This window comes from Bordetella sputigena (assembly GCF_965137885.1).
In the GTDB taxonomy this organism is placed as follows: Bacteria; Pseudomonadota; Gammaproteobacteria; order Burkholderiales; family Burkholderiaceae_B; genus Bordetella_C; species Bordetella_C sputigena.
The window spans coordinates 224,490-282,160 of sequence record NZ_CBCSCA010000001.1 but is presented as its reverse complement, the minus strand read 5'-3'; the positions used below and the strand labels follow the sequence as shown (position 1 = coordinate 282,160).

Here is a 57,671-nt window from a genome sequence, read left to right as displayed (position 1 = left end):
AGCCTGCTACGCTTTCCTGTACGCTTGCAACGGGCAGCTCCACAGTGACTCGCGTGCTTTCCAGCGCTGGCGGAAGGGCCGAAAGGTAGGCGCGGAGCGCGGCGGCCGATTTGAAGTAATGAGGGCTGCAATTGGGTAGACGCCCTTCGGCACGGCCATGGCGGACGTAGTGATATAGCGCGTCTTGCCCCGACGCCGCAACGTCTGGGTATTCTTCTAGATACCACGAAGGATTGAACAAGGGGCCCGGCAAATCTCCTTTGGCCCAACCAGTTTCCAAGAAATAGGCAAGCGCGTCGACACAATTGCCGCCGCGGCTCATATATTTTTTCAAGTACCAACCACAATCGAACAACGGATGAGGATTATCACCCCTCAACGCCCCCGTTTCCATGTAGTGCACAAGCGGGTTGACATCGCCGCCGCCACCCGGCAGATACCTCCGAACATACCAGTCCGCATCGAAAAGAGGGTTTGGGTCCCTCCTTTCTTTGCCACCTTGCGACAAGTAATGAACCAGCGGGTCAATGCGGCTATCCTTCACATCGGCATATCTATCCAGATACCATGTCGCATCAAAGAGAGCGTTAGGCTTCCGATTTTGCGCCGCACCGTGCCATATGTAGTGAAGCAGAGGATTGATCGCTGCGTTGCGAACGTCCGGATAACGCAGCAAGTACCACTCGCTGTGAAAGAGCGGATTGGGATTCAGGCCTGCGAACCCTCCGATGGATAGGTAGTGCGCCGCCGGATCCTTCATACCGTTTAGCTTGTACCGCTCGACGTACCAATCCGCGTCAAACAAACCACTCGCAGTAAGAGCTCGCAGCTTCCTTACCCTCCGGTGCGCGACGACAGCACGCCGTACGCCAGGGACACGCATCAACATATTCTTCATTTTGGGGATCGCGCTCTCCATCGGCACTATCGTTCGGCATTATTCAAATACGCCCTCTGCAACATAGAGGTCGGTCGAACTGCCAAAAACTTTGCCATTTAATTTTCACGCCGGCAAGAATTTCTCATAGCGGCGCCTTATCGCTTTATAGGTCTTCCGCGAATATTCAAAAAAATAATCCGATTCGGTTTCACCCACGATATAAGCACCAAAGCGTTGGTGAAATGCCACAACCCTTTCGTTTCCCTTTCGCACATCGAAGTGCGCGCGATTAAATCCAAGTTCGCCGAAAGCGAGCTCATAGATCAATAGGGCTGACTCGATGGCCGCATTACGCGGAGCACTCGGAATCAACATCCAGCTACCCCATGAAAACGAGTCTCCCTGATAATCGTAGATACGAACTGTGCCAAGCGGCCGACGAGAGAGGTCCTCGATTATGAAATAATACTCGCTGCCTGACGCTTCACGTATTTTATAATCATTCAGCCATTGCGCTTGTTTCTCCACATCAGCGGCAACGTGGGAAACGAATTCGTTGAGCGACGTATCCAAGCGCAGGTCGAGTATGAAGCCGGCATCGTCAAGCGCCGCAAGCCGTAGACGAATCGATTTGCCAATTATGGGCCCACCCCTCCATGGGGCACGAGTTGTTTGGTCCATGGTCATACATGCCTCCGACTCCGATTCGCTTAGCCTCCAAAATACGCTAAGGCCGCTTCCTGTGGACTGCAGTCCATGCGAATTTTACCGTGCTCGAGCCACAGTACCCGGTTGCAGGTGTGAAGAATCAATTCCTTTGAGTGACTTGCGATCACCAAAATATTTGTCGATTTCACCAGCTCACTCATTCGGGCTTCAGCCTTATGCTTGAAACCCTCATCACCGACAGAAAGCCATTCATCCATCAAAAGTATCTCTGGCCTTATCACCGTCGATACGGCGAATGCGAGCCGTAGATGCATCCCGGTGGAGAAGGTGCGGACCGGCATATCCACGAAGTCACCCAGCTCGGAGAATTCGACTATCTCCTCCATTCGCTGCTTGATTTCCGACCGCGATAGCCCAAGCAATGATCCGCGTATATAAATGTTCTCGCGACCAGTCGCTTCAGGGTCTATTCCGAAGGAAATATCGATGAGCGAACCGACGTCGCCGGCCAAGGTCTTATGCCCGCTTGACGGCTCATATACCCCACTCAGAAGCCGCAGAAGCGTACTCTTTCCTGCGCCGTTATGCCCCAGCAAGCCAACACGATCGCCATCCTTTAGCTCGAAATTCAAGTTATCAAGGGCTCGAACAACAACTCTGCCGTGTGTGTCCTGACCCAGCTGCCCGCCGGTGGCAACTTGGAAGAGCCTTTTCTTCAGTGATCTGGCACTGGCGTTGTATATAGGAAAATCCACGCAAACCTGATCAAATCTCACGTATGCCATTCCTGTCCATCCTTTCTGCTGGCAGCGGTTACAGCCAATACGCAACGCGACGGCGATACCGGCTATACAACACCATAGCCGCTCCCCAGCCTACCACCGCAGTACCGATCGATGCCCACCAGTTAACCGGTTCGGGCCACTGATCTAATAACGGAGCACGCACCAGTTCTAACCAATGAAAAAACGGGTTCAAGTTCAAAATATACGCACCGAAATTACCAGGGAGCAGTTCAGGCAACCACATTATGGGAGTCAGATAAAAAAGCACCTGCAGGAAACTGGTAACTATCTGGGGCACGTCACGATATCTTGCACATATTGTGGCCATGAGAAGCGCCACCCATAACAAATTCAAAACCAGAAGAATAAATCCCGGGATGCTTAGCAGTGCAACCCACTGCAGCGGCTTCCCCACTGCCAGCAATGTGAGAGGAAAAATAACGATGTTATGGGCGAGGATAATGAGATTTCGCCACATCAGGCGAAAGATATGCACAGCCAGCGGGAGCGGCAACTGTTTGATAATTCCATCAGCGGCAATGAAGCCGGTGCACCCCTCAGTAATCACCGACGATATAAATCCCCACAGAATCAGCCCTATCGCGATGAATGGCAAAAATCCATGCATCGGGGATTTGAATATCTGGCCGAAAACTGTTCCGATGGTGCCAATCATGACCCCCATGCTTATCGTGAGCCAGAATGGACCAAGACTGGACCGGCGATATCGCTGGCGCACGTCCTGCCAGCCTAGCGTCCCGACCAAAGAGTATTTGGCAACCGCGCCCGCGATGTCGCGCACGGCGCCTGATATGGATTTATCCGGCATGACTGACCTGATATTGAAAATACAATACGATATTTCGGTATTTCACTTGAAAGTAGCAACCTTGTGGCCGAAATAACTGGTTCCGATGGGTACCAATACGCCAATTAGGTGCGCGATCGCTTCGTGGTTGCCGGGCACGGCTAGCGAGGGCAGAATCCATCGGTCCAGAGCCACGCTGACGATAAGCGTCTGCAAGACTGCCAGGACGTTCACCAACGTGAACTTGACCGCCTGGGGGGCCCATGGACGTCCACCAGCATCGAATACGTAGGCACGCATGAGAATGAACGCGACCGCCATTCCGACAATATATGCGAGTACGATGGATATCTCGTAATCGAACCAGATATTGAATATGAACCGCGATCCGTAATTGGCTGCGGCTGCGATACCTCCAGCCACCATGAAGCGGACAAATCTGCCGTTCCACCGAAACATAAGAGCCTTCACGACGAGTCCCGCATCGCAGCCCTGGCCATGTTACGCCCGAAGCCTATACTTTCCGATATGCCACGATCTTCAGGATAGTAGTAAGAGGTATCGGCGACCCATAAGCCCCGTATGGGCAGTTCCAATGGCGGTAACTGCTCGAGATAGCCGGGTCCGCAGATCGGCTGTGCGTAGCGGTAGCGGCTCGCGCGTAGACCGATAAAGTCCTCGTCCGTCAATGTGGGGTTGACTGCCTTCAAGTACCGCCGAACCTTTTCCAAGAACACATCATCGGGCTCCTTGTACTTGGGATGTTCTCCAGGCATATAAAAGGGTACATAAACAATGTGGCAAGCTAGTGGGCGCAGGTTCGTATACTCGACCACGCCCGGGATATCCATGTCCGGATCATTCGTGTTAAGCCAGAAATTCTCTGTCACGGACTTACGCAGCTTTGCAATGACGCATACTACAGCGATGTTACGCAGCGAGCTGAACTTCCGCAGGATGTTAGACGGCAAATCGGGCATGATTCGGGGCACGTATGGCAAGGGGACCGTGCTGATCACCTTATTGAAAGCGTAAAATTCACCACCGCTTTCGACGCCGCGCACCTCGCCGTGCTCCATGACCACCTTCGATACGGGTGATTTCAGCCGAAACTCGCCGCCCCACGCCTCGATGGCCTTACGCATGCCTTGGAGCAAAGTGTCTGACCCGCCCTCCAGGTATCCCAGCTTTTCGCGGAACAGATCGTAGCGCGACCGCCCAATACGCCGTATCCGACTCCAGATCCATGCAGCGGACAAGCCATGCGCGTAGTCGTAGAACTTCAGGTCGAACAACTTCCGCCACAAGACCTCGTAGGCCTCCTGGCCGACCCAGCGCTTTATCCACCCCGTTGCTTCCACATGATCCAGGGGCCGCCAATCCTTGCGGCGTGTGCAGAGAAAGGCATGCAGTCCATAACGGAACTTGGCCATCCATCCAAGGCCCTTGAAGCGCAACAGCGCCATAGGGTTACCCCAGGCCTGCAAACGCCGCTGGTAGTAGTATCCCATTTTGGTTTCGACCCACCGCATCTTGTCCGAGATGCCGAGCTCGCCCAGCATGTCGAGAAAGTCGGTGTCGGATATGCAGTGAAAATGGTAATAGCGTTCGATGGAAAGCCCGCCGAAATCAAACGTGGCGGTCATTCCGCCGACACGGTCGTCGGCCTCGAAAACGACCGGCGCATGGCCGTCCTTGGCGAGCTGATAGGCCACCGCTAGTCCCATGGGGCCGGCTCCCAATACCGCTACTCGCATCTTATCGTTTTCGGCCATGTCAGAACTCCAGTTCGATGTGGCTGTAGCGCGGGTCATTGAAGGTCTCGTCGATGGCCTTCGAAAACGGCGTACTGGGCACGCCGAAGATACCGGGCCAGTCGATTACCTCGAATTCGTCCTTGGCCACCAACGCCTCCAGCTGTTGTGTCGTGAACGGCGGGTTGCGATCGAGAGTTCCCCAGACCTTCAGCAGGGCATAGAACAATCCATAGGGAATCTTGACAATCGCCGCGCGAGCATGGGTGACCCGCTTGATCTCCCTGATGATGTCGATGTAATCCACGCGCTCATGGCCGGATATGTTGAAAATTCCATCCGGAATGCGCCGCTCGATGCAGCTGATGATCACGTTGCAGAAATCGCCTACATACAGGGGCTGGCGCATGTATTTACCGTTCCCCGGGATAGGAAAAACCGGCACCTTCTTCATAAAGCGGGACAGCCATCCCAAATGCTTGCGATCGAACCATCCGAACATGAGCGTGGGCCTCAGCACCGGGCACGGGATCCCGCTACCAAGGACCATTTCCTCTTGCGCCTTTTTGCTTCTCGTATAGAAGTCGTCGGCGACCGATTCGACCACGGACGAACTGATATGCACCAGATAAGGTACGTGCTTGTCCCGGATGGCATCGAGTATCAGCCTGGTAGAGTCGACGTTATTGCGCTCAAACTCTTCGTAGAAGTTGCCCCCGATTTGGGCCTGCAACATCACGACGACATCGGCGCCCTCGAAATGACGCGTCCAGTCGCCCGGCTGCGACAGATCCGCATATTCGGCGATGATGTCCGGTTGAACCTGCCGCAATACTTGCAGGTTGGCCTTGTGCTTATCGAGCACTACGATATTGGAGTAGCCTCGAGATTTCAGCCGGGCCACGAGATTCTGCCCAACCAGGCCCGCGCCGCCGGGCAAAACGATCTTGCCAGTCATCATTCGTGCATTTCCTGTTTGTACTTGCCGCGCCGCTCGATGCCGGCGTCGGCCCTGCTGCCCATTACGGATATCACCGCGCAAGCGGCACCGACAATGAGCAGGATATAAGCATGCGCAAGCAGCTCGTCTACCGCATGATCAAATCTGCCTTCGATGCGATCCGGATCGCCAGCGGGCAAGATCACCGCCGGTAATATCCGCCGGATGCCCGGGTCTGAAAGAAGGTGCATCAGGCGGTCGGCATTCGGATACGGGGTCTCTAGGAACGGCTTGCCCTCAATGGCGGTTCGGTCTCCGGTTCGCAGGAAATTCCTGACATTCGTCTCTTCCGCGACGCCAATCTGACGCTTGTAATCCAGCTCGGATACCAAGAGCGGCCAAGCTTTTACGAAGCCGATCGTCACAATGCAGAGCCATGCGCCCAACGCCGCAATTTTCATCAAACGTTGGCGGCTCATAAGGGCCCTGTCACACAGCCACAGTAGGCAGGCGAAGTTTGCCAGAATGCCGATGGCGAGCAGGTCGAAATAACGGGGTGCAAGGACGGCAATAGCGCGGCCATAGGCCGTCACCGCAGCCTGGCCTACGGACCACGCGAGCAGCGCCAAAATAAACCATTCGACCGCGAGCACGCGATCACGTGGAGTACGCAGTATGAGAAACGCGAACAGAAGGCCCGGCAGATTGAGAAGCAACGGCCATATGACTCGTGCCTTATACGGCCAACTGAGGCTCTGCAGAAGAGCTTCGAGGAACTGTCCGAACGATGTCGCCTTCATGAACGCATGATTCGGAATGACAGGGGTCAGGACGTAGCCTACGACGAACAGCAGCAGCAGAACTGTCACCGCCAACCCGGTCTTTCCCCGTAAGGCACCATGGCGCAATTCGCGAAGTAGCAACACTGCGGCCGCGGCGAGGACGGTGAAGATGCCCGAGGCCAGCGACAGATAGGCGAGGACCGCCATGGCAATGCCAAGCCACCACCGCCGCGAGAAGGCGGTCTCGGTCACCAGGAACCACATGCCGGCGAAGGAGAACAGCAAGTTGAAGTAGAACTGTGCCTGGAAACCCGCCAGTGTGTTTTCCCAGGCGTAAGGTATGCAGAACACCGCGAGCACGACAGCGAGCGCCGGTATCCCGGCAATGTGGGGCACGGCGCGTCGCAACAGTGAAAGCAGGTACACCAACGTCACCGCGTGCAGGATTGCATTCACCGCCATCTGCAGTAACGGATTCCATTGGCCATTGACGATGAACAAACCCAAGGCGAACAGCCGGGTCGTCAAAATATGATGCTCATTATGCGGCGCGAGCAACGACATCCAATGCAGTGTCCCCGCGACATAGGGAGCATACAGGCGGTCCGCCTCGGCATCCCATTGGTCCCAATACGGCGTCACGTTCCCATACGCATGTATGAGCATCCACTTTGCCGCGACCAGTATGCAGGCAAAAGACAGGAAGGCCCACACCGCGGGATCGACCGCCTGGATCCAGCGCGACGGGCGCGCAGTATAGGAAGACGGCGGCATCACAGTTTGCTGCGTTTGAATATCGCGTTCGGTACCAGCCGTATGATGCCCATGATGAAGCGCCAGAACCACGGCGTATACAGCACGTCCCGGCGCGCCGACACCGCCCTTACGATATCGGCCGCCACCTGATCGGACTGCGCGGTCAACCGGGCCGGCAGATCAAGACCGGCGGTCATCGGCGTTGCGACGAAACCCGGCTTTATCGTAAGCACATGAACACCGGTTTTGAAAAGGCGAGCACGCAAGCCCGATGCGAACGCATCGACGGCCGCCTTCGCGGACCCATACAGATAATTACTGCCCCTACCTCGGTCCCCGGCCACGGAACCGATCACGGCCAGCACGCCTCGTCCCTGGGATTTGAGGCGTTCACCCAACACGCTCATGCACGCGATTGCACTCTCGCCGTTTATTCTGAATTCCTGGATGCCGTAGGGTAGGTCCGTCTGCGTACGCCGCTGGTCCGGCAACGTGCCATGGGCGATGAGCACGACGTCGACATGCCCCAAATCGCTCCAGGCAGTGCTGCAAAGTTCATCGAGCCTGGAATAGTCGGATGCATCCATCACGAACGTGTGCACCCTGCTCGCCCCTCTGGCGCCCAGATCCACGGCAACCAAAGCCAGTTTGTCGGCATCACGTGCCACCAGGAACAGCGCTGCCTGGTCCGCCGCATAACGACGCGCGACCGCTTGGGCGATCGCCGAGGTGGCGCCTACGATTACGATGTGAACGCTCATAAAGCAACGCGCTTCCAAAAACGGGATAAAAGAGCCGGATCACGCAGCGCCTCCACCTGCACCCAGCCCGGATAGGCGCAGCGGAAATGCTCGGCGCTCATATGCGCGTCCTTCGCGGGATAAAGACGGCCGCCCGCTTCCCGCACAATCGCGTCGAGTCGCGCGAACAGCCGACTTATGGAGGGCTCGCGCTGCGGGAAGTCCAGCGCCAGTGATGCACCTTCCATAGGGAAAGACATCAAGCCCGGAGACGCGATGTCGCCACACTGCTTCAGCACCGCCAGGAAAGAGCCCATACCGCTACGCGAAATTTCGGTCATCATCGCGCGGATCGCATCCTGCGAAACGGGCGACGGCACTACGCACTGATACTGCTGGAAGCCGCGCCGCCCATACATGCGATTCCAGGAAAGGATCTTATCCAGCGGATAGAAGAAGGGATCATAGCCGCTAATACTGGACACTTCTTTCGCGCGCTGGCGATGATAGTAAAGGGTATTGAAGGCGCGCAACGATAGCGAGTTCACCAGTGAAAAGGGGGGGTCGACAGGCATCGACAATCGGCCAGGTGGAGCGGGCCGCGTATCATCGCCGTCGGTGTGATCGCCGACGATGTAGTGCCCTCTTCCCACGTCGGCTCCCTTGGCAAGGCAATCTATCCAGGCCACCGTGTATTCATGCGCATGGTCATACTGCCGGCTAAGGGCGAAGAATTCTTCCAGATTGCCAAATCGGATGGACCGTTGCGAGATCAGTCCGCAGTTGACCGGTCTCAGCTGCAGCTCGACTTCCATGATCAATCCGGTCAAGCCCAGGCCCCCGACCGTAGCCGCGAACAGCTCGGGTCTTTCCCCCCGCGAGCATTCGATCAAGCCTTCGTCACTGCGATGGAGCACTAGCCGGCGGACATGCCGGCCGAATGTTCCCATTACATGATGGTTCTTGCCATGGACATCGTTGGCTACCGCGCCACCCAGGCTGACGAACTTCGTGCCTGGCGTAACCGGCACGAACCAACCCCTGGGCAAAGCCAAGGCAATCAGTTCGCCCAAGGTAATGCCAGCGTCCGCTCGGACCACGCCGTGCTGCCAATCAACCTCGACAAAACGATCCAGACCGCGCATGGCGATTACATGCCCTGAGTCCGCCAGGCAGGAATCACCGTAGCTACGTCCGCAACCGAAGCCTAAGGTCCCGGCTTCGAGCCGCGAGGACAGAGCTTCAGGGACCTCGCCGGGCCAGGAGACCGGATGCAGGGTCTGCGGAACGCGGGGATAACGCCCCCATGACAATCGCGTTTGCATCAAAAGGACGCCAGCACGAAGGTGCACAGGAACAACAGGCCTACCCAACGGCTGATCCTGTCACGCAGCGCGAACACGATAGGATCATCGTGCATTTCGCCCCGATGCGCCAACAGCCAGACGCGGCTCAGCCAGAACAGCAACAGCGGGCAGGCCCCCCACATCCATTGCGGATGGCGATATAGCGCCCCATATGAGGAGTCGTTTATATAAAGCGCCAGCACAAGGACCGATATATAGCCGGACGCCCCCCCCAACGAAGCAAGTAGTTCGTAGTCCGATGGGTAATAGCCGCGGCCGGCCGCCTTGTCCCGCCGGCCGCGTTCGCGGGCCTCCCGCAGTTCGGTGTAGCGCTTGACGAATGCAAGGCTCAGGAAGATGAACACGCAGAACGCGAGAATCCAGAAGGTCGTCACCAGCGACATCGCGGCTGCGCCGGCAAAGACCCGTACCGTATACAGCATTGCCAATGTGACGACATCCAGCATCACGACGCGCTTCAGGCGCAGCGAATAGGCCAGCGTCAGCACATAATATCCGGCCAGGACAACCAGAAAATAGTACGGCAGCCATAGCGCGGAGAGGATCACGGCCGCCAACAGCAGAACCGGCATGATGAAAAGGCCGTGCAGGATCGGCAACGTGCCGGCCGCCAGGGGACGGAAGCGTTTAGTACGGTGCTGACGGTCATCCTGCAGATCCAGCAGGTCGTTCAGCAGATAAACGCTGGACGCGCACAGGCTGAAGGCGATGAAGGCGATCGTCCCGCGAACGGCGAGCGCCGGCTCCAGCAGCCTGTGCGACGCCAGCAAGGGTACGAAAAGCAGCAGGTTCTTCGCCCATTGGTGTACCCGTAGCGCTTTGAGCAAGGTCCGCAGATAGCCTGGCCTGTCGTCGAATACCTCCCCGATGGTGCCCAGCTTTCGCGCCGCCGACAGTACCCCGCGTTCGGGGTTCGCCACATGGATACGCGATGCGGCGTCCCATACCTTCAGATCCGCAGCGGAATTGCCGACATACTCGAAGCCACCTTCTCCGTACAACTTGACCAAAGCCTCGCGTTTGCGCCGAGCCGACAGATTGACGTGCGGTTCGGTACCGAGCACATCGTCGAAAATGCGTAGATGTTCCGCGATGCCGTGGGCGATCCTCCGGTCGGACGCCGTGGCGAGCACCAGGCGTGCTCCTGCCTTGCGCCGCTGGTCCAGCCATACGAGCAGCGCCTGGTTATACGGCAGGCGGTCGGTTTTTGGCAGAACCGCATCGGCCAGCTTGCACTTGAAATAAGCCTTGCCTTTGAACAACCATGCAACCAGGCTGAATATCCGCCACGGGTAGGCTCGCAGGAAGAGAAATACATTCTCCACCAGCATATCGGTCAATACGAGCGTCCCGTCCAGATCGACGACGACGCGGCTCTCAGCTTTATCCATTTTTCAAGATCGGGGAGGCGGACAACGGAGGAACGCGGGTGGGCCACGCGTATGAAAAATCCTCGTAATCCTGCGTCAGGTTGGGACTGTAGGCGGGGTCCGCATCCAGCAGGTCAGCCCAGCGCGACTTCATGTAATCGCATTCGGACTGGAAGCGCGCCTGCTTTTCCGGTGTATTCTCCGTGCCGCGCGTGACGGACTCGTGATGATACAGCTCTGCATATGACGCATAGATATTCCGATATCCCGCCTGCTTGAGCCGTATGCAGAAGTCGATATCGTTGAACGCCACGGTAAGCGCCTGTTCTTCCAACCCCCCTACCGCCTGGTAGGTCCCCTTGCGAACCACCAGGCAAGCGGCGGTCACCGCCGAAAGCTCCTGCGTCAGGATGGCCCGGAAAAAATATCCCGGATGGTCGGCGGGAAGATGCTTATGGCTATGCCCCGCCACCCCCCCCCAAGCCGAGGATCACGCCAGCGTGCTGCACGGTGCGGTCCGGGTAGAAAAGCCTTGCGCCAACCGCGCCCACACCGGGCTGGATCGCATACGACATCATTTCGCTCAGCCAATCGGGAGAAATGACCTCAATATCGTTATTGACCAAGGCAACGTATTCGCCGTTGGCCTGTGCCACGGCGCCGTTGTTCAACGCCGAGTAATTGAACGGCCGATCGTCACGGATGACGCGGATGCGTGGATGCCGAGCCAATTCCTGGAAGTAAGCCAACGCGCCCGCGTCATCGGAGCCGTTATCGACCAGAAGAATCTCGTAGTTGAGGTAGGTCGTCTTCTGCAGGATGCTGTCGATGCATTGGCGGACCAGCGTCTCGCCGTTGCGCGTGGGGATAATCAAGGACACCAGCGGCTGCGCGATCGGCAGGTCGAAGCGCACGCGGTAATAGCCACGTGGCTGCAACTCCGCACGTGCCTGATGTCCCACGCGCCGGATGTGTTCGTTCAGGGCGCGCTCGCCCGCCAGCAAGGCATAAGGCTTGGAATCCCCGGCCTGCGCGGTGCTTGCCGCGTGAATACGCCAGTGATACAGCACGCGTGGGACATGAACGATTTGCGAAGGAGCCAAGCGCTCGATACACCTGAGCGCCAGGTCATAATCCTGGGCGCCTTCGAATCCAAGACGAAAGCCGCCGACCTCCCGCACTAGATCCGCTCGGTACAAACCCAGATGCGAAATCATGTTGTACGAGAGGAACAGCTCGTAATTCCAATCGCACTTGAAGTGCGGCTCTGTTCTGACGCCCTTTTCCGTGATCTTGTCTTCGTCGGAATACAGCAGTCCCACGCCCGGGCTGCGGTTTATTGCTTCCGCCATCCAGAACAGGGCATGGGCGCTGAGCAGGTCATCATGATCGAAAAGCGCTATCCAATCGCCCCTTGCAATTTCCAGGGCAGAATTGGATGCTGCGGAAATATGCCCGTTGGACTCCCTGAAAACGACTTTGATCCGCGGGTCCAGGGATTGATAGTGCCGGAGCACATCGTGGACCGCCGGGTCCGTGGACGCGTCGTCCGCGATACACAATTCCCATTCGGAATAAACCTGGTCACGCACTGATTCGATTGCTTCCCGCAGCCAACCCGGTGCCGGGTTATAGACCGGCATAATGATTGAAATCAGCGGTTTCATGCGCAAGCCATCACCAAGCCGCGCCATCTCTTTCCGTGTTTCGTCGGTGAGCGTGTCATACTGAAGCAGCCACGCCGCATAGTTATTGCGATCGAGCCCTGATCGATTGTGGATAGCATGGCGAAAAAGACCAATACCACGGCGAATGCCGGCGACACCTTCGCGGCGATATATGTTGATGACCTTGCGGCTGACCAACCGCACTCCGCCGGCCTGCCGGATACCCCGCGCGCCCGCCCTCGCCATGCGCAGTGGCTTGGCGACTTTTGCTCCTGTCCTTAGAATTAAGTCTTTTATACGGCTCATTGGTATACGTCGGCCTCAGGGAACTTCAACCCTTGCCGATCTTTGGCCGACAGTTGTACGGTTGCACTTCCCAACTGGTCCAATGGCCAATCGATAGCAAGCGTCGGATCATCCCAGGCGATACAACGCTCCGCCTCGGGTGTGTAATAGTCGGTCGTCTTGTAGAGAAACTGCGCGCTGGCGGACAGCACAAGAAAAGCATGGCCGAATCCTTCGGGCACCCACAGCATCCGCTTGTTCTCGGCGTTGAGGATTTCCGCGACATATTGGCCGAAGGTGGGCGACGATTTACGCAGATCCACGGCAACGTCATACACCGATCCCGCCACCACGCGGACGAGCTTGCCCTGCGCATGCTGGATCTGATAATGAATGCCACGCAGCACGCCCTGGACGGACCGGGAATGATTGTCCTGCACGAAATCCACGTCGCGGCCAGTGGCTTCGGCGAACTGTCGCCGATTGAAGCTTTCGAAGAAGAAGCCGCGATCGTCACCGAATACTTTCGGTTCGATAAGAACCACTTCCGGAATTGCGGTGGGAATCACCTTCACGTTCTGACCTCGTCTTTCAAAAGGCGCAGCAAGTATTGCCCATAGCCGTTCTTCGCCAATGGAGCCGCCAGCTTTTCCAGCTGTTCCCGACCAATGAAGCCGCGGCGGTAAGCGATTTCTTCCGGACAAGCCACCTTGAGCCCTTGGCGATGCTCTATGGTCTGAATGAAGTTGCTGGCTTCGATCAGGCTTTCATGCGTGCCCGTGTCCAGCCATGCGTATCCGCGGCCCATGATTTCGACGGTCAGCTCGCCCCGCTCCAGGTAGATCCGGTTGGCATCGGTGATTTCCAGCTCACCGCGCGCCGACGGCTTCAGTTCCGCCGCGATATCGATGACCTTTTCATCGTAGAAGTACAGGCCGGTCACGGCATAGCTGGACTTCGGCTTTGCGGGCTTTTCTTCCAGCGACGTGGCACGGCCATCCGCATCGAAGGAAACCACACCGTAGCGCTCCGGGTCATGAACGTGGTAAGCAAATACCGTGGCGCCGGAAGTTCTATCGACCGCCCGCTCAAGCTGGACGTGCAGATCGTGTCCGTAAAAGATGTTGTCGCCCAGCACCAAGGCCGACGGCGATCCATTCAGAAAGTCCTTGCCGATGATAAAGGCTTGAGCCAGGCCGTCGGGACTGGGCTGCACCGCGTATTGCAGATTAATGCCCCATTCGCTGCCGTCGCCAAGCAGTTGCTGGAACCGGGGCGTATCCTGCGGCGTAGAGATAATCAGAATGTCGCGCAGGCCCGCCAGCAGCAACGTAGACAAGGGGTAGTAGATCATCGGCTTGTCGTATATGGGCAAGAGCTGCTTTGACACAGCCTTGGTCACCGGATACAACCGGGTTCCGGAGCCGCCCGCCAGGATAATGCCTTTGCGTTGACGTTGCATGATGGGATTTATTTCTCTAGAACTTCGGTAAGCATACGGGAGACGCCGGCTTGCCACGCCGGCAGCGAGAGACCAAACGATTCCCGCAGCAAAGCAGTATTCAATCGGGAATTCAACGGTCGACGCGCGGCAGCCTTGTATGCGCTCGACGAAATGGGTTTGACCGTTGACGCCCTTAGCGCAACGCCGTGCTCCGCTGCTTTTTCCAGCACGTACCTGGCATAGGCATACCAGGACGTCTCGCCGGCCGCGGCCAGATGATAAGTCCCGGGCAGCCCGGATCCGGACCGCGTGCGTGCGATGGCATGTGCCGTCACATCGGCGATTAGGTCCGCTCCCGTGGGCGCGCCGATTTGGTCGTCGATGACAGACAGCTCGTCGTGTTCCTTCGCCAAGCGCAGCATCGTTTTCGCGAAGTTACCGCCCCGGGCGCCATACACCCAACTGGTGCGGAAAATAAGGTGGGCGCAACCGGTTTCGCGAATTCTCTCTTCGCCGCCCAGCTTGGTTTTCCCATAAACGCTCAAGGGTCCGGTGGGGTCATTTTCTTCCCACGGACGCGTCCCACTTCCGTCGAATACGTAGTCAGTGGAATAGTGAACAAGGAATGCCCCCAACCTGGCGGCCTCGCGCGCCAAGGCGCCAGGGCCATCGGCATTGATGGCATGGGCGGCATCAGGCTCGCTTTCTGCCTTGTCCACCGCCGTATACGCGGCGGCATTGACGATCACATCGGGCGCGAGCGCCTTGACCGTGGCCGCGATGCCCGCGTCATCCGCCAAGTCGCCACACAAGCCGGATTCGTCGGCGCGTCCCAGTGCGACGAGATCGCCCAGTGGCGCCAGCGCGCGCTGCAGCTCCCAGCCTACCTGTCCATTCTTACCTAGCAAAAGGATTTTCACTGGTCTCGGCCCGCATAGTTCTTTTCGACCCACTGCAGGTATGCGCCGCTCTGGACGTTGGACGCCCACTCCGTGTTTTCCAGATACCAGGCGACCGTTTTACGTATGCCCGATTCGAAGGTTTCGGCAGGTTTCCAGCCGAGCTCTCTTTCGATCTTGCGGGCATCGATAGCGTAGCGGCGGTCGTGGCCCGGCCGATCGCGAACGAAGGTAATCTGCCCGGCATAGGACAAACCATCGCCGCGCGGCTTCAGCTCATCCAGGATAGCGCAGATGGTGCGCACAACATCAAGATTGGGTTTCTCGTTCCAGCCGCCGACGTTATAGGTTTCCCCGATGCGGCCCGACGCCAGAACAGCGCGGATCGCCGAGCAATGATCCTTCACATAAAGCCAATCGCGCACTTGCTGGCCGTCGCCATAGATAGGCAGCGGCTTGCCGGCGACGGCATTCAGGATAACCAACGGAATCAGTTTCTCCGGAAAATGGTAGGGCCCGTAGTTGTTACTGCAATTGGTCGTCAGTACGGGCAACCCATAGGTGTGATGCCAGGCCCTTACCAAGTGATCCGATGCGGCCTTGCTTGCTGAATAGGGGCTATTGGGCTCATAGGGGTTGGTTTCCGCAAAAGGCGGCGCATCCGCCGCCAGCGAGCCATACACTTCGTCGGTGGAAACGTGCAGGAAGCGGAAGCTCGCTTTTTCCTGCGCGGGCAATTCCGACCAGTATCCCCGCACGCTTTCCAGAAGATTGAACGTACCGACCACATTCGTCTGGATGAACTCGCCGGGCCCGTCGATCGAGCGGTCCACGTGGGATTCCGCAGCGAAGTTCACCACCGCGCGCGGTTTGTGCTCTTTCAAAAGACGGGATATTCCCGCCCTGTCGCCGATATCCATTTTGACGAAAACATAACCCGGCTGCCCGGCAAGCCGCGCGAGCGTTTCCAGGTTGCCCGCATAGGTCAGTTTGTCAACATTGACGAGGGCCTCGTCCGTTTGCGCGAACCAGTCCAATACGTAATTTCCGCCGATAAAACCGGCACCACCCGTAACCAAAATCGTCATAGCTTTCTATAGTTTTTTGAAAAGAGCGGCCACAATCAGGCCGATGTTTCCAGCGAAGGTCTGCCGATAGACCCCGGCACGCCTCAAGCCAACAAGACGACGCACGATGCCGCCTTGGCGGGACGCATCGAATTCCTGGAATATCTGCCGCTGTGGGGCCGGCAACTGCCCCAGGATACGTCGAAGGCCCGCGATGTTGGCATCAATCCACCCGCGCAGTTGACCCTGCATCAGCAGGCGAACACGCATGATCCTGGCACCCAGGCCCTGATTCGAACCGATCAGGTTACCCCCATGCTGCCGGTACAGGAGAGAAGGTTCAGGGTCGTACACGATACTGCCGCCCGCCGCACTGATGGCCACATAGGTCCACCAGTCATGCGCCACGACAGGAATATCCGCCCCAGCTTCCAACAGTAGACGTCGCCCGGCCGCGTTAAAGACCATGGTATTGCCGCCTCCGACATTCTGCACAAGCGCGTTGCGGAAGTCCGGTTTTTGTGTAAAGAGAGGTGAGAGGCCGAATTCGATTCCCGCCTCATCCACCAGGCGCGTACGCGAGCAATACAAGGCCGGACCTTCCGCCTTCAGCTCTTCAAGGATGCCCAGCGCGCGTTCGAGCTTGTCCGCCGCCCAGATATCGTCCTGGTCCGAATATGAGAAATAATCGGCCTGGATCTCGGGCCGACAAGCCAGGGAAAGGAAATTCGGCGCGAATCCACGCGACGGCCCGCGGACGATTTCCAGGCGGTGCTCGCCCCACGCTCGGCAGTACTCGGCGAGGATTTCCAGCGTGCCGTCGCGCGAGCCATCGTCGGAGACCCAGACTTTCCAATTGTCATGAGTCTGAGACTTGATGGAATCCAGCTGCTGGCGAAGAAAGCGTTCGCCGTTATACGAACAGAGCAGAACCGCCACGTGCGGCCTTGGCTCCGGCATGCCAGGCTTTGCAGTAGATGTTCCCGGGATAGTTGTACTCAAACGTCATCAGCCTCTTTTTTGACCATCAGCCACCGCGGCGTGGCAAAGCGCACCAGGGTGCGGTACAGCGCCAGGTAGACGATAGAAAACAGCGCCACGAATCCCATCAATACGTATTCGTACTGCCAGAATAGAACCGCCGGGATCACCGCAAGGGACGACAGCACCCACAAGTACGGCGAGGTCATGGCATTGCGCTGGATCTTGTGGCGCGCCTCGGTGGAGCCGATGGCCCACCGCACCAGCCGCTTGTAGACCAGCATGTGCAGATGTACCCCGTCCGGCATCCCTGGCGACCGGCCGCGCAGCCAGCGCTTGCGGTAGATCGAAAACAGCGTCTCGAAGACGGGGTAGATGCACAACAGCAAGGGAAACCAAGCCGACACATGGGGATGCCGGTAGAGCAGAAGCACGGACAATTCACCAATCATGTAGCCGATGAAGTACGCCCCCCCGTCACCCAGAAAGATCAGGCCGCGTGGATAGTTCCAGATCAGGAAGCCGCCGATGGCGCCCATCATCCCTACCGAAGCGACGACCAGCAAGCGGTCGCCCAGGTAATACGACACATAAGCCATGCCAGCCAGGATCATGACGGAAACCACCGCTGCGAGCCCGTTGTAGCCGTCGATGATATTTATCGCATTGGCGGCGCCGCCGATCGCGATCATCGTACACAGCAGCGCGATAAACCAAAACTGCAGCAGCCAATCCACCCCGACGATGTCGAGGCGCACCACTGCGGCGCCCAGCAAGTAGTAACCCAGCGCGCCAGCCATCATGGCGAGAAGCAAGCGCACACTGGCGCGAACCTTCTTGGTGATGTCTTCCGCGAAGCCGCCAAGGAAAGCCGGCGCGCCGCACAGCAGCAACAGGAACAAGGGCTTGACCAACCCCGGCTCACGCCAAGCCGCCGCGCCGGCGACCACCAGCATGCCCACAACCAGCGCGACGCCGCCGACCCGCGGCACCGGACGGACATGATATTTCTGCACGCCCGTCATGTCGGAGTCACCGGTATAGCGCACGTGCAAATGCCCGAACCGCAGCGTCAGCAATGTGCAGATGGCAGACGCGATAAAGGCAATAGACACGTAAAGCATGAAGGTTTACCTACCCCTTTGACTCTTTTTCCGGTTTCTAGGGTCGGTTGCGTGAATTCATATCGATCCGGACGACAACCTCCGGACGCAGCTCATCGTTACCCCACTTGATGGCGGGGGCATTTTACTTCTTTTCCCAAGGAGCTTCCGGGTACGCTCGCTTGCGGTATGTCACTGATCTAATACAAATTTTTGGCCTATGGCCAAAAGTGTTCAATATGCCGCGAACCGCTTTATCCCCCCGGGCTTTTGTTACAAATCCAGTAACTTATGACACAGATATGACGGGCGCGGGCCTCAGAGCTCAGCCGAATGTCAGTTGCAAAGCGGTACCGACTTGCACCCAATCCCGTAGCCTTTCGCAGCAATCAGGTCCAGAATGAGCCCAAGAAGGCCTAATAAAGGAGACAGCCATGCGCATTTCCGATGCTCAATGGATTCCTTCTACCCAGCACCAGACCTGGGAAGCGCTGACCGACTGCGCCGTGCTGCGCAAGTGCATACCCGGCTGCGTCGAGGTCGAATGCCGATCGCCGACGGAATACGCCTTTACCGTGCGCGCCAAGGTTGCCGGCCTGGGGGCGGACTACGAGGGTGAGGTGCTGCTTTCGGACGTCAACGCGCCGCACGGCTGCACCCTGGTGTTCGAAGGCAAGGGCAACGCCGCCGGGCTGGCGATCGGCACGGCCCAGGTGAACCTGGCGCCCAAGGACCACGGCACCCGGCTTTCATACACGCTGGCGGCCATGGCCGGGGGCAAGTTGGCCGAAGTGGGCGAAGGCACGCTGATAAAGGCTGCCGAGAAGATCGTCCAGAAGTTCTTCCTGAACTTTATCGACCACATGGCGGCCCAGCCTCACGTCGCCCCGCCGCCGCCTCCCCCACCGCCGGAGCCCCATGGTTTGCGCAACTCGCGCTGGTCCTGGGCCGTGGTCACCATGCTTATCCTGGCCTTCGTGGGCTATCACACCTTCTTCACCTGAGTACGGGCTTACGCGGACTTGGGGACCGGGCGACCGCGGCAAGAGCCGGAGGGAGGCCGCCTCGCGATCGGTGTATGCTCCGATCCCTCTAGGCATATCCGCGTTTCCTCATGCGCAGCCGTGACCTGATCGATCTGCTATTGTTGGCCGCCGTGTGGGGCGGTTCCTTCCTGTTCATGCGCATCGCGGTACCGGAATTCGGGCCGGCCCCGCTGATGGAGTTGCGGGTCGGCCTGGCGGCGCTGGCGCTGCTTGCCGTGCTGGCGTGGCGCGGTGGGGTGCGGGCGATGTTGCGCCACTGGAAGCCCATTCTCTGGGTGGGCGCTTTCAACGCCGCCCTGCCCTTTCTCTTGTACGGCTACGCGGCCCAAGGGCTGGGCGCCGGCTTCCTTTCCGTGTCGAATGCCGTGACGCCGATGTGGGGCGCGGCGATAGGCTGGATCTGGCTGCGCGATCGCTTGCCGGCTGGCCGGGTCGCCGGGCTGGCCATCGGGTTCGCGGGCATCGTGGTGCTGGTCTGGGACAAGTTCGATTTCAGCGACGGCGGGACGGGGTTGCCCGTGATCGCGGCCTTGATGGCGCCGTTGTGCTACGGCGTGGCGGCGAACAGCACCAAACGCTACTTGACTGGCCTCGACGCGTTGAGCGGCGCGACGGGCAGCATGGTCAGCGCGGCCCTGCTGCTGATGCCGTTCGCTGTGTGGACCTGGCCGGCCGAGCCGGTATCGGTGCAGGCCTGGGCGGCAACGATAACCCTGGCGCTGGTGTGCACCGCCATCGCCTATGTGATGTTCTTCCGCTTGATCGCCAGCGTGGGCCCGACGGCGGCGGTCAGCGTGACATTCCTCGTGCCGGTGTTTGGCGTGTTGTGGGGCACGCTGCTGCTGGATGAGCCGCTGACCGCGACGATGCTGGTGGGCGCGGCGATCATTCTGGTCGGCACGGCGCTGTCGCTAGGACTGGTGGGGCGGCCGAAAACGGCGCGCGCCTGATCGCGCGACGACCAGTGGGTCGAAGCGGCCCGCCACGCCTACACCCGCTCGAATATCCCCGCTGCCCCCATCCCCGTCCCAACACACATCGTCACCATCCCGTACTTCGCCTGCCGCCTTCGCAGGCCGTGGACGACGGTCGCGGCGCGGATGGCGCCGGTGGCGCCCAGGGGGTGGCCGAGGGCGATGGCGCCGCCCAGCGGGTTCACCTTTTCCGGGTCCAGGCCCAGATCGCCGATGACCGCCAGCGACTGCGCGGCGAAGGCCTCGTTCAGCTCGATCCAGTCGATATCCTGCTGGTTCAGGCCAGCCTGCTTCAGTGCGGCCGGAATAGCGTCGCGCGGACCGATGCCCATGAGTTCGGGCGCGACGCCGCGCACGGCGAAGGATACGAACCGGGCCAACGGCGTCAGGCCGTGATCGCGCACGGCGCGCTCGGAGGCCAGGATCAGCGCGCCGGCACCATCCGAGGTCTGCGAGCTGTTGCCCGCGGTGACGCTGCCGCGCGCCGCGAAGACCGGCCTCAGGCGCGCCAGGGCTTCCATGGAGGTATCCCGGCGCGGCCCTTCGTCGCGCAGGAATTCGCGTTGCGCGATGGCGATTTCGCCGGATTGCAGGTTGGCCTGGCGCGCGACGACCGCCACGGGGGTGATCTCGTCATTGAATTCACCGGCGTCCTGCGCGGCGATGGCGCGCTGGTGCGAGCGCAGCGCGAAAGCGTCCTGGACGTCGCGCGTGACTTTCCATTGCTCGGCCACGCGCTCAGCGGTAAGGCCCATGCCGTAGGCGATGCCGACGTCTTCGTCGTTGGCGAAGATGCGCGGCGAGAACGATGGTGCGTGGCCCATCATGGGCACCTGGCTCAGCGACTCGGTGCCGCCGGCGATGACGATGTCGGCCTCGCCGACGCGGATGCGATCGGCGGCCATGGCGATGGCGCTCAGGCCTGATGCGCAGAAGCGGTTGACGGTGATGCCGGGCACGCGGTCCGGCAGGCCCGCCAGCAGGACGGCGATGCGGGCGACGTTCAGGCCTTGCGAACCTTCCGGGCGCGCGCAGCCGATGATGGCGTCGTCGATGGCGGCGGGGTCCAGGGTGGCGGCCTGCGCCAGCGCGGCGCGCAGGATGTCGGCCAGCAGTTCGTCCGGACGGGTGTTGCGCAGCGCGCCCTTGGGCGCCTTGCCGACCGGCGAACGGGTGGCGGCGACGATGTAGGCGTCTTGCAGGCTTCGGGTCATGTCGGTGTTCCTTGCATTTGCATCGGCGGCGGGAGCGGCGGGGGCGATAAGCGGCGGACCATCCCGATGCCGCCTTGGCGGCATTCCTAATTCCGTACCGGCTTGCCGGTCTTCAACATCCCCATGATGCGCTCATGCGTCTTGGGGTTGCCGAGCAAGCCGAGGAAGGCGCGGCGTTCCAGCGCGAGCATCCATTCCTCGTCCACCAATGTGCCGGGATCGACATCGCCGCCGCAGATGACGTGGGCGACGGTGCGGGCCAGTTCGTAGTCGTATGCCGAAATAAAGCCGCCGTCGCGCAGATTGACCAGTTGCGCCGCCAAGGTTGCCGCCCCATCCGTACCCGCCACCGGAAACGGCGCGGGCAGCGGCGGCCGCCAGCCGGTGTCGGCCAGGGCGGCGGCATGGCGGATGGCGGCGTACAGGACTTCGTCTTCATGCATGACGATGGGATCGGACTCGCGCAGATAACCAATCTGTCGCGCTTCCAACGCGGAGCGCGAGACCTTGGCAGTGGCGACGGCTTCGGCGAATTTCTGCAGGAAAGGCAGCAGGGGCATGTCGGGCGCGGTGGCGGCGCGCTGTTCGGCGGCGCGCCGCGCGCAGTAGGCCAGGCCGCCGGCGCCGGGCACCAGGCCGACGCCGATTTCCACCAGGCCGATGTAGGTTTCCAGGTGCGCCACGCGGGCCGCGGCGTGCACGGCGATTTCGCAGCCGCCCCCCAGCGCCAGGCCGGACAAGGCAACGACCGTGGGCACCAGCGCATGACGGAAGCGCTGGGCGACGCGCTGCAGGTCACGCTCCAGGGGTTCGATCGCCGCCGGACCGCCCTGCATGAAGGCCGGCAGCATGGCCTGCAGGTCCGCCCCGGCGGAGAACGGCGGTTGGCTTTGCCATACCACCAGGCCGCGGTACCGGGCTTCGGCCAGGTCGACGGCATGCAGCAGGCCCTGCGTGACGGCAGGGCTGATGGTATGCATCTTGGTTTTGAACGACGCGATCAGCACGTCGCGGTAGCCGTGGCCTTCCACCAGCGTCCACAGGCGGATCGCATCATCCTCGAACACCGTGCGGCCAGGCGCCTCGTCCGGCTCGCCGACCAGGCCCGGCGGCACGAGCTGGCAGCGGTAAACGGGCAGGTCGCGGCGCGGCTGGAAGACGCCCTCGCGCGGATTCCAGGAGCCGCCGGCGGTATGCACGCCGCCGTTTTGCACGACCAGGCCGCCCGTGACCCAGGCCGGCAGCGGCGCGGTGGACAGGGCCAGCCCCTTGTCGATGTCTTCCTGTATCCACCGGGCCACGGTAGACCAGCCGGCGGCCTGCCAGACTTCGAACGGTCCCCGCGCATGGCCGAAGCCCCAGCGCATGGCGAAATCCACGTCGCGCGCGGTATCGGCGATATCGGCCAGGTGCACGGCGGCGTAGTGGAAGGTGTCGCGCAGCAGCGCCCACAGGAATTTGCCCTGCGGTTGCGGCGACTCGCGCAAGGCGCGCAGGCGGCGCGCGGGATCGCGCTCGGCCAGCGCCGCCGCGACGGCGTCGTCCGGCGCGGCACCGGCGGGCACGTAGGCGCGCGCCGCCGGATCCAGGCGCAGGATGGCCTTGCCTTCCTTGCGGTAGAAACCGGCGCCGGTCTTCTGGCCCAGCGCGCCTTGTTCCAGCAGCGCCGTCAACACGGGCGGCGTGGCGAAGGCCGCGCGGAAAGGATCGTCCGGCAGGCCGTCCTGCATGGTGCGGATGACGTGGGCCAGCGTATCCAGCCCCACGACATCGGCGGTGCGGAAGGTGCCGGACTTGGCTCGGCCCAGGCGAGTGCCGGTGAGCTCATCGACGATGTCATAGCCCAGGCCGTAGCGCTCGGCCTCGATCATGGCCGCCAGGATGCCGAAGACGCCGATGCGATTGCCGATGAAATTGGGCGTGTCCTTGGCCCGCACGACGCGCTTGCCCAGGTCCGACACCAGAAACGTCTCCAGCCTGTCCAGCAGACGGGACTCGGTCGCCGCGGCCGGGATCAGTTCGACCAGCGGCATGTAGCGCGGTGGGTTGAAAAAATGCACGCCGCAGAAGCGCGGCCGCAGCCCCTGTGGCAGCGTGTCGGCCAGGGCGGCGATGGAGAGCCCGGATGTGTTGGTCGCCAGGATGGCATGCGGCGCCAGGGCGGGTGCGATGCGCCGGTACAGATCCCGCTTCCAGTCCAGGCGTTCGGCGATGGCCTCGATGACCAGGTCGCATGGGCCCAGGCGGTCCAGATGCTCGTCATAGTTGGCCGGCTCGATGTGCTCGGCCAGCGCCGGCGAGGCCAGCGGCGCGGGATTCAGGCGCTGCAGGCCGGCGATGGCCTTGCGGGCGATGGCGCTGCGGTCGGCGCCCTCGCTCGCCAGATCGAAGAGTACGACCGGGACGCCGGCATTGATGCAGTGGGCGGCGATCTGCGCGCCCATGACGCCCGCGCCCAGCACGGCGATGCGGCGTATGCGCGCCGGGACCGCCCCCTGGGTGTCGTTGTGTCCGGCCGCGCTGGAGGGCGGAGCGGTGGGAATGTCGCCAGCGGGAATCATGGCCTGGGTCTCCTGCGATTGCTGGGTCGAGCCGCCGCTGATGCTCAGCGTACGGTCGGATCGGTATGGCTTGGAAGTCGGGGGGCGGCCACCCCTGCGGGTCCGCCGTCGCGGCCGGTCCTTTATACGCAACGCCTTCGGCACACTATACAAAACCTGGGCATCCGCGCTCGCGAACAGTAGCGGTCAATACCGCGCGGACTGCCCCGTCAGCGCGACGCCCACGCGGAGCATCGTGTACGCGACGTTATCCAGGAAGCGCCGTACCCAACCGCGATCGCTATGGTCCGCGGCCCGCACCAGCCGGCCGCCGCGGCTTATTTCATCTTCCAGACTGTCGTACAACTGGCGCGCGAAGCCGGCATCGTCCACGATGACATTCGCCTCGCGCGCCAGCAGCAGGCTGAAGGGATCCAGATTGGACGAGCCCACCGTGGCGACGTCGTCGATCACCGCCACCTTGGCATGCAGGTAGCTGGGCATGTACTCGTAGATCTCGATGCCGGCATTCAGCAGGTCGGCGTACAGCACGTGCGTGGCGTAGTACTGCAACCGGTATTCGACCTTGCCCTGCAGCAGCAGGCGCACGCGCACGCCGCGCGCGGCGGCGCGCTTCAAGGCATGGCGGAAGCGCAGGCCGGGAAAGAAATAGGCATTGGCGATCAGTATCTCGCGGTGGGCGCGATTGATACCGTACAGATAGGCGCGTTCGAAGGTCTGCCGCCAGCGCAGATTGTCACGTAGCACGAACGCCGCGCGCAGGCCGCCCGGCGCCTGCCCGGACGAGCGGCCCAAAGCCTGGTCCGGCGGCGGCCCGTAAAGACGGCGCAGGCGACGCGCTTCGTTGGCCCGTTCCCCGCGGCGCAGCGCGGCGGGGCTCAGGCGTATCCACAGCAGATCCTGCGCGTGCACCGCTTGCGCCACCAAGGGCCCGCGCACTTCGACGGCGAAATCGAAGCGCGGATTGGCGTCGATCGCATCATCCGGATCCAGATCGTCGTAATCGTCGACGATATTGATTCCGCCGACAAAAGCGACCCGGCCGTCGATCACGGTGACCTTGCGATGCAGCCGCCGCAGCCGGCTGCGCGAAAACAGCAGTCTTTGCGGCCAGCCCGGTTCGGGGCGAAAGATGCGGCACTGCGCGCCGGCGTCGATCAATCGGCGGCGGACCTCGTCCACCCACTCCCAGCTGCCGAAGCCATCGATGACCACGCGCACCTTGACGCCGCGCTCGCAGGCGCGCGCCAGCGCGTCCAGCACGCGTTGCGCCGTGCGGTCCAGCGTAAAGATATAGGTTTCCAGATGCACGGTCGTGCGCGCCGCATCGATGGCATCGCACAGGGCGGGGAAGAACTCCGCGCCGTTCTTCAGCAGCCGGATCGCGTTGCCGTCCGACCAGTGCAAACGCAGCGGCTTGGGCCTCACGGCAATTCGAGCTCCGCGAGCAGGGGCGAATGATCGGATAGCTTGGACCACGCCCTGCCGCGCAGCACGCGCGCGCTGCGTACGCCGAAACCGCGCTGGTAGATGCGGTCCAGGCGGAACCAGGGGAATACCGCGGGGAAAGTGCGTGGCGGCCGCACGATGCGCAGGTTGCCGTCCATGGTCAGCTGGTTGGTCCGCTCCAGCATGGCGAGGCTGTTGGGCACGCCGCGCAGCACATTGCTGAGCCGGCGCATGCTTTCGCGCAGGCGGGGGCCTTCGCCGCCGACCAGCTTGGGCGCATGGGAGAACACTTCGTACACACCCAGCCGCTGCACGAACAGCGGCGCCAGCCTATCGTTCCAGTCATTGAAGTCGCCCGCGATCAGCATGGGCGCGCCGGCCGGCACCATGCGATCGATGCGATCGACCAGCGCCTGGATCTGCCGTGAACGGCTGCCGGCGAACAGGCCCAGGTGGACGACGAAGCAATGGACTTCGCGATTGCCGACCTCGACGGTGGCATGCAGCAGGCCACGTTGCTCGAGCTTGTGGTCGGAGATGTCCTGGTTCTCATGCTCCAGGATGGGATAGCGCGACAATAGCGCGTTGCCATGGTCGGTATGGTCGCGCACCGCGTTGCGGCCGTAGCACATGTCCATGTGCAGCGCGGCCGCCAGCGACATGTGCTGGGCGTCCAGTACGCTTCGGCTCTCGTTGCGGCCCTGGACTTCCTGCAGGAAGACCAGGTCCGGACGCAGCCCGTACAGGCCCAGGCGCAGCTCCTTCAGGGAGTCCCGCGCGCCCAGCGCGGAACGGCCCTTGTGGATGTTGTAGCTGACGATGCGCAGTACGGACATGGCGCCAACTTATCGCACCGTTATTTCACTTCCGCGTTGCGCAAACGGATATGCAGCTCGCGCAGTTGCTTTTCGTCCACGGGCGACGGCGCCTGCGTCAGCAGGTCCTGCGCGCGCTGGGTCTTGGGGAAGGCGATCACGTCGCGGATGGAATCCGCGCCCGTCATCATGGTGACGATGCGGTCCAGGCCGAAGGCGATGCCGCCGTGCGGAGGCGCGCCGTACTGCAGCGCGTCCAGCAGGAAGCCGAACTTCTGGCGGGCTTCCTCGGCGCCGATCTTCAGCGCGCGGAAGACCTTGCTCTGCACTTCCTCGCGATGGATACGGACCGAGCCGCCGCCGATTTCCCAGCCGTTCAGCACCATGTCGTAGGCCTTGGCGTAGGCCTTGCTGGGATCGGTTTCCAGGAAGTCCTCGTGGCCGTCCTTCGGGCTGGTGAAAGGATGGTGCGCGGCGGTGTAGCGGCCTTCTTCCTCGTCGTATTCGAACATGGGGAAGTCGATGACCCACAACGGGCGCCAGCCGGGAGTGAACAGGCCGGACGTCTTGCCGAATTCGCTGTGGCCGATCTTGACGCGCAGCGCACCGATGGAATCGTTGACCACCTTTTCCTTGTCCGCGCCAAAGAAAATGATGTCGCCGTCCTGGGCGCCGGTGCGCTTGATCAGCTCGGCCAGCGCGGCGTCATGGATGTTCTTGACGATGGGCGACTGCAGTCCGTCGCGGCCCTTGGCGGCTTCGTTGACCTTGATCCAGGCCAGGCCCTTGGCGCCGTAGATGCCGACGAATTGCGTGTAGCTGTCGATTTCGCTGCGCGACAGCGAGCCGCCGCCCGGCACGCGCAGGGCCACCACGCGGCTGCCCGGCGTGGCGGCCGCCGAGGCGAACACCTTGAAATCGACGTCGCGCATGATGTCGCTGATGTCGGTGAATTCCAGCGACACGCGCAGATCGGGCTTGTCCGAACCGTAGCGGCGCATGGCTTCCGTCCAGGTCATGCTGGGGAACGGTTGCGGCAGGTCGACGTTCTGCACGACCTTGAAGACGTGGCGGATCATGCTTTCGAAGATCTCGCGGATCTCGACTTCGTTCAGGAACGAAGTTTCGCAATCGATCTGCGTGAATTCGGGCTGGCGGTCGGCGCGCAGGTCTTCGTCGCGGAAGCACTTGGTGATCTGGTAGTAGCGGTCGAAGCCCGACACCATCAGCATCTGCTTGAACAGCTGCGGCGACTGCGGCAGCGCGAAGAACTGGCCGGCATTGACGCGCGACGGCACCAGGTAATCGCGCGCGCCCTCCGGCGTGCTCTTGGTCAGCATGGGCGTTTCGATATCGATGAAGCCCAGCGTGTCCAGGAATTTGCGCACTTCGATGGATACGCGATAGCGCAGCATCAGGTTGCGCTGCATCTGCGGCCGGCGCAGGTCCAGCACGCGATGCGTCAGGCGCGTGGTTTCCGACAGGTTGTCGTCATCCAGCTGGAAAGGCGGCGTGACGGAAGGATTGAGGATTTCCACTTCCTTGCACAGCACTTCGATTTCGCCGGAAGCCAGTTCCGGGTTGGCCGTGCCTTCCGGACGGAGGCGCACCAGCCCCGTGACCCGGATGCAGAATTCGTTGCGCAAGCGTTCGGCCGTGGCGAAAGCGGCGTTGTCGGGGTCGAAAACGATCTGCGCCAGGCCGGCGCGGTCGCGCAGGTCGATGAAGATGACCCCGCCGTGGTCGCGGCGGCGGTTTACCCAGCCGTACAGGGTAACGGTTTGACCGAGGTGGTCGCGGCAAACCTGGCCGGTGTAGCAGGTACGCATTGCGGGATGACTCCGTTTCTACTTTGTTGGGGCGCCTTGGAGCGTCACGATAATGGATCGAAGGGCGGGCCGCTGGCCCACCCGGATTCTTTTCAGGGGGCGTTCTCCCCGCGCTGGCGTACGCCGGGCGCGGTGGGGATTTCGGCGGGCCGTGCCGGCACCACCGGCGGGGGCGGCGCCACCACCCCCATGGATACGACGTACTTCAGGGCGGAGTCCACGCTCATCTGCAGGTCGATGACTTCGGCGCGCGGCATCATCAGGAAGAAGCCGGACGTCGGATTGGGCGTGGTGGGAACGTAGACGCTGACATGGTCGCCCGGCAGATGCGTGGCGACTTCGCCGCTGGGGATGCCGGTCAGGAAGGCGATGGTCCAGGAGCCCTGGCGCGGATACTGCACCAGCACGGCCTGGCGGAAGGCCTGCCCGTTCGGCGCCAGCACGGTATCGCTGACCTGCTTGACCGAGTTGTAGATGGAGCGCACCAGGGGAATGCGGCCCAGCAGCTTTTCCCACTGGTCCAGCATGGTGCGGCCCAGCAGGTTGGCGGCGAAGACGCCCGTGAGCAGCACCACCAGGATGACCAGCAGGAAGCGGAAGCCCGGAATGTCGACGCCGAACAGGGACTCCGCCGACAGGAAGCCGGGAACGAAGCCTTCCAGGGTGGCGATGAGCACGCCCAGCACCCAGACGGTGATCACCAGCGGAACCCAGATCAGCAGGCCCGTGATGAAGTACTTCTTGAAGATGCGCATCGCCATGACGGGGACGTCAGGATGCCGCGGCGGGCGGTGTCGCGGGCGTGGCGGCCGGCGCGGCGGACGAGGCCGGCGCGGAATCGCCGGACTTGGCGGCGCCGCCATCGGCCTTGGTTTCGGCCTTGCCGTCGCTCTTGGCTTCCGTCTTGCCGCCGCTCGCGGCGGCGTTCGAGCCACTGCCGCCGTTGTTGCGGAAATCAGTGACGTACCAGCCCGAGCCCTTCAGCTGGAAGCCGGCGGCGGTAACCTGCTTGGAAAAGGTGCTGGCGCCGCACTCGGGGCATACCGTGAGCGGCGCATCGGAGATCTTCTGCAGTACGTCCTTGGCATGGCCGCAGCTGCTGCATTTGTAAGCGTAGATAGGCATTCAATCCACTCCCAGGCCCGCCGGCACGAAACAACCCGCCCGAGTGCGCCGCCGTGGAGACGAGGCGGCGCGGCTGGAGCGGGGCCGGCAAAAATACGGGAAAGTCTTGAATTTTAGCGGGTTTTTGAGCCAGGCCCATGACTGCGATCACACCGCGGCGCGGGCCCCGGCCGGGGTCGCCGTCAGACCGGCAGCAGGAACATCGCCGCCGCCACCAGGGTCGGCAGCAAGGCGGCCAGAAAAAGCCGCCCCGCGGAGATGCTGCCGTCGGGAAAGTGGTTCTTCAGGATGGCGAAGCCGGCCGGATTGGGGGCGTTGGCGATGACGGTAAGCCCGCCGCCGGTGACCGCGCCGGCCACCAGCATGTAGCGCCAGGTCTCGTTGGTGCCCTGCACCAGCGAGCCCAGGTAGGTCAGGGCCGCGTTGTCGGTGATCGCGGTCAGGGCGGTCGCGCCCCAGAACAGCAGCGTGGAGGACAGGTCGCCCAGCAGATCCTGCAGCCACCATTGCTGCAGGCCGCCCAGCACGACCAGCCCGGCCAGGAAGAAGCCGACCATCAGCCCTTCCTTGATCATCAGGCGGTTCTGGTGGCGCTTGTAGGCTTCGGTGAAACCGATGAACAGCATCATCAGGCCGAGGAAAATGGCGGGATGGTGGGCGTTCAGGACCACGGCCACCAGGAAAACCAGGTGCATGGCGATCACGGGCAGCGGTACCGGACCGCGGCCGTTGTCCCGAGCCGGGGCGGCCTGCCCCGCGTCGCGCAGCGCATCGCGGCACACGAAGGTCAGCACGCCGGCATTGACGAAGACCGCCACGGCCGCCCGCCAGCCGAAATTCGCCGCCATGTGCGCCGCATCCCAGCCGAAGGTGGACGCCACCATCAGGACCGGCGGCGCGGCGTAGGAGGTGAGGACGCCGCCGATGGACACATTGACGAACAGCACGCCCAAGGTCAGGTACTTGAAACCGGCGCGGCCGCTCGTGCGGAAATAGGCGTCGCGCAGCAGGATGGCCGCCAGCGTCATGGCCGCGGGTTCGGTGATGAAGGACCCCGACAGGGGAACAATGGAAAGCACGACCAGGTAGGTGCTGAGCTCGTTGCGTATCGGCAGCACGCGGGCGATGCCGCGCACGACGGCGTCGACGAACTCCAGGATGGGGCGGCTGGCGGCGACGACCATGATCACGAAGACGAACAGCGGTTCCGTGAAGTTGCGCGTGTCCATGTACTCGATGGCCTTGCCGCTGCCCGCCAGCAAGGCCATGGAGACGATCAGCACGAAGGCCCAGACGCCGAATACCGCTTCCACCTCCGCCAGCATGTGCCAGACCCCGGCGTGCGGGCCGTTGCGGTGCGCCATGCGGGCAAAGAAAGGAACCGAAAAGGTATGCAGGACGGCGATGGCGAACAACAGGGTCGCGATCGCTTCGATCGTGGTGGGCATGGGGCTGGACTACCTCTGGACGGGTCTTGATCAACGCTACGGATACGATCCGTACGGAAGCAGGGACTATACCGAACTGCGCAGGGTATTCTCCACAGTTCGTGCGTGTTTGACCGAGTCCGACGCCGGAACGCTTCAACGAATGGAGTTCGCATGACGGTTCTCAGATCCCTGCTGTTCGCTCCCGCCAACCACCCCCGCCGTGTGGAGAAAGCCCTGACGCTGCCGGCCGATGCGGTGATCCTGGATCTGGAAGACGCCTGCGCGGTGTCGGAAAAAGTCGCCAGCCGGGCCAAGGTCAGCCAGGCCATGGCCCTGCCGCGCCACTGCCTGGCCTACGTGCGCGTCAATCCGCTATCCACGGAGTTCGCCTACGGCGATCTCGTCGAGACCGTGCGTCCCGGGTTGGACGGAGTGGTATTGCCCAAGGTGGAATCGGCCGGCGAACTGCTTACCGCGGACTGGCTGATCCGCCAGCTGGAGCGCGAGCGCGGCATGCCCGAAGGCGCGGTGGACCTGATGCCCATCATCGAAACCGCGCGCGGCCTGGCCAGCCTGCCGGAAATCCTGGCGGCCACGCCGCGCGTGAAGCGCGCCGCCTTCGGGGCGGGCGACTTCACGCTGGACCTGGACCTGACGTGGACGCGCGACGAAAGCGAGCTGAACGCCTACCGCGCGCAGATGGTGCTGCATTCGCGCGCGGCGGGCGTGGAAGCGCCGCTGGATACGGTGTGGGTGAATCTGCAGGATACGGAAGGCTGCGCGGCGTCGGCGCGCAAGGCGCGCGAGCTGGGCTTCCAGGGCAAGCTGTGCATCCATCCGGACCAGCTGCCGGCGGTCAATGCCGCCTTTTCGCCCAGCGCCGCGCAGATCGAACGCGCGCGCCGTGTGCTGGACGCCTTCGCCGAGGCCGAAGCGCAAGGCTCGTCGGCGATCCAGCTGGACGGCCAGTTCATCGACTATCCCATCGTCCATGCCGCGCGGCGCGTCATGGCGCTGGCCGAGAAGATCTCGCCTCGGTAAAGCCAGACTGCCGCCCAGGCGCAGCGCGCGCTCGCACGCGTGTTGCGCCCGCGCGCCGGCCGCCCGCGCAAGCGGGCCAGGGCGCCCAAGACGCCGCCCTGGCCATCCGGCGGCTTACCAGCTGTACCGATAGCCCACCTGGCCGAACACCCCCTTGCGCTCTTCGCCGCCCAGGTTCTTCGCCAGCTTGATGGTGGCGTAGAGCTGGCCGCCCTTGCCCACGGCTTCATTGATGCCGAAGCCGACTTCACCCCAGGTGCGCCCGAAATCCGAACGCACCGAGGTGCCGCCCACGGTCACCGCGCGCGGCGGGACGAAGTCATGCAGCACGTCGAAGGTCAGGTACGGCGTCCCGGATCCGGCACCGTCCTCCGTCTTCACATTGGGCGCGAACAGGCGGAAGCCCAGGCGTCCGCGCAAGGCATTGCTGCTATTGCCGGACACGCGCGAGATACCGTCGTCGAAGCTGTCCAGCTTCAAGTACTGGTACACCAGCTGCGCCTGCGGTTCGATCGCCAGTTTCGGCATCAGGGCGAAGGGCTTGCCGACCTCCTGCGACAGCGCGATGCCGAAACCGTTCTGGTTGCCGCCATTGCCGTACACATCGTCGTACTTGTTCCGGTAATGCGTGACCTGCGCCACCGAATCCCAATAGCTGCCGTCGCGCCAGTACTTGGTGTAGTACCCGCCCAGGCTTTGCGCCTGCGTCGTCGCGCTGCCTGCCTTGTCCGACAGCGTCGCGTTCAGATCGCGCTTGCCGTCCTTGAAGTCGGAATCGGTCACGCCCAGGGTTGCCGTCACGCCCGCGTGGGTGCTGCCGCCTTCCTCCGATTGCGACAGGGTCCAGTCCTTGCCGAACTGCATGAAGAAGGTGTGCTGATTCACCGAGAAGCGGCTGCCGGAATCGGCGTTCAACCCGTCGCCGCCGATGCGCCCCCAGAAGCCGTCCTTATTGCCTTTCTGGTTCTGTTCGGTGGCATAGACGTCGCCCACGCGTTCATGCAGGCGGCCCAGCATCGCGAAACCGTAGTCCAGGTTCAGCGCCGGCATCATGGTGTAGCCGGCCACAGCCGGGCGATACGCCACGGGACCGGTCGGCGTGGGATCGCCGGGCGCCGTGGGGCCGCCCAGCGTGGAGCGCAGGTAGTAGTCGTCCGCGCTGGCGCTGCCGCCCCGATACAGCAGGTATTGATAGGCGCCAGCCTGTACCGGCGCGGCAAGCTGGAAGGCGCCCGGGGCCGTGCTGCCGCCGCCGGTGGCCGCCACCACATTGATGCCGTCGCCCGTGGTGCGCGCACCTGACCCGCCGGTGTTATTGATGCGCAAGGCCGTGGTGCCGGTCGCGCTGCCGCCGTTGATGACCAGGCGATCCGACGGCGCGCCGTCGCCGGCGACGTAAGTGTTCAGCGCGATGGTGCCGCCATTGCCCGTATAGCTGCTGGCCGTGACGGTTTTGTAGCTGGCCGCCTGCCTGGGATCGCCGGTGGGCGCCTGGTAGGCGATGATGCCGGCGTTCGATAGCGCGGCGGTTTCCGAGCTGGCCGTCACGTTCCATGCGCTGCTGGCGTCGATACTGACATCCAGCGGATCGATACGGCCCGTCAGGGTCGTGCCATTGCGCAGGACTACCGAGCCGCTGCTGCCGGCATCGGCGATCAGGTCGCCGTTCAATGTGACGCCCTGCGCATCCAGGTTGACCACGCTGGCGTTCGTCAGGTTCAACAGGGTGCCGGTCGAGGCCGTGATCGCGGTGCCCGGACGCACACTGATATTGGCGCGGGCGCCGGTCACTTCGATGGCGTTGCCGGCCTGGGCGTTCACCGTTCCGCCGTTCAGCACGATGGTCGACACGTTGCCGGTGCCGGCGAGGTCGGTGACCGCGATGGCCGCCGTGCCGCCCTGGACGGTGCTGTTGTTCAAGGTCACCGTGCCGCCCGCGTTGGCGAGGACGCCGGGGCCGGCCACGCTGCGCAGCAGCGTGCCGCTGGCGGTGGCGGCTCCCGCCGGCCCTTCCACCCGCAGGGCCGCTGCGTTGGCGCCGCTGGTCGTGACGGATCCACCCATCAGCCGGGCCGTGGCGCCGCTGTCCAGCATGACGCCCGAGGCCACATCGCCGGCCGTGACGACCATGGCATTCGCCAGCTGCAAGGTGCCGGCGCTGCTGATGTGGATGCCGGCCGCGCCGGCGCCACCGGTGGCGATGCGTCCGCCGTTCACCACCACGTCGCCGTTGGCGCCGGAGGAACTGATACCGGCGGACCCCGCTCCGCTGGTCGTGATATTGGTATCGGTCAGCGCGATCACGCCGCCGGCGGCCTGGTTGTCCAAGGCCATCCCCGATCCGGAAACGGTGATGCTGCCCGCGGTGCCGACCACGCTGCCGCCCACCGCGGTCGGGTCCAACAGGATGCCGTCGGCCGAGCCGCTCGCCTGGATGGTACCGCTGCCGGAGAAAGCCACCGAAGCGCCGGCTCCCGTCAGATGCACCGCGGCCGTGCCGTCATCGGCGCGGATCACGCCATTGTTCACCAGGCTGGCGTTGGCGCCCTGCACCAGCGCGCCGTCGCCGTGCGCGACCTGTATCGTCGCATTGTTGTCCACCGTGCCCTGCGCGCCCACCACCACGCCGGTGGACGACCTGCCGGTAAAGGTGATGGCGTTGTTGTTGACCAGCGTGCCCTGGTTGCGCGCGACGAAACCCACCACGCCGTCGGACGCCGACTGGATGGCGGCGTTGTTCACCAGCGTGGTCGGCAACGCGTCGCCCGACGCCGCGCCGGTGATGTCATGGCCCTGGCCGTCGACGATGCCCGCCGTCGCGCCGGCGTTGGACAACAGAATGGTCGTACCGGAATCGATGGTGCCGGCGGCGCCGCCTTCGTTGACGATCGCGACGGCCCCACCCGCGCCGCCCGCCGCGCCGTTGACGCGCCAGGTCGAATTGCCGGTCGACAGCGTGGTCCCCAGGCCGGTGGCGACGACGCCGCGCGCATCCCTGCCCGCGACCGTCGTATCGAAGGCGCCGGCGACCGAGGCGCCGGTGAAGGCCGCGCCGTCCGCCACGCGGAACAGCGTGGACCGTTCGGTATCCACCGTCATCGTCGTGGCCGACACATTGATCGCCGAGCCCGCGCCCGCCGCGAAGAAGCCGATCTGGTCCGTTCCGCCCAGGAAGCGGGGCACCGCACCGGCCGCGACATTGACCGTGCCGCCGTTCTGGGCGAACACGCCGATCGCGCCGACGCCCCCCAGATTGATCGCGCCGCTGACCGCGGCCACGCCCTGCGCGCCATCCACCCAGACGCCGAAGTTGCGCGTGCCGCTGGCGGGATCCGCATTGCCGTTCACGTTGATGATGCCCGTGGATTCGGCATTGGCGGCGATGCCGGGATCGGCATTGACCATGACGCCGATGCCGTTGACGCCATCGACGTTGATGGTGCCGGCATTGCGAACGATCGCGCCGGTGCCGGCGGCGCCGTTGTCGTCCGCCAGCATGCCGATGTTGGCGATCGGCGTCCCGCCGGCCGCGCCGTTAATGTCTATCGTGCCGTTGTTCTGCAGCAGCGAACTCAAGGGCGCGGTCGAATACATCGCGACCGCGTTCTGCGCCTGCGTACCGATAACGATCCGCCCGTTGTTGATGGCGCTGTCCCCCGTGTCCATGATGCGCACGCCATAGGTCGGGCCGGCGATCTCCACGTCCGGTACGGCGTCGGTGGTGGCGTACTGCGCGGCCCGGCCGATATAGAGAAGCCCGCTCGCGCTGTTGGTGAAGCTGCCGCCGCCCCTGACGTTCACGCCCACGACCCTGGCGGTGTAGCCGGGGTTCACGCCGATGTTGACCGTACCGTTGTTGGTCCCGGCCGCGCCGTTGGCCAGGCCGATACCGGTGGTGGTGTAGCCGTTGAAGCTCATGCCGGACACGTTGACCACGCCGTCGTTCAGCACGGTCGTGCCCTGCCCGGTCGCCATGATCCCCGAGCCGGTGTAATAGAACAGATCGTCGGTGGCGGTGTTGGCCTTGTCCCCCGCCAGATACCCCGCCGACACCACGCCGTTGGCGGCGTTGACGAAGCGCGAGCCGCTTTCCACCTGGGCGACCTGCTGGATGACGTTGCCCGACAGGATGCCGTGATTGGTGACGACGGCGCCATTGGTGGCCTTGACCGCGCCGGAGGCGCGCACCATATCCAGCTGCGCGCCCGCGGCGATGGTGGCGCCGCCGCGCGCACCGTTGGCCAGGATGGCGTAGCGGTCGCCATTGGGCACGCGGGTCAGGTCGCCGTCCGAGGTGTTGGTCATGTAGGTGACCGGCGTTTCGACGGTATTGAAGGCCTGCGCAAAGGCGGTGTCGTACGCCAGTTGCGACGTCAGCACGCCATTCTTCAACGCGTCGACCAGCACATTGTTGTAGGCCGCCAGCTCGGCGGCATTGGTGACGGTGTACGCAGCGCCGTTGAAGTTGACTGTCCCGGCGTAGGTGGTGACGGGCACGGTGACCGTCAGGCGGCCATTCGCGTCCGGCGTGGGCAGGCCCGGATCGATCCCCATGTCGATCGCATTGCGCGATTGCCAGACGACGCGGCTATCGGCGTTGCCGCTGCCATCCGCCGAGGTCAGATAGGTCTGCTTGGACACCATCAGGATGGCGTTGGACGACGGCGAGCCCGTCGGCGTCGCGCCCAGATTGACGTTCAAGGTGCCGCCGCTGTTCTCCACGCGGCCCAGCGACGCCTTGTAGTACATGTCGCCATTGACGTCTTCGAACTGATTGACCGGCGTGGACAGATTCGACTGGTCCGCCAGCGCCGCGGAGTCGAAGGTCCTGAACACGACGTTGGCGCCGGTGGCGGGATTGCGCGCGCTGACCGCCACATTCTGCGGGCCGGTGACCAGGGCGCTGGAGTTGAAGCTGCCGGAGATCACGTTCACCGTGCTGGCCGGCACGGTGGTGTTGCCGTTGTAGCCGGTGCCGACCACCGAAGTGCCGCGCAGCGTGACCGTCTGGCCATGATTGACCACCGCCTCGCCCACGCCATCGTTGCTGCCCGGCGGGTTGTAGTCCGCGATCGTGCAGTGGCCGCCCGCGGGCGCGGATTGGTCCGGCGTGCCGGTCTTGCAGCTGGAAGCCGACGCCAGGCCCGGCGCGAGCATACCTGCCGCCACCAGGGAAAACAGCGGTATCGCGGCGCGCGCCGACAGCGCGCGGCGTGCGCGGCTGGAAGTCGTCGACGCCGATTTGGCGCGTCCGCGGGTGACCTCCGACGTAACGATGAATTGCTGCCTGGCCGAATTCCAGACTGTCTTATGGAACCGATTCATTTTTACGGGCCTGCCATGTCATACGGTTGAGGACCTCCGCTTGGCGTAATGCGGCGCAAGCGGAAGCGTTGGCCCATGATTCGGTCGAATCGTCTCGTAACCAATTGACGATTCGGTCTACGGCGTACAGGCGTCGTGAAGGCGGCTGAGCGCGCCGCGCAGGGCGCCGGGTGTAGGGACGGATGAAGGCCGCGCGCGGCGCCACTATGAAAAACGTCGGCACCGAAGGACGGTTAAGCCCGCGGTCAGGGCAAACGGTCTAGGGCAAAGGCCAGGGCACATTCGTCCGGCCTAAGCGAAGCGGGTGGATGGCCTGCGCGCGCCGGCGCGTCGCGGCCAAGCCACGTTCACCGGAGTCGCGCACCCCCGGGAAAACCCCGCCGTCGCAAGCCGGATTTCCGCTTCCGAATTTATTAATCAATCATTTAATATTTAGCGGCGCGAGCGCGATGCGGCGCGTGTCTTCAGCAAGATTCTCGAACCGCCGTTCCGGCCGCATTCGCGCCGGCGGCGGCCGCCGGCAAGGGTGAAGTACGGCAACGGAACGGAGGGCTTACATGCACAAGGCTTTATGGGGAATGGCCGCGACGGCGGCGCTTATCGCGGGCAGCGCCGCGCACGCGGCGGACACGGTAAAGATCGGCGTGATCCAGCCCTTGACCGGCTCCGTGGCGTACAACGGGATCGCCGACGTCAACGGCGCCAAGCTCGCGGTGGCGCAGCGCAATGCCAAGGGCGGCGTGCTGGGCAAGCAGGTGGAAATGATCATCGAAGACGGCCAGTGCCAGCCGGCCAAGTCCGTCAACGCGGCGGAAAAGCTGATCCAGAAGGATCAGGTTCCGGTGATCTCGGGGGCATTCTGCAGCTCGGCCACGATCGCCATCATGTCGGTGGCGGAAAAGTACAAGGTACCGCTGCTGTCCGGCGTGTCGTCCAAGACCGACCTGACGGAGCGCGGCAATAAATGGTTCTTCCGTTCGGCGGAAACCGACGCGCTGATGGCCCATGCCTTCGCGGAAATCCTGGTCAGGAACCTTAAGCTGAAGACCATCGCGTACATCGGCGTCAACGACGACTGGGGCCGCGGCGGCGTGGACGAGTTCTCGCGCCAGATCGAATCCATGGGCGGCAAGACCGTGCTGAAGGAGTACTTCGATCACGGCACCACGGATTTCTACACGCTACTGACGCGCGTGCGGGCCGCCAAGCCGGACGGCATCTTCGTCGCGGCGGAAACGCAGGACGGCTCCATCGTCGTCAAGCAGATGAAGGAGCTGGGCGTGACCAGCAAGGTCTTCGGCGTCGGCAGTTGGGCGACCGCGGACTTCGTCAAGCTGACGGGCGACGCGGCGGAAGGCATCCACGCCGCCGTGCCTTACGCGGCCACGATCGACACGCCGGCCAACAAGAAATTCGTCGCCGACTACCAGGCCGCCTACAAAGAAGCGCCGGGCAAGTATTCCGCCGCCGGCTACAACGCGCTGAACATCATCATGGACGCCATCGAGCGCGCCGGTTCGGCGGAGCCGGACAAGATACGCGCCGCGATGGAGAAGACCGACTACCAGGGGCCGAACGGCGAATTCCGCTTCGACGCCAAGCATCAGGCCTATGGCTTTGATGCGGTGCTGGTCCAGCTCAAGGGCGGGACGCCGGAGATCGTGTCGAAGACCACCGTGCAGACGCCCTGAGCTTTCCGGTTTCGACAGCAGTACGGCCGCGGCGCAGCCCAGCGCCGCCCGCGGCCGATCAATGCGGCATCGTGCAATGCGCGCCATGCGCCGCCGCGTCGCGCGCGGCGCCAGACTGGCCGCCCGGAGGAAACCCGTGTTCGATCTATTGCTGCAATTCCTGGCCAACGGGCTGGTCAACGGCACCTTCTACGCCTTGTCCGCGCTGGGCCTGACCCTGGTCTTCGGCCTGATGCGCCTGGTGAACTTTGCCCACGGCGAGTTCTACATGATGGGCGGCCTGCTGGGCTGGGGCTTGACGACCGTCCTGAACCTGAATTTTTTCGCCGGCCTGGCGCTGGTCATCCTGGCCATGGGCGCCATCGGCTGGATCGTCGACCGCCTCCTGATCGAGCGGGTGCGGGGCCAGGGTGAGGAACCGGGCATCCTGCTGACGATCGGACTGTCGATCTTCCTGACGAACACGGCCCTGCTGGTGGTCGGGACCGCGCCGCAGAAGGTGGTGGCGCCGGTGCCCGGCACGCCGGTATTCCTGGGGCCGGTGGTGCTGACGCAGGTGCGCGTATTCGCCGTGGCCGCCTGCGCCGTGGTGATCGTCGCCGCGCATGTGCTGATCCGCCATACCCGCCTGGGCAAGGCGATGCGCGCCACGTTCCAGGACCCGATGGCGGCGCGGCTGGCCGGCATCCCGACGGCGCGCATCTATGCCGCCACCTTCGCCATGGGCACCGCGCTGGCGGGCACGGCGGGCATGCTGCTGGGCTCCATCTATGTGGCGCAGGCCACCATAGGCGGGCTGGTCAGCCTGAAGGCTTTCGTGGTGGTCATCCTGGGCGGCATGGGCAGCTTCGCAGGCGCCATCGTGGGCGGCCTGATCCTGGGCGTGGCGGAGGCGCTGTGGGGCGGCTATCTGTCGACCGGTTCGGTGGATCTGGTGGGCTTCGCCCTGGTCATCCTGATTCTGTTCTTCAGGCCCTACGGCCTTTTCCCCACCCGGGCGGAGCGCGCATGATGAACGCGGAACGCAATTTCCTGGCGGCGTTCGTGCTGCTGATGCTGGCTTTCGCGCTGGGCATCAACGACGACTATCTGCTGCACATCGCCGTCCTGATCCTGCTTTATACGGTGCTGGCCAGCAGCCTGAACCTGATCGTCGGCTACGTGGGCGAATTCCCGCTGGGCCATGTCGCCTTCTTCGGCATCGGGGCCTACACGCTGGCGCTGGGGTCGACGCGCCTGGGCATCGCGCCCGGCCTGCTGATTCCGCTGGCCGGCGTGGTCGCCGCCCTGGCCGGCCTGCTGATCGGCGGCGTGACGCTGCGGCTGAAGGGTCCGTTCTTCGTCATCGTGACGCTGGCCTTCGCCGAAGTGCTGCGCCTGGTGGCGAACAACTGGATCGGGCTGACCAATGGGCCCATGGGCATTTCCAACGTGCCGCATCCGGCCTTCCTGGATGCGGCGGGCTGGCTGTCCGGCAAGCGCGGCTATGCGGTGCTGGGCGTGGCGCTGGCCGCCGCGGCCTTGTTCATCGCCTACCGGCTGGTGCATTCGAACGCCGGACGCGCGGCGGTGACGTTGCGCGAGAACCGCTATGTGGCGCTGTCCATCGGCATCGACCCGGTGCGCTATGCGCTGTTCGTCTTCACCGTCGCCGCTTTCCTGGCGGGACTGGCGGGTGGCTATTACGCGGCCTACATCTCCTACGTGGGACCGGAGGTCTTCGGCTTTCCCTTCACCATCTCGATGATCATCATGGTGCTGTTGGGCGGCAAGGGCACGCTCAGCGGACCTGTCATCGGCGCGGTGGCGGTCACGCTGCTGGAAGAGTACCTGCGCGAGTTCAAGGAGCTGCGGCTTTCGCTGTTCGGCCTGATCGTCATGGCGGTCGTGCTGTTTTCGCCGAACGGCTTCATGGGTTATGCGCGCCGCCTGACGCCGCGCCGTGCGTCGCCGGAAGCGGCCCAGACGGAGAAACGCCATGCTTGAAGTCCAGGGCCTGAGCAAATCGTTCGGCGGCATCCACGCCGTGCGCGACATCGATTTCCGCGTGGACGCGGGGCGGATCGTCAGCCTGATCGGTCCCAACGGAGCGGGCAAGACCACCTGCTTCAATCTCGTGACGGGCTTCTACGCGCCCAGCGCCGGACGCGTGCGCTTCCAGGGCCGCGACGTTACGGGCGCGCGGCCGCACGAAATGGCGCGCATGGGCGTGGTGCGGACCTTCCAGAAAACCAATGTGCTGAAGAACCTGAGCGTGCGCGACAACCTGAAGGCCGCGCAGTATCTGCACGCGCGGGCGCCGCTGTGGCGCACTTTCCTGCCCGGCGCCGCGCAGCACGCGGCGGAACGCGAGATCGCCGAGCGCGCCGAGCACATCGCGGCGCTGATGGGGTTGCAGGCGCGCTGCGACGCGCCGGCGCATGCCTTGTCCTGCGGCGAACTGCGGCTGCTGGAAGTCGGCGTCGCGCTGGGCGCGCGGCCGCGCCTGCTGATGCTGGACGAGCCGGCCGCCGGCCTGAACAGCCACGAAGCCATCGTCCTGGCGCGCCTGTTGAAGACGCTGCCCGGGACCTGGGTGGAAGCCATATTGCTGGTGGAGCACAACATGAATCTGGTCATGCAGGTTTCCGACCACGTGGTGGTGATGAACTTCGGCCAGAAGCTGGCGGCCGGCACGCCGCAAGAGATCCAGAGCAATCCGGCGGTGCTGGAAGCCTATATCGGGAAGGCCGCATGAGCGCCGTCCAGGAAACCGCCAGGGCGCGGACCATGCAGGGACAGGAGGAAACGCCCATGAACCGCGACGCGCTCCTGACGCTGGCGAACGTGCATGCCGGCTACGGCAAGCTCAAGGCATTGCATGGCGTGTCGCTGGAGATCATGCGCGGCGAGGTGGTCGCGCTGATCGGCGCCAACGGCGCCGGCAAATCCACGCTGCTGCGCGTGATCTCCGGCCTGATCGCGCCGATGTCCGGCGAAATCCGCTGGCAGGGCCGCGCCATCGGCGGCATGCCGGCACAGGACATCCTGGCCCTGGGCCTGGCGCATTGCCCGGAAGAGCGCCACGTCTGGGCCGAAATGACCGTGCAGGAGAACCTGGAGCTGGGCGCCTATCTGTGCCGCTCGCGTGCGGAAGCGCAGCGCCGCATGGCGCTCGCCTTCAGCCGCTTTCCGCGGCTGCGCGAACGGCAGCGGCAGCTGGCCGGCACCCTGAGCGGCGGCGAGCAGCAGATGCTGGCCATCGCCCGCGCCCTGATGTCGGCGCCGCGCCTGCTGATGCTGGACGAGCCCAGCCTGGGCCTGAGCCCCAAGATGGCCCTGGAGGTATTCCAGGTGGTCAGGGAGATCAGCGCGCAGGGCGTCACGGTGCTGCTGGTCGAACAGAACGTGCACAACGCGCTGGCCGTGGCCTCGCGCGCCTATGTCGTCGAGACCGGGCGCATCGTGGCGGAAAGAGAAGCGGGCGCGCTGTTGAACGACCAGGAACTGCTGAATGCCTATCTGGGCGCCTGAGGCGTGACCGGGATGGAAACCAGGAGGACCACAACAATGGATGGAATCGCCATGCAGAAGACTTTCCGGATCGGCCAGATCGTGCCCAGCTCGAACACGACGATGGAGACCGAGATTCCCGCCATGCTGATGGCGCGCCAGCAGATCCGGCCGGAGCGCTTCACCTTCCACTCCAGTCGCATGCGGATGAAGAAAGTCGTCAAGGAAGAACTGGCGGCCATGGACGCGGAATCGGACCGCTGCGCCGTGGAGCTCAGCGACGCCCGCGTGGACGTGCTGGGCTATGCCTGCCTGGTCGCCATCATGGCGATGGGCCCGGGATACCACCGGCAGTCGGAGAGCCGGCTGAAATCGCATACCGCCGCGAATGGCGCCGACGCTCCCGTGATCACCAGCGCCGGCGCGCTGATCGAGGCGCTGGACGTCATCGGCGCGCGGCGCATTGCCGTGGTGGCGCCCTATATGAAGCCGTTGACCCGGCTGGTCATCGATTACATCGCCAACGAAGGCTATGAGGTGGTCGACCACCGCGCGCTGGAAATCCCGGACAACCTGGAAGTCGGACAGCACGATCCGTCGCGGCTGCCCGGCATCGTCGCGGGAATGGACCTGTCTCGCGCCGACGCGATCGTGCTGTCGGCCTGCGTGCAGATGCCGTCGCTGCCGGTGGTGGCGCGGGTGGAGGCCATGACGGGCAAGCCGGTGATCACCGCGGCCATCGCCACCACCTACGCGATGCTGAAGGCGCTGGATATGGAACGCATCGTGCCGGGCGCGGGCGCGCTGTTGTCGGGAGCATACTGATATGCGAAGCAGCCTGCGCTACGGCGCGCACGTGCATGCGAACGGCATCCGCCAGCATTACCTGCGCTATGGACCCGGCCCGGCGGCCGGCGCGCGCGCGGCCCAGGGCGGCAGCGCCGCGGACCCGGTCATCATCATTCCCGGTATTACCAGCCCGGCCGTGACCTGGGGCTTCGTCGGCGAACGCTTCGGGCAGGTTTTCGACACCTATGTGCTGGACGTGCGCGGGCGCGGCCTGTCGCAGGCAGGCGATGACCTGGATTATTCGCTGGATGGGCAGGCGGACGATGTGAACGCCTTCGCCCAGGCCTTGGGCCTGGCGCGCTACAGCTATGTCGGCCATTCGATGGGCGGCCGCATCGCCATCCGCGCGGCCAGCCGGCGCCCGGCCGGGCTGGCGCGCATCGTCGCGGTGGACCCGCCGGTGTCCGGTCCGGGACGGCGCGCCTATCCGGCCCAGCTGCCGTGGTACGTGGATTCGATCGCGCAGGCCCGCCATGGCATGGGCGTCGAGGAGATGCGGCGCTACTGCCCTACCTGGACCGAGGACCAGCTGCGCCTGCGCGCCGAATGGCTGCATACCTGCGACGAACGGGCCATCCGCCAGAGCTTCGATGAGTTCCATACCGAAGACATCCACAGGCATCTGCCGGAACTCGACCTGCCGCTATTGCTGATCACCGCCGAGCGCGGCGACGTGGTCGGGGATGATGATGTGGCGGAAATACAGGCGCTCAAATCCGGGGTCCTGCACCAGCGCGTGCCTGGCGCGGGCCACATGATTCCCTGGGACAACGAAGCGGGCTTCTACGCGGCCTTCGGCGACTTCCTCGGCGCCGCCCTGCCCGCCGGTGTCCGGCAACCCTGACCTACGCAAGGAACCGAGCCATGCCCGTCAGCGATTACGAAATGGTGCGCGCCTGGACGCAGGTGCTGGCGCTTTCCGGCCTGCGGGCCGGCCAGTCGGTGACCATACTGACCAGCGCCAGCACGCATCCGCAGACCCTGGCCACCGCATTGATCGCAACCCAGTCGATGGGGGCGGTGGTCAATCGGCTGGACCTGCCGCCGGTGAACGGTGAAAAAGCCCTGAGCCGCGACGCGCTGGCCTATCTGGGCACCACGCCGCTGACCGGCAACAAGGCGGCCATCGCCGCGCTGAAGGCCAGCGATTACGTGCTGGACCTGATGACGCTGCTGTTCTCCCCGGAGCAGCATGAGATCCTGCAATCCGGCACACGCATCCTGCTGGCCGTGGAGCCGCCCGAAGTGCTCGCGCGCCTGGTGCCGACCGCGCGGGACAAGGCGCGTGTCACGGCGGCCGCGGCGCGCATCCGGGCCGCGCGCGAGATGCGCGTGACTTCGCCGGCGGGCACCAGTCTGCGGTGCCCGCTGGGCGATTTCCCCGCCATCAGTGAATACGGGTTTGTCGATGAACCCGGCCGCTGGGACCATTGGCCGAGCGGCTTCGTGTTGACCTGGCCCAATGAGGGCGGCGCCAGCGGCACCATCGTGATCGATCGCGGCGACATCCTGCTGCCGCAGAAGTGCTACGTGAACACTCCCATTACGCTGACCGTCGAGAACGGCTACGCGACCCGCATCGAAGGCGGCGTCGACGCCGAGCTGCTGGAGGCCTATATGCGCGGCTTCGACGATCCGGAAGCCTATGCGATTTCGCACATCGGCTGGGGCCTGCAGCCGCGCGCGCACTGGACCACGCTGTCGCTGTACGACCGCGAAGCGACGATAGGCATGGACGCGCGCGCCTATGAAGGCAACTTCCTGTTCTCGCTGGGACCGAACAACGAGGCCGGCGGGTCGCGCACGACGGCCTGCCACATCGATATCCCGCTGCGCGGCTGCACGGTCCGCCTGGACGGCGATGCCGTGGTGCGCGACGGCAAGGTGGTGGAGAACAAGGACCGGCACTGAGCGGCGCCGGCCGGCGCCGCCATGCGGGGACGGAGAACCTATGGATAGCGGAACCTTATGAAACACCAGGAAGAGGCGGTCTACCGCCAGCAAGGCTTCGGCGCCGACATGGACCTGAGCGGTCCGCCCGCGCTGTTGATCGTGGATTTCGTCAACGGCTTCGCCGATCCGGCGCGCTTCGGCGGCGGCAACATCGAAGCGGCCATCGCCGCCACCGTGCCCTTGCTGGCCCACGCCCGTGCGTCGCGCTGGCCGGTGGCCCATACGCGCATCGTCTTCGCCGACGACGACGGCGATGCCAACGTCTTCACGCAGAAAGTGCCCGGCATGCTGACGCTGAAGGAACACGACCCCGCCAGTGCCATCGTCGATGCGCTGGCGCCGCGTCATGGCGAGCTGATCGTGCGCAAGACGCTGCCGTCGGCCTTCTTCGGCACCAACCTGGCGCCCTGGCTGACGCGACATGGCGTGCGCACGCTGCTGGTGGCGGGCTGCACGACCAGCGGCTGCGTGCGCGCCAGCGTGGTCGACGCCATGTCGCACGGCTTCAAGCCGGTGGTGGCCAGCGACTGCGTGGGCGACCGCGCCATCGCGCCGCACGAAGCGAATCTGTTCGACATGCGGCAGAAGTACGCGGCGGTCATGACGCGCGACCAGGCGCTGGAAATAGTTGGATAGCGTGGCCCGCGCCGGAACGGCCCGCACCCGCAACGTAGCGTCCACCAGGGACGCGAGGAGAAGAGCATGAGCAGGAAATTACGCGTCGGCGTCATCGGCGGCGGCATCGGCGGAGCCGCGCTGGCGAACGCGCTGGCGCTGCGCGGCATCGAAGTCCGTTTGTTCGAGCGGACGGCGGCCTTCGGCCAGGTCGGAGCCGGTATCCAGATGACGCCCAATGCCGTGAAGGTCTTGAAAGCGCTGGGCCTGGGCGACGATCTGCGCGAAATCGGCTTCCTGCCGCAGGCCCTGGTCGGACGCAACTGGAAGACCGCGCGCGAGCAGTTCCGCATGCCGCTGGCCGGTGTATGCCCGCGCCTGTACGGCGCCGAGTTCTATCACGTCCACCGCGCGGACCTGCACCAGATCATGGTGCGCCGCATACCGGAAGCGTCGGTGTCGCTTTCCGCGGCGTGCGCATCGGTGCGCAACGAAGGCGCGACGGCGGTGGCGACCTTCGAGGACGGCAGCCAGTACGAGGCCGACGTGATCGTCGGCGCCGACGGCGTGCGTTCCGTGGTGCGGCGCGACCTGTTCGGCGACGAAGCGCCGCGCTTCACCGGCAATATGTGCTATCGCGCCGTCGTGCCTTTCGATGAGATGCCTTCCTTCGTCAGCCCCGACTCTTCGTTCTGGATGGGGCCGCATGGCCACGTCGTGACGTATTACGTGAGCCGCGGCAAGGCCGTCAACATCGTCGCGGTCAACGAGACCTCGCAATGGGTGGAGGAATCCTGGAACGCGCCGAGCAGCCGCGCCGAACTGCTGGGCGCCTTCCAGGGCTGGCATGGCAACCTGATACGGCTGTTCGAACGCGCGGACACGGTCTTCAAGTGGGGCCTGTTCGACCGCGACCCGATGACGACCTGGCACCAGGGCCGCATCACCCTGCTGGGCGACGCCGCGCATCCCATGCTGCCCTTTCTGTCGCAAGGCGCGGCCATGGCCATCGAAGACAGCCTGGTGCTGGCCACGGCGCTGGACCTGCATGGCGCGGACGTCGCCGCCGCCCTGCGCAACTACGAAGCCGAACGCCTGCCGCGCACCAGCCGCGTGCAGCTGGAGTCGCGCGAACGCGGCCGTACCTATCACCTGCCCACGCGCTGGGAACAGATCAAGCGCGACGTGGGCTATTGGTGGCGCGGACTGTTCAACCCGCATGCCGGCGGCATACGCGCCAACTGGGTCTACGAATACGACGCCACGGCCTTCAATGCCGCGCCGGAACCGCAACGCCGCGCGGCATGATGTGGGACAATTCGCCCGAAAAATCCACCCGAAGGGCAACATGCGAGAGGTAGGCAAACCCGCGGGCGGCGCGCGAGCACGCGCCGCCACTCCCAAGGCCGCCGGCGCATCCGCGCACGGACGTCCGGGCCGCCCCGAGGGCACCAACGGCAACCTGCGGGAAAAAATCCTGGACGCGGCGGAAAACCGCTTCGCCGACCTGGGCTACGCCGGCACCACGCTGCGCGACGTAGCCGATAAGGCCAAGGTGACGCAGGCCTTGATCAGCTATTACTTCGGCTCCAAGCATGGCCTGTACGAGGCGGTGTTCCTGCGCCGGGGCCGCAAGATCTCCGACGAGCGGATGGAGCGCCTGCAGGCCCTGCTGGGCGGCAAACGTCCGCCGGCCCTGCGCGACATCGTACGGGCCTTTCTGGAACCGACGCTGGACTTGCGGCGCACCGCCAAGGGCCGCGCCTTCATCCGCCTGCAGGCGCGCCTGCACACCGAGCCGCCCGAGATTTCGTACAAGCTGCGCAACGAGGCCTATGACGCTTCCACCCGCGCCTATGTCGACGCGATCAGCGCCGCGCGTCCCGACCTGGATGCCAAGGACGTCTACTGGCGCGTCACGCTGATGGTGGGCGCGTATATGTATGCGTTCTCGGATACGCACCGGCTGGAGGAGCTGGCCGGCGGCGTCTGCAACCCGGACGACGCCCAGGAAGTGATGGACCAGATCACCGCCTTCGTGGTGGGCGGGCTGGGAGCGCCGGCGGCCAAATAGCGGCCCGGGGCGTAATTTCCGCGAGCGCCTGTCTTGCCGGCGCCATGCCTGGATCCCACAATCCCTTGCGTGGACATGCGCGTCCACGGCAAAGCGACGGGAGCCGGCATGGCATACGGGACATCATCAAGGCGGTGCGTGGCGCCGTTCGGTCGGCGACGGGCGGCGGCCCGCCTGATGACGGCATGCTGGCTGGCGGTGGCGGCATCCACGGCTCATGCGAGCACGCAGGTTGGCACCGTACAGAATTATTCGGCCACCCCCACCTCGATCGCGCGGGTGCCGGGCACCCGCAAGGCCTACGTAAGCAGCCAGTCCGCGGCCTCCGGGCAGCAGATCGCCATCGTGGATACCCAAACAAAAACTGTAACCGGCTATGTGAGCGGCTACCCCGACTATTTGCCGGGCTTTATCGGCGTATCGCACGACGGCCGCATCGCGGCGGCGCTCGATTATCCGAAGAGCCAGGTCTATATCATCGATACCGGCAAGGACGCGGTGATCGGGCCGGTGACGTTCGATACGCCGCCGGATTACGACAACAGCTATTTCACGAGCGTCGCCTTCTCGCGCGACGGCAAGACGGCGTACACGACCTCCAGGGTTTTCGCCGAGGACCCGGGCGTTACCGTAATCGACGTCGCCAGCCGGAAGCAGCACGGCGCCATTCCGGTGACCGGCGTGTTTATCGCCACTTCGCCCACGCAGGACAAGGCCTACGTCGTGACCCGCGGCAAGGTCGACATCATCGACACCATCGGCAATACGGTCACCGGGTCGGTGGCCGGCCTGCAGACAACCATCAGCGGCTTTTCCCCCCAGGTGCTCGCCTTCTCCGACGACGGCGCGACGGCTTACATAGGGGGCATCAACGGCGACTCCCGCATGTCCATCGCCGTGGTCGATGCGACGCACGACCGCGCCATCGGCAGTATCCCCGTGGATGCCTGGTGGGGGTGCAAACTCGGCGACATCGGGGTCTATTCGATTGCCTTCGCACCGGACGGAAAGACGGCCTTCGCGGAGTTCGATAATTCGCGCTGCGCCAATATGGGCACCCTGGTTATCGATACGGCGACCCGCACGGCCAAGGGCACGATACCGGGGCTCCCCAATGGAGGATGGTTGCGGTCATGGTCAACGGGACAATCGACGCTTGCGACCAGTCCGGACGGGCGACACCTCTACGTCGGCATCGTCGGCCAATTCAACAGCGACCCCGACGATGTCGCCGTTGCCGACCTGGACCCGGCGACGCCGCAAGGCATATCGCCATCCAGCGGAACCACCAGCGGCGGCCAGGTTCGCATCAGCGGCGCCAACCTGGCTGGCACCACGGCCGTCTACTTCGGCGGTCCCGCCTATGAGGGCACGGGGCTGATGTTCGTGTCGGATTCGGCATTCATCGTCACGGCGCCGCCCCACCCGGTGGGCGTGGTGGATGTGACGCTCGTGAATCTTGGCGGCAATGCCACCATGCCGCGAGCCTTCACCTATGTCACCAGTCCCGCGCCATGAGCCATGCGCCGCGGGACCGCCGCTATGCCGTTGCCATCGACAACGCTTCTGGCGTTGCCACGCGTGCAGCGCCGCTCGCGGCGCGCCGGTCTTCCAATATCATGCGCGCGCCCTTTTCGGCGATCATGATGGTCGGCGAATTGGTATTGCCCGACGTGATGGTGGGCATGATGGACGCGTCGATCACCCGCAGCCCTTCGATGCCATGCACGCGCAGCCGCGCATCCACCACGGCGTGTTCGTCGACGCCCATTTTGCAGGTGCCGACGGGGTGGAAGATGGTGGTGCCGATGTCGCCGGCGGCGCGCGCCAGATCTTCGTCGCTTTCCAGCTGCGCGCCTGGCCGGTATTCCTCCGGCTGGTAGCCGGCCAGCGCCGGTTGCGCGACGATGCGGCGGGTCAGGCGCACGCTTTGCACCGCCACGCGGCGGTCTTCTTCGGTCGACAGGTAGTTGCACAGGATGTCGGGATGATCCGCGGCGTCCGGCGTGACGATGCGCACGTGGCCGCGGCTGGTCGGCCGCAGATTGCACACCGACGCGGTGAAGGCGGGGAAGGCATGCAGCGGCTCGCCGAATTTTTCCAGCGATAGCGGCTGTACGTGGTACTGGACGTTGGCGCGCGCATGCTCGGGGCCGGAGCGCGCGAAAGCGCCCAGCTGCGAAGGCGCCATGGTCAGCGGGCCGCGTTTCATGAACAGGTACTGCAAGCCCATCATGCCCTTGCCCCACAAGGTGCCGGCGATGGCGTTCAGCGTTTTCGCGCCGGTCACCTTGTAGATCAGGCGCAGTTGCAGATGATCCTGCAGATTGCCGCCCACGCCCGGCAGGTCGTGCAGCACCGGCACGCCATGCGATTGCAGCCACGCGCCGGGCCCGATGCCGGAAACCTGCAGCAACTGCGCCGAACCGATGGCGCCGGCGGACAGGACGACCTCGGCGCGGGCGCGCGCCAGCTGTTCGCCGCCCGAGGCGCCGCGAAAGCGCACGCCGACCGCGCGCCGGCTCTCGAAGGCGAGCCGGGTGACGCGCGCGCCGGTGACGATGCGCAGATTGGGGCGTTTCAATATCGGCTTGAGGAAGGCGCTGGACGCATTCCAGCGCACGCCGCGCCGCTGGTTGACGTCGAAGTAATCGCAGCCCTCGTTGTCGCCGCGATTGAAGTCGTCGATGGACGGAATACCCGCCTGCGCCGCGGCCTTGCGAAAGGCGTCGAGCAGGTCCCAGGACAGGCGCTGGCGCTCCACGCGCCATTCGCCGCCCTTGCCGTGATACGGGCCGCCGTCGCCGTGATAGTCCTCGGTCTGCCTGAAGACCGGCAGCACGTCGTCCCAGCTCCAGCCCGGATTGCCGGCCGCGGCCCAGCCGTCGTAGTCCTGCCGCTGGCCGCGCATGTAGATCATGCCGTTGATGGACGAACTGCCGCCCAGCACGCGGCCGCGCGGATAGCCCAGGTCGCGGCCGTTCAGGCCGGGGTCGGGCTGGGTGCGATAGCACCAGTCGGTGCGCGGGTTGCCGATGCAATACAGATAGCCCACGGGGATATGGATCCAGTGCCAGTTGTCCGGACCGCCCGCTTCCAGCAGCAGCACCCGCGTTTGCGGATCGGCGGACAGGCGGTTGGCCAGCAGGCAGCCCGCCGAACCCGCGCCGACGATGATGTAGTCGAAATCCATGCCGTCCATGGCGCCGGCCATCGCGCTGTGATCGGCGGCACCGCCGGTGCTGCCCGTACGGGCCGTATCGCCCGTGCGCGCGATCGCCTGTTCTGACACGCCTTCGCCCGTCGCCATCGCCATGGCTGTCTCCATATGTCTTATCCGCCAGGGCCCGCGCGCGCATCGCTCGCGGCCAGGACGCTTTGTCGTTTACCGCCCCGCCGTCATATCGACGGATCCGGGGCGAACCCTGGCGTTTTAGATCACTTGCCTGCCGAGGGCAAGGCCGCGACGGCCGCCGCGAGCGCCGCGCGCAGTTCGCCGTCGGGCGCGGTCATGGGGGCACGCGGCGTATCCTCGCATCCATGCAGGGCCGCCAGCACCGCCTTGACCGGCCCGGGGTTGGGATGCGCGTACAGCAGCCGGATCAAGGGCGCGAGGGCGTGGAAGATCCCGCGCGCCTCGGCCCACCGGCCCGCGGCGGCGGCCTCGAACATCGCGACGTGGATATCCGGCCGTACGTGGGCCGACGCGATGATGGCGCCCGCGCCGCCCAGGCTCAGGGTGGTCAGCGCCTGCAGGTCTTCGCCCGCCATCACGGCCAGCCGCCCGTCGGCGATCAAGGCGATGGTCTTGTCCAGGGAGCCGCCGCAGTCCTTGATGGCGACGATATTGGGATGCGCGGCGAGCGCCAGCAGCGTGGCGGTTTCCAGCGTCGCGCCGGTGCGGTAGGGGATGTCGTACAGCACCAGGGGCGCGCGCGAGGCGTCGGCCAGCGTCTCGAACCACAGCCGCAGGCCGTCCTGCGCCGGCCTGACGTAGGCGGGCGCGGATGCCAGCACGCCTGCCAGCGGCCGTTCGGAAAACGCCCGGATGCGGGCGATGGCATGGCGCAGATGGTTGCCCGACAGGCCCATGGCCACGGGGAGGCCGGCGGCTTCTTCCAGGATGGTATCCAGCACCAGCAGCTGTTCGCGCGCGTCCAGCGCGGCGGCCTCGCCGGTACTGCCGCCGGCCACCAGGCCGTGCACGCCGGATGCGCGGTAATGGCGCACCAGGCGGCGCAGCGCGGCCCGGTCGACTTCGCCGTGGCGGAAGGGCGTGATCAGCGGGATCCAGATGCCGCGGAACGCGGACGCGCGGGTGGCCGCGGGAGACGGCGCCGGTTCGGACGCGGACGCGGGCGCGAACGTGGGCGCGTGTTCAGTAGCGAGGGCGGGCATTTCCATATCGACTCCAATAGACGACCGTCGGCGGTCCGCTGGAAGCGCGCCGGACGCGTATGGATCGGTATGGAGTGAAGAAGGCCCCGCCCTGCCGCTGTTCCGTCGCTCTTCTGACGGAACAGCTGCTCCGGTCAGATGAGCGGCTGTTTTTTGGCTTTGGCGACGCGCGCGCGGGCTGGCGCCATGCCGGGGGCATGGGCAGCGATGTGCGGGGTAAGGAGCGTGCGCGTGGCCATGGGCGGCATCATACCCGGCGCCGCGCCGGCGCGCACGGCCGGCCCGGGCATCGCCCTACTTTGCCAGGCTATCCAGGAATACCTGGCACAGCGCCTCCATGCCGGCGCGGTCCTCGTCGTCGAAGCGGCCGGGCACGGGGCTGTCGACGTCGAACACGCCGATCAGCTGACCGTCGCGCATCAGCGGCACGACGATCTCCGACCGCGAAGCCGCGTCGCAGGCAATATGGCCGGGAAAGGCATGCACGTCGGGCACGACCTGGGTGCGCCGCTGGCTGGCGGCCGCCCCGCAGACGCCGCGGTCCAGCGCGATGCGCACGCAGGCGGGCTTGCCCTGGAAGGGGCCCACTACCAGCTCGGTGCCGTCGTAGAAATAGAAGCCGGCCCAGTTCAGCTCCGGCAACGACTGGTACACCAGCGCGGAAAAATTGGCGGCGTTGGCGATGCGGTCGCGCTCGCCGGCCAACAGCCCGCGCGCCTGCCCGGTCAGTTCGGCATAGCGTTCGGATTTGCTGGCGGCGGTGGAAGGTGCGGCGGTGAACATGTCGGTGGCTCCGGGATCCCCGGTTCGCATCGCCCCCGGGAAACGGGGACACTGCCTGGCCGCGCGCCTTTGGGCACAGTCCGGCGGGCGGGATCCGGGGATGCTCGCAAAAAGTGGGAGAATACCGCTTTGCCGTCCCTCCTACCCGCCGCCTGATCCCCGTCCTGGTTTCGCGCCCGGATGCCTTTCCGGCCTCGGGCGCGGCTCGGCCTTCCCCGCGGCCCGACTCCCGGCCGTTTTCCACCCGTTCTTTGATGCCACCTTCCATGGACAAGCCTTTCGAACCCGAATGCACCTTTTCTGAACGCGCCCTGCAGCTGACCAGCTCGGCCATCCGCGAGATTCTCAAAGTCACCGAGCGGCCGGACGTCATCTCTTTCGCGGGCGGCCTGCCGGCCCCCAGCGGCTTCCCGGTGGAAGTCGTACGCGCCGCGTTCGACAAGGTACTGGTTTCGAACGGCCGGTCGGCCCTGCAATACGGCCCCACCGAAGGCTACAGCCCGCTGCGCGCCTGGGTCGCGGACGACCTGAACCGCAACGGCGCCCACGTCACGCCGGAGCAGATCCTGATCGTGTCGGGTTCGCAGCAGGCGCTGGATCTGCTGGGCAAGGTCCTCATCGACAAGGACAGCAAGGTCATGGTGGAAACGCCCAGCTACCTGGGCGCGCTGCAATCCTTCAGCCTGTACCAGCCGCGCTATGAGTCCGTGCCCTCGGACGAAGGCGGCCTGATTCCGGAGGCGCTGACACCGGAAAACGCCAAGGGCGCGCGCTTTCTGTATGCGCTCCCCAACTTCCAGAATCCCACCGGCCGCACGCTGACGCGTCATCGCCGCGAAGCCCTGGTGCAGCAGGCCGCCCGCCTGAACCTGCCGGTGGTCGAAGACGATCCCTACGGCGAACTGCGCTACGCCGGCGAACCGCAGCCCAGCCTGCTGTCCCTGGGCGGCGAAGTCGGCGCGCACGTCATCCGCATGGGCTCGTTTTCCAAGGTGCTGGCGCCGGGCCTGCGCCTGGGCTATATCGCCGCGTCGCGCGCGTTGATCGATAAGATGGTGCAGGCCAAGCAGGCCACCGACCTGCACACCTCCACGCTGACGCAGATGGCGGTGTACGAGATCGTCAAGGACGGCTTCCTGGCGCAGCATCTGCCGACGGTGCGCGAACTCTATCGCCAGCAGTGCGGCTACATGCTGGACGCCCTGCAGCGCGAGTTCCCCGCGGCGGCGACGTGGACGCGCCCCGAAGGCGGCATGTTCATCTGGGTCACGCTGCCCGAGGGCATCGACACGACGCAACTGCTGCAGCAGGCCATCGCCGAGAAAGTCGCCTTCGTGCCGGGCCAGCCCTTCTACGCCAGCGCGCCGGCGCCGCGCAATACGCTGCGGCTCAGCTTCGTTACCGTGCCCGAAGAGAAAATCCGCAGCGGCGTGGCCACGCTGGGCCGCCTGATCAAGGCGCAATTGGGCTGAGGTCGGCGGCATGTCCACGCAGCAGCACCCCGGTGGTCGCATCGACCTGAACGACATCGAGTTCGACGACTGGGTGGCCCACTGGCTGCCCCGCTCGTGGGGGCCGTATGCGCGGCTGTGCCGCCTGGACCGGCCCATCGGCACCTGGCTGACGCTGCTGCCGGCGCTGGCCGCCCTGGCCCAGGCCGCCGGCGGCTGGCCGGAGCCCTGGCGCGTGGTGGTGTTTTCGCTGGGCGCGCTGCTGATGCGCGGCATCGGCTGCACCATCAACGATATCTTCGATCGCGACATCGACAAGCACGTCGAACGCACGCGCTACCGCCCGCTGACCAGCGGCCAGCTGACGTTGCGGCAGGCGCTCTGGTTCCTGTTCGCGCAGCTGGCGGTCTGCGCATCGCTGCTGCTGGCCATCAACCCCATGAGCCGCTGGCTGGCGGTGGCGCTGCTGCCCATCGTGGTGATCTATCCGCTGTGCAAGCGCATCACCTATTGGCCCCAGGCGGTGCTGGGCGTGTGCTTCAACTGGGGCATGCTGATGGCCTGGTCGGACACGCGCAATGAAGTCCCGCTGGGCGCGATCGCGGTATACGTCGGCACCATCCTGTGGCAGATCGGCTACGACACCATCTACGCATACATCGACGTGCGTGACGACAAGCGCCTGGGCCTGCACTCCACCGCGCTGCGCTTCGGCGCGGCGGGCAAGACCTGGATCGCCGGCTTCTACATCGCCACGCTGGCGCTGTGGGCCTGGGGCGGCTACGCCATCGGCATGGGCTGGCCCTATGCGGTCGGCATGGTGCTGATCGGCGCACACCTGGCGTGGCAGCTGCGCAAGCTGGACCTGAACCGGCCCGAACTCGGGCTGGGATTGTTCCGCGCCAATCTGTGGGTGGGCGTGATGCTGGTCGCGGCATCCGTGTTCGGCGGTCTCGCGGGCTGATCCGCCTTTACTGGATCCGCCGTATCACCGGCGGCCGCCATAATCCTTCGATGGCATCCTGCCCGGGCTGATACAGGCGCAGCACCAGGGTAAAGCGGCCGCTCTGCGGCGCGGGCAACCAGTTGCGGATCTGCTCGCCGGTGGGCTGCGCATACTGCACATATACGGTCGATGTACCGCCCTGCCCCGGCGTCAGCGGATGCCGGGTTCCCACCGCGTACCGATTGACCGGATTGTCGAACAGCTCGCGGCGGTCGTTGTATAGCGTCATCGACCACAGGACATCGGCGGGCGGCAGCTGGCCGCGGTCGAAGCGCACTTCGTAGCGGAAGCTGCCGTCCAGCGGACGGCCGTCGGCGTCCGCGTGCGCGCGCAGAACGATTTCGTCTTCCGGCAAGGCAACCGCGCCTAGCGCGCGTGCGGCCCGCGCGCGCAGCGCGTAGTCGGTGCCGTAGCTGCCCAGGCGCCGATCGGGCATGCGCCACGCATCGCCGCCTTGCGGCCGTGGCTGGACGGGGGAACGCACGATCGCCTGCCCGTGCTGGACGCCGGCCTCCACGGCTGCCTGCACGCTGGCCGGCAGGCTCGACAGGTCGAAGCGCTGGCCCGGGCCCAGGCCCAGCCGGGCCATGCGTTGCAGCATGGGGCCATCGCCCGCATGCGGCGCATAGCGCGAGGCCAGTTCGGCGTACGCCGCAAAAAAGGCCTGCGCCTTCATGTCCGCGACCTGGTCGACCGGCGCGCGCCGCGACAACGCCACGTCGAAATGTCCTTCCGGCGGCACGGTCTTCTTGCCCCAGCGCGACAGGGGCGTGGCATCCAGCGCCATCTGGAAACCCTGGGCGCCCCCCAGATCGCGCACGCCGCCATAGGCGATGCGCACGCGCAGCAGACCGGCGGCGGTCGGCGCGCGGATGATTTCCACCGGCTTGGGCAGCTTGCCATGCCAATCGGGCGCGACGACGGCGTACACGCGAGCGCCGTCCTGTACGGTACGGCTGCCCGGCGCCGCGAAGGCGTCGGCCCACATATCCGATAGCGTGATGGAGTAATAGCGTCCACGCGCATCGGGCACCTCGATCAACAGCGGTTCCCGCGACACATCGAACCACAGCTGGGACCACAGCGTATCCAGGTCGGGATAAGGCAGGCCGTGCAGCAGCGGCTCCGCCGCGCGGCTCATATGCGTGAAACGGTTGACCGGCGCGCCGCCGCCCAGCGACGTGTCGGGCGCCTGTACATTCGTCTGCACGCGGCGCGCGACATCCATCAGCACCAGGGGATAGGCGTAGACATAGGCATCCGCCGCGATCTCGCGCGCCTGGTTGGCGTCCAGCGGCGGCGCGGCCATCGCCACGCTCGCGGCCAGCTGGGCCATGGCCCACAGGATCGCGGCGCATGCGATGCGCTTGAACCGCGCCCATGAAGGAAGCGGGAACAACTTCCGTAGCGACATACCTGCTCCGATACCGACCCGCATGGGTACGCGGCAGGATCCGCCGTCGCGCGAGCCCGCCAACCTCCATCGTAGGGCGCCCGGCCATCCTTTCGAATCCGCAAAAGGCGCGAATAAAGCCGTAGTCCGCCCGCCTTCACCGGCCCGGCGCGGCGATGGTTGCCCGACCGTGGCGGCCGTGCCCCGGAGATCAAACGCGCTTGCACAAAATTACCCACGCCACGCCATTCCGGCGACCTAGACTGTTCACACCTATCACCACGGCGCCGGCCTTGGCGGGCCACCGCCGGCGGCGGAAAAGGCGCACGACGGCGGGCGAGCGGCGCGCGGCAAGCGGCGGCGCCCGCGCCAACAGAACAGGAGGCGAAGCATGGATGCGTTACGCCATATGCCCGGTTTGCCCAGGCTGCCGCACACGCTGGCGGCACCCGCCGCGGTCATCCTGTCCATCCTGGGCGCGACCGCCATGCCGACACCCGCGCAAGCCACCCTGGGCAACAAGGCGATCGCCACGGTATTCGCCTACGACGGCCAGGAACCCAACCGGGTCGCCTTCACGCCGGATGGGTCGAAAGCCTACGTCACCAACGCCTTGTCGAACACGGTATCGGTGATCCGGACGGCGGACGGCTCCCAGACCCAGGTCATCGCCTTGCCCGCCGGCAGCACACCGACCAATATCGCGGTTTCTCCCGATGGGGCCAAGGCCTATGTCCTGAACCTGGGATCGCATTCGATTTCCATCATCGATACGCAGCAGGATCAACTGGCCAGGCCCGCCACGGTGCAGCAGTACAGCGGCACCAACCCCTACGGGATCGCCTTCCATCCCGACCCGG

The 57,671-nt window shown here is 64.5% G+C and carries 50 protein-coding genes (2 of these 50 cut by a window edge); 18 read left to right on the top strand and 32 right to left on the bottom strand.

Going from position 1 to position 57,671, the window contains the following annotated elements; all coding sequences use genetic code 11:
* The 19 genes from ACNA0R_RS01320 to ACNA0R_RS01230 all read right to left on the bottom strand — a co-directional run.
* Positions 1-919: the start of a glycosyltransferase family 61 protein gene (locus tag ACNA0R_RS01320; RefSeq protein ID WP_415824074.1), read on the bottom strand. 1,064 nt of this gene lie to the left of the window's left edge; the window shows 919 of its 1,983 coding nt (coding positions 1-919); it begins with the start codon at positions 917-919; its stop codon lies beyond the left edge, outside the window.
* Positions 920-1,003: 84 nt separating this feature from the next.
* Positions 1,004-1,567 (bottom strand): GNAT family N-acetyltransferase, encoded by a 564-nt coding sequence (locus ACNA0R_RS01315; RefSeq protein ID WP_415824073.1) that lies wholly within the window; start codon positions 1,565-1,567, stop codon positions 1,004-1,006.
* A 23-nt stretch (positions 1,568-1,590) separates the two neighbouring features.
* Positions 1,591-2,334 carry an ABC transporter ATP-binding protein gene (locus ACNA0R_RS01310; protein WP_415824072.1) on the bottom strand — a complete coding sequence of 248 codons (744 nt, stop codon included), beginning with the start codon at positions 2,332-2,334 and terminating at the stop codon, positions 1,591-1,593.
* Positions 2,335-2,362: 28 nt separating this feature from the next.
* On the bottom strand, positions 2,363-3,163 hold the full coding sequence (locus ACNA0R_RS01305; protein ID WP_415824071.1) for an ABC transporter permease: 801 nt from the start codon (positions 3,161-3,163) through the stop codon (positions 2,363-2,365).
* Between the two features lie 42 nt (positions 3,164-3,205).
* Positions 3,206-3,613 (bottom strand): GtrA family protein, encoded by a 408-nt coding sequence (locus ACNA0R_RS01300; RefSeq protein ID WP_415824070.1) that lies wholly within the window; start codon positions 3,611-3,613, stop codon positions 3,206-3,208.
* The gene (locus tag ACNA0R_RS01295; protein ID WP_415824069.1) at positions 3,610-4,917 is read right to left on the bottom strand and encodes an NAD(P)/FAD-dependent oxidoreductase; all 1,308 of its coding nucleotides are present in this window, start codon (positions 4,915-4,917) and stop codon (positions 3,610-3,612) included. The genes ACNA0R_RS01300 and ACNA0R_RS01295 overlap by 4 nt, the downstream gene beginning before the upstream one ends.
* Before the next feature lies 1 nt (position 4,918).
* Positions 4,919-5,857 carry an NAD-dependent epimerase/dehydratase family protein gene (locus ACNA0R_RS01290; RefSeq protein ID WP_415824068.1) on the bottom strand — a complete coding sequence of 313 codons (939 nt, stop codon included), beginning with the start codon at positions 5,855-5,857 and terminating at the stop codon, positions 4,919-4,921.
* Positions 5,854-7,392, bottom strand: coding sequence for a hypothetical protein (locus tag ACNA0R_RS01285; protein ID WP_415824067.1), 1,539 nt, complete (start codon positions 7,390-7,392; stop codon positions 5,854-5,856). Before ACNA0R_RS01285 ends, ACNA0R_RS01290 begins: the two co-directional genes overlap by 4 nt.
* Positions 7,392-8,135 (bottom strand): SDR family oxidoreductase, encoded by a 744-nt coding sequence (locus ACNA0R_RS01280; protein ID WP_415824066.1) that lies wholly within the window; start codon positions 8,133-8,135, stop codon positions 7,392-7,394. The genes ACNA0R_RS01285 and ACNA0R_RS01280 overlap by 1 nt, the downstream gene beginning before the upstream one ends.
* On the bottom strand, positions 8,132-9,439 hold the full coding sequence (locus ACNA0R_RS01275; protein ID WP_415824065.1) for an FAD-binding oxidoreductase: 1,308 nt from the start codon (positions 9,437-9,439) through the stop codon (positions 8,132-8,134). Before ACNA0R_RS01275 ends, ACNA0R_RS01280 begins: the two co-directional genes overlap by 4 nt.
* Positions 9,439-10,872 carry a UbiA family prenyltransferase gene (locus ACNA0R_RS01270; RefSeq protein WP_415824064.1) on the bottom strand — a complete coding sequence of 478 codons (1,434 nt, stop codon included), beginning with the start codon at positions 10,870-10,872 and terminating at the stop codon, positions 9,439-9,441. Before ACNA0R_RS01270 ends, ACNA0R_RS01275 begins: the two co-directional genes overlap by 1 nt.
* Positions 10,865-11,239 carry a glycosyltransferase family 2 protein gene (locus ACNA0R_RS01265; RefSeq protein ID WP_415824063.1) on the bottom strand — a complete coding sequence of 125 codons (375 nt, stop codon included), beginning with the start codon at positions 11,237-11,239 and terminating at the stop codon, positions 10,865-10,867. Before ACNA0R_RS01265 ends, ACNA0R_RS01270 begins: the two co-directional genes overlap by 8 nt.
* Before the next feature lie 70 nt (positions 11,240-11,309).
* On the bottom strand, positions 11,310-12,824 hold the full coding sequence (locus ACNA0R_RS01260) for a glycosyltransferase family 2 protein (protein ID WP_415824062.1): 1,515 nt from the start codon (positions 12,822-12,824) through the stop codon (positions 11,310-11,312).
* Positions 12,821-13,378, bottom strand: a complete 558-nt coding sequence (gene rfbC, locus ACNA0R_RS01255) for a dTDP-4-dehydrorhamnose 3,5-epimerase (RefSeq protein ID WP_415824061.1) — start codon at positions 13,376-13,378, stop codon at positions 12,821-12,823. Before rfbC ends, ACNA0R_RS01260 begins: the two co-directional genes overlap by 4 nt.
* Entirely contained in the window at positions 13,375-14,265 is an 891-nt protein-coding gene (gene rfbA, locus ACNA0R_RS01250) for a glucose-1-phosphate thymidylyltransferase RfbA (protein WP_415824060.1), read from the bottom strand. Before rfbA ends, rfbC begins: the two co-directional genes overlap by 4 nt.
* A gap of 8 nt (positions 14,266-14,273) precedes the next feature.
* A complete protein-coding gene (gene rfbD / locus ACNA0R_RS01245; RefSeq protein ID WP_415824059.1) occupies positions 14,274-15,167 on the bottom strand; it encodes a dTDP-4-dehydrorhamnose reductase in 894 nt (297 codons plus the stop codon).
* Positions 15,164-16,234: a dTDP-glucose 4,6-dehydratase gene (gene rfbB / locus ACNA0R_RS01240; protein ID WP_415824058.1), complete on the bottom strand. Its 1,071-nt coding sequence runs from the start codon at positions 16,232-16,234 to the stop codon at positions 15,164-15,166. The genes rfbD and rfbB overlap by 4 nt, the downstream gene beginning before the upstream one ends.
* A 6-nt stretch (positions 16,235-16,240) precedes the next feature.
* The gene (locus tag ACNA0R_RS01235; protein ID WP_415824057.1) at positions 16,241-17,152 is read right to left on the bottom strand and encodes a glycosyltransferase family 2 protein; all 912 of its coding nucleotides are present in this window, start codon (positions 17,150-17,152) and stop codon (positions 16,241-16,243) included.
* 59 nt (positions 17,153-17,211) lie between these two features.
* A complete protein-coding gene (locus tag ACNA0R_RS01230; protein ID WP_415824056.1) occupies positions 17,212-18,318 on the bottom strand; it encodes an MraY family glycosyltransferase in 1,107 nt (368 codons plus the stop codon).
* Positions 18,319-18,731: 413 nt separating this feature from the next.
* Here ACNA0R_RS01230 and ACNA0R_RS01225 point away from each other — a divergent pair, with 413 nt between their 5' ends.
* Together ACNA0R_RS01225 and ACNA0R_RS01220 are read left to right on the top strand one after the other, a co-directional pair.
* Positions 18,732-19,301: an SRPBCC family protein gene (locus tag ACNA0R_RS01225; RefSeq protein WP_415824055.1), complete on the top strand. Its 570-nt coding sequence runs from the start codon at positions 18,732-18,734 to the stop codon at positions 19,299-19,301.
* A 110-nt stretch (positions 19,302-19,411) separates the two neighbouring features.
* Positions 19,412-20,293 carry a DMT family transporter gene (locus tag ACNA0R_RS01220; RefSeq protein ID WP_415824054.1) on the top strand — a complete coding sequence of 294 codons (882 nt, stop codon included), beginning with the start codon at positions 19,412-19,414 and terminating at the stop codon, positions 20,291-20,293.
* A gap of 38 nt (positions 20,294-20,331) precedes the next feature.
* Here the strand turns inward: ACNA0R_RS01220 and ACNA0R_RS01215 are convergent, their stop codons facing one another.
* The 8 genes from ACNA0R_RS01215 to ACNA0R_RS01180 form a co-directional block, all read right to left on the bottom strand.
* A complete protein-coding gene (locus ACNA0R_RS01215; protein ID WP_415824053.1) occupies positions 20,332-21,531 on the bottom strand; it encodes an acetyl-CoA C-acyltransferase in 1,200 nt (399 codons plus the stop codon).
* 86 nt (positions 21,532-21,617) lie between these two features.
* Complete coding sequence (locus ACNA0R_RS01210) at positions 21,618-24,092, bottom strand: 3-hydroxyacyl-CoA dehydrogenase/enoyl-CoA hydratase family protein (protein ID WP_415824052.1); 2,475 nt, start codon at positions 24,090-24,092, stop codon at positions 21,618-21,620.
* Between the two features lie 186 nt (positions 24,093-24,278).
* The gene (gene clsB / locus ACNA0R_RS01205) at positions 24,279-25,520 is read right to left on the bottom strand and encodes a cardiolipin synthase ClsB (protein ID WP_415824051.1); all 1,242 of its coding nucleotides are present in this window, start codon (positions 25,518-25,520) and stop codon (positions 24,279-24,281) included.
* Entirely contained in the window at positions 25,517-26,377 is an 861-nt protein-coding gene (locus ACNA0R_RS01200; protein WP_415824050.1) for an endonuclease/exonuclease/phosphatase family protein, read from the bottom strand. The genes clsB and ACNA0R_RS01200 overlap by 4 nt, the downstream gene beginning before the upstream one ends.
* Positions 26,378-26,397: 20 nt before the next feature.
* Positions 26,398-28,185: an aspartate--tRNA ligase gene (gene aspS, locus ACNA0R_RS01195; RefSeq protein ID WP_415824049.1), complete on the bottom strand. Its 1,788-nt coding sequence runs from the start codon at positions 28,183-28,185 to the stop codon at positions 26,398-26,400.
* A 92-nt stretch (positions 28,186-28,277) separates the two neighbouring features.
* Positions 28,278-28,940 (bottom strand): DUF502 domain-containing protein, encoded by a 663-nt coding sequence (locus ACNA0R_RS01190; RefSeq protein ID WP_415824453.1) that lies wholly within the window; start codon positions 28,938-28,940, stop codon positions 28,278-28,280.
* Positions 28,941-28,956: 16 nt separating this feature from the next.
* On the bottom strand, positions 28,957-29,310 hold the full coding sequence (locus ACNA0R_RS01185; protein ID WP_415824048.1) for an FmdB family zinc ribbon protein: 354 nt from the start codon (positions 29,308-29,310) through the stop codon (positions 28,957-28,959).
* A gap of 182 nt (positions 29,311-29,492) precedes the next feature.
* Complete coding sequence (locus ACNA0R_RS01180; protein ID WP_415824047.1) at positions 29,493-30,758, bottom strand: putative Na+/H+ antiporter; 1,266 nt, start codon at positions 30,756-30,758, stop codon at positions 29,493-29,495.
* 153 nt (positions 30,759-30,911) lie between these two features.
* Between ACNA0R_RS01180 and ACNA0R_RS01175 the strand changes: the two genes are divergently transcribed.
* Positions 30,912-31,781, top strand: a complete 870-nt coding sequence (locus ACNA0R_RS01175; RefSeq protein WP_415824046.1) for an HpcH/HpaI aldolase/citrate lyase family protein — start codon at positions 30,912-30,914, stop codon at positions 31,779-31,781.
* A 114-nt stretch (positions 31,782-31,895) separates the two neighbouring features.
* Here the strand turns inward: ACNA0R_RS01175 and ACNA0R_RS01170 are convergent, their stop codons facing one another.
* The gene (locus ACNA0R_RS01170; protein WP_415824045.1) at positions 31,896-37,106 is read right to left on the bottom strand and encodes an autotransporter outer membrane beta-barrel domain-containing protein; all 5,211 of its coding nucleotides are present in this window, start codon (positions 37,104-37,106) and stop codon (positions 31,896-31,898) included.
* 557 nt (positions 37,107-37,663) lie between these two features.
* Between ACNA0R_RS01170 and ACNA0R_RS01165 the strand changes: the two genes are divergently transcribed.
* From ACNA0R_RS01165 to ACNA0R_RS01110, 12 genes are all read left to right on the top strand, one after another.
* On the top strand, positions 37,664-38,797 hold the full coding sequence (locus tag ACNA0R_RS01165; protein ID WP_415824044.1) for an ABC transporter substrate-binding protein: 1,134 nt from the start codon (positions 37,664-37,666) through the stop codon (positions 38,795-38,797).
* Between the two features lie 136 nt (positions 38,798-38,933).
* A complete protein-coding gene (locus tag ACNA0R_RS01160; protein WP_415824043.1) occupies positions 38,934-39,809 on the top strand; it encodes a branched-chain amino acid ABC transporter permease in 876 nt (291 codons plus the stop codon).
* A complete protein-coding gene (locus tag ACNA0R_RS01155) occupies positions 39,806-40,783 on the top strand; it encodes a branched-chain amino acid ABC transporter permease (RefSeq protein WP_415824042.1) in 978 nt (325 codons plus the stop codon). The genes ACNA0R_RS01160 and ACNA0R_RS01155 overlap by 4 nt, the downstream gene beginning before the upstream one ends.
* Entirely contained in the window at positions 40,776-41,534 is a 759-nt protein-coding gene (locus ACNA0R_RS01150) for an ABC transporter ATP-binding protein (RefSeq protein ID WP_415824041.1), read from the top strand. Before ACNA0R_RS01155 ends, ACNA0R_RS01150 begins: the two co-directional genes overlap by 8 nt.
* A gap of 56 nt (positions 41,535-41,590) precedes the next feature.
* Entirely contained in the window at positions 41,591-42,310 is a 720-nt protein-coding gene (locus ACNA0R_RS01145) for an ABC transporter ATP-binding protein (RefSeq protein WP_415824451.1), read from the top strand.
* Between the two features lie 51 nt (positions 42,311-42,361).
* Entirely contained in the window at positions 42,362-43,114 is a 753-nt protein-coding gene (locus ACNA0R_RS01140) for a maleate cis-trans isomerase family protein (protein ID WP_415824040.1), read from the top strand.
* A 1-nt stretch (position 43,115) separates the two neighbouring features.
* Positions 43,116-43,982 (top strand): alpha/beta fold hydrolase, encoded by an 867-nt coding sequence (locus tag ACNA0R_RS01135; protein WP_415824039.1) that lies wholly within the window; start codon positions 43,116-43,118, stop codon positions 43,980-43,982.
* Positions 43,983-44,002: 20 nt separating this feature from the next.
* Entirely contained in the window at positions 44,003-45,049 is a 1,047-nt protein-coding gene (locus ACNA0R_RS01130) for a M29 family metallopeptidase (RefSeq protein ID WP_415824038.1), read from the top strand.
* A gap of 57 nt (positions 45,050-45,106) precedes the next feature.
* Positions 45,107-45,727: an N-carbamoylsarcosine amidohydrolase gene (locus ACNA0R_RS01125; protein ID WP_415824037.1), complete on the top strand. Its 621-nt coding sequence runs from the start codon at positions 45,107-45,109 to the stop codon at positions 45,725-45,727.
* 66 nt (positions 45,728-45,793) lie between these two features.
* Complete coding sequence (locus ACNA0R_RS01120; RefSeq protein ID WP_415824036.1) at positions 45,794-47,014, top strand: FAD-dependent monooxygenase; 1,221 nt, start codon at positions 45,794-45,796, stop codon at positions 47,012-47,014.
* Positions 47,015-47,054: 40 nt separating this feature from the next.
* Positions 47,055-47,780, top strand: coding sequence for a TetR/AcrR family transcriptional regulator (locus ACNA0R_RS01115; protein WP_415824035.1), 726 nt, complete (start codon positions 47,055-47,057; stop codon positions 47,778-47,780).
* Positions 47,781-47,957: 177 nt separating this feature from the next.
* A complete protein-coding gene (locus ACNA0R_RS01110) occupies positions 47,958-49,298 on the top strand; it encodes an IPT/TIG domain-containing protein (RefSeq protein WP_415824034.1) in 1,341 nt (446 codons plus the stop codon).
* Positions 49,299-49,320: 22 nt separating this feature from the next.
* Here ACNA0R_RS01110 and ACNA0R_RS01105 read toward each other — a convergent pair whose 3' ends face one another.
* The 3 genes from ACNA0R_RS01105 to ACNA0R_RS01095 all read right to left on the bottom strand — a co-directional run bounded on the left by ACNA0R_RS01105 (position 49,321) and on the right by ACNA0R_RS01095 (position 52,961).
* A complete protein-coding gene (locus ACNA0R_RS01105; RefSeq protein ID WP_415824450.1) occupies positions 49,321-50,994 on the bottom strand; it encodes a GMC family oxidoreductase in 1,674 nt (557 codons plus the stop codon).
* A gap of 224 nt (positions 50,995-51,218) precedes the next feature.
* Positions 51,219-52,184, bottom strand: coding sequence for a 4-hydroxy-tetrahydrodipicolinate synthase (gene dapA / locus ACNA0R_RS01100; RefSeq protein ID WP_415824033.1), 966 nt, complete (start codon positions 52,182-52,184; stop codon positions 51,219-51,221).
* A gap of 288 nt (positions 52,185-52,472) precedes the next feature.
* Positions 52,473-52,961 (bottom strand): GAF domain-containing protein, encoded by a 489-nt coding sequence (locus tag ACNA0R_RS01095; protein WP_415824032.1) that lies wholly within the window; start codon positions 52,959-52,961, stop codon positions 52,473-52,475.
* 266 nt (positions 52,962-53,227) lie between these two features.
* Between ACNA0R_RS01095 and ACNA0R_RS01090 the strand changes: the two genes are divergently transcribed.
* Entirely contained in the window at positions 53,228-54,433 is a 1,206-nt protein-coding gene (locus ACNA0R_RS01090) for an aminotransferase-like domain-containing protein (protein ID WP_415824031.1), read from the top strand.
* Between the two features lie 10 nt (positions 54,434-54,443).
* Entirely contained in the window at positions 54,444-55,376 is a 933-nt protein-coding gene (gene ubiA / locus ACNA0R_RS01085; protein WP_415824030.1) for a 4-hydroxybenzoate octaprenyltransferase, read from the top strand.
* Between the two features lie 7 nt (positions 55,377-55,383).
* Here ubiA and ACNA0R_RS01080 read toward each other — a convergent pair whose 3' ends face one another.
* Positions 55,384-56,832, bottom strand: coding sequence for a DUF1254 domain-containing protein (locus tag ACNA0R_RS01080; RefSeq protein WP_415824029.1), 1,449 nt, complete (start codon positions 56,830-56,832; stop codon positions 55,384-55,386).
* Between the two features lie 370 nt (positions 56,833-57,202).
* Between ACNA0R_RS01080 and ACNA0R_RS01075 the strand changes: the two genes are divergently transcribed.
* Positions 57,203-57,671 carry the 5' end (the start) of a beta-propeller fold lactonase family protein gene (locus ACNA0R_RS01075; protein WP_415824028.1) on the top strand. The gene runs 893 nt beyond the window's last position, so only the first 469 of its 1,362 coding nucleotides appear in the window; its start codon is at positions 57,203-57,205; its stop codon lies beyond the right edge, outside the window.

Coding starts and splice junctions, on each gene's coding strand:
- ACNA0R_RS01315 (WP_415824073.1), bottom strand. CDS start 1,567: ATGACCATGGACCAAACAACTCGTGCCCCATGGAGGGGTGGGCCCATA.
- ACNA0R_RS01310 (WP_415824072.1), bottom strand. CDS start 2,334: ATGGCATACGTGAGATTTGATCAGGTTTGCGTGGATTTTCCTATATAC.
- ACNA0R_RS01305 (WP_415824071.1), bottom strand. CDS start 3,163: ATGCCGGATAAATCCATATCAGGCGCCGTGCGCGACATCGCGGGCGCG.
- ACNA0R_RS01295 (WP_415824069.1), bottom strand. CDS start 4,917: ATGGCCGAAAACGATAAGATGCGAGTAGCGGTATTGGGAGCCGGCCCC.
- ACNA0R_RS01290 (WP_415824068.1), bottom strand. CDS start 5,857: ATGATGACTGGCAAGATCGTTTTGCCCGGCGGCGCGGGCCTGGTTGGG.
- ACNA0R_RS01285 (WP_415824067.1), bottom strand. CDS start 7,392: ATGCCGCCGTCTTCCTATACTGCGCGCCCGTCGCGCTGGATCCAGGCG.
- ACNA0R_RS01280 (WP_415824066.1), bottom strand. CDS start 8,135: ATGAGCGTTCACATCGTAATCGTAGGCGCCACCTCGGCGATCGCCCAA.
- ACNA0R_RS01275 (WP_415824065.1), bottom strand. CDS start 9,439: ATGCAAACGCGATTGTCATGGGGGCGTTATCCCCGCGTTCCGCAGACC.
- ACNA0R_RS01270 (WP_415824064.1), bottom strand. CDS start 10,872: ATGGATAAAGCTGAGAGCCGCGTCGTCGTCGATCTGGACGGGACGCTC.
- ACNA0R_RS01260 (WP_415824062.1), bottom strand. CDS start 12,824: ATGAGCCGTATAAAAGACTTAATTCTAAGGACAGGAGCAAAAGTCGCC.
- rfbA (WP_415824060.1), bottom strand. CDS start 14,265: ATGCAACGTCAACGCAAAGGCATTATCCTGGCGGGCGGCTCCGGAACC.
- rfbB (WP_415824058.1), bottom strand. CDS start 16,234: ATGACGATTTTGGTTACGGGTGGTGCCGGTTTTATCGGCGGAAATTAC.
- ACNA0R_RS01230 (WP_415824056.1), bottom strand. CDS start 18,318: ATGCTTTACGTGTCTATTGCCTTTATCGCGTCTGCCATCTGCACATTG.
- ACNA0R_RS01225 (WP_415824055.1), top strand. CDS start 18,732: ATGCGCATTTCCGATGCTCAATGGATTCCTTCTACCCAGCACCAGACC.
- ACNA0R_RS01220 (WP_415824054.1), top strand. CDS start 19,412: ATGCGCAGCCGTGACCTGATCGATCTGCTATTGTTGGCCGCCGTGTGG.
- ACNA0R_RS01215 (WP_415824053.1), bottom strand. CDS start 21,531: ATGACCCGAAGCCTGCAAGACGCCTACATCGTCGCCGCCACCCGTTCG.
- ACNA0R_RS01210 (WP_415824052.1), bottom strand. CDS start 24,092: ATGATTCCCGCTGGCGACATTCCCACCGCTCCGCCCTCCAGCGCGGCC.
- ACNA0R_RS01200 (WP_415824050.1), bottom strand. CDS start 26,377: ATGTCCGTACTGCGCATCGTCAGCTACAACATCCACAAGGGCCGTTCC.
- aspS (WP_415824049.1), bottom strand. CDS start 28,185: ATGCGTACCTGCTACACCGGCCAGGTTTGCCGCGACCACCTCGGTCAA.
- ACNA0R_RS01190 (WP_415824453.1), bottom strand. CDS start 28,940: ATGCGCATCTTCAAGAAGTACTTCATCACGGGCCTGCTGATCTGGGTT.
- ACNA0R_RS01185 (WP_415824048.1), bottom strand. CDS start 29,310: ATGCCTATCTACGCTTACAAATGCAGCAGCTGCGGCCATGCCAAGGAC.
- ACNA0R_RS01180 (WP_415824047.1), bottom strand. CDS start 30,758: ATGCCCACCACGATCGAAGCGATCGCGACCCTGTTGTTCGCCATCGCC.
- ACNA0R_RS01175 (WP_415824046.1), top strand. CDS start 30,912: ATGACGGTTCTCAGATCCCTGCTGTTCGCTCCCGCCAACCACCCCCGC.
- ACNA0R_RS01170 (WP_415824045.1), bottom strand. CDS start 37,106: ATGAATCGGTTCCATAAGACAGTCTGGAATTCGGCCAGGCAGCAATTC.
- ACNA0R_RS01165 (WP_415824044.1), top strand. CDS start 37,664: ATGCACAAGGCTTTATGGGGAATGGCCGCGACGGCGGCGCTTATCGCG.
- ACNA0R_RS01155 (WP_415824042.1), top strand. CDS start 39,806: ATGATGAACGCGGAACGCAATTTCCTGGCGGCGTTCGTGCTGCTGATG.
- ACNA0R_RS01150 (WP_415824041.1), top strand. CDS start 40,776: ATGCTTGAAGTCCAGGGCCTGAGCAAATCGTTCGGCGGCATCCACGCC.
- ACNA0R_RS01145 (WP_415824451.1), top strand. CDS start 41,591: ATGAACCGCGACGCGCTCCTGACGCTGGCGAACGTGCATGCCGGCTAC.
- ACNA0R_RS01140 (WP_415824040.1), top strand. CDS start 42,362: ATGCAGAAGACTTTCCGGATCGGCCAGATCGTGCCCAGCTCGAACACG.
- ACNA0R_RS01135 (WP_415824039.1), top strand. CDS start 43,116: ATGCGAAGCAGCCTGCGCTACGGCGCGCACGTGCATGCGAACGGCATC.
- ACNA0R_RS01130 (WP_415824038.1), top strand. CDS start 44,003: ATGCCCGTCAGCGATTACGAAATGGTGCGCGCCTGGACGCAGGTGCTG.
- ACNA0R_RS01125 (WP_415824037.1), top strand. CDS start 45,107: ATGAAACACCAGGAAGAGGCGGTCTACCGCCAGCAAGGCTTCGGCGCC.
- ACNA0R_RS01120 (WP_415824036.1), top strand. CDS start 45,794: ATGAGCAGGAAATTACGCGTCGGCGTCATCGGCGGCGGCATCGGCGGA.
- ACNA0R_RS01115 (WP_415824035.1), top strand. CDS start 47,055: ATGCGAGAGGTAGGCAAACCCGCGGGCGGCGCGCGAGCACGCGCCGCC.
- ACNA0R_RS01110 (WP_415824034.1), top strand. CDS start 47,958: ATGACGGCATGCTGGCTGGCGGTGGCGGCATCCACGGCTCATGCGAGC.
- ACNA0R_RS01105 (WP_415824450.1), bottom strand. CDS start 50,994: ATGGCCGGCGCCATGGACGGCATGGATTTCGACTACATCATCGTCGGC.
- dapA (WP_415824033.1), bottom strand. CDS start 52,184: ATGGAAATGCCCGCCCTCGCTACTGAACACGCGCCCACGTTCGCGCCC.
- ACNA0R_RS01095 (WP_415824032.1), bottom strand. CDS start 52,961: ATGTTCACCGCCGCACCTTCCACCGCCGCCAGCAAATCCGAACGCTAT.
- ACNA0R_RS01090 (WP_415824031.1), top strand. CDS start 53,228: ATGGACAAGCCTTTCGAACCCGAATGCACCTTTTCTGAACGCGCCCTG.
- ubiA (WP_415824030.1), top strand. CDS start 54,444: ATGTCCACGCAGCAGCACCCCGGTGGTCGCATCGACCTGAACGACATC.
- ACNA0R_RS01080 (WP_415824029.1), bottom strand. CDS start 56,832: ATGTCGCTACGGAAGTTGTTCCCGCTTCCTTCATGGGCGCGGTTCAAG.